The organism is Pantoea sp. sgz302252 (assembly GCF_042610525.1).
Classification (GTDB): Bacteria; Pseudomonadota; Gammaproteobacteria; order Enterobacterales; family Enterobacteriaceae; genus Erwinia.
Genome location: NZ_JBHDVM010000004.1, coordinates 13,104 through 70,774, shown reverse-complemented (window position 1 = coordinate 70,774; position 57,671 = coordinate 13,104). Strand labels below are relative to the sequence as shown.

The window sequence follows — 57,671 nt, the reverse complement described above, 5'->3', positions numbered from 1 at the left end:
CAGCCCGTCGGTCAGCATTTTTCCGGCTTCCTGCAAGGCATCAAGCGGCATTTCAGGCAGACTTTCCAGAATAAACCACATGTGGTTATCTGACGCGCTCAGGCGGGTCCGCACCCCCTGCCGCCAGTTCCAGCGGCGACAGGTGACGCCCGTATCATCGCACCATACCACTTCACCTGCATCAGGATATTCCACGGTGGCCTGACCATCCTTCAGCGTATCAAATGGCTCGTTGCCGCTGGCGACTATAAGACGGGGGCTGCCGCGATAAGCATTCCCGTTTTCACCGCCAACGGGGACGGCGTAGCGCAGGCTTACTGCGTTATACAGGTCAACTACCGGGTCAAGGGCCGCCATAGAGCGGTCTCGCAGCACGCGTTTGCGTAGTGCCTCTGCCGAACAGGGCGTGCGCTTTGGCTTTGCCCCAAAGGCGCGAAAGACCTCTGACCAGGCATTCAGATGGGCTTCCGCCCACTCAGGCTGGCCGGCGAGAACGTCTTCACAGGCCCTGCGTAGCGCAGCTTCGCCTACGCTGGCATTAACTACCGGGGCGGCAGTCACGCTGATGCTCAGCGCACGAAAACCTGGCGCCAGCTTTGTGACATCAGGGCTGATTGACGGACTTACTGCGAACATTAGATAATCCTGTAATGACTATTTTAGTATATTATAATGACCATTTAACAAAAAAGTCAATATAGCGACCGACTCGGGCGCTGATGCATCCGTGGTTAACGACGCCCTGTCGGCTGCCGTCAGGCAGTATCGCAACCATAAAAAAATGTCGCTGGACGAGCTGTTGCGGCAAGTGGGCGTGAGCAAAGGAATGCTTGTCGAAATTGAAGCCTGCAGAGCCAACCCCAGCATTGCACTGCTTTGCAGGCTGGCGTCGGCCATGGGTGTCTCCGTAGCCGACATCGTTAACATGGCAAGCAGGCCTGGCATGCGCATTATCTCTGCGGAAGGCATTCCCTGCCTGTGGCACGGAGAGCACGGAGGCAGCGCGCGCCTGCTCGTCGGCACAAGCGGCCCGGACATGGTTGAGCTCTGGGAATGGAAAATGTACCCCGGCAAGACTTTTGAAACCGCAGGGCACGCTCCGGGCACAAACAAGCTTCTGCACGTTGTACAGGGCTCCCTGCATCTGAGGGTGGGAGAAGAAAGTGTTGTTATTACGGAGGACTGTTCGGCAATTACCCGGACGGACGAGCCGCACAGCTATGCCTGTTCGGGCAGCGGTTCGCTGGTTTTTACCATGACGGTGAGCGAACGGACACGCTGAGAAAGAAACGGCGGCTGCCCGCCACTTCTTTCTGACAGCTTCAGTACGTCAGGACGCGAGTTTCATCATGATGAGGCCCGCCACGATAACTACCGCCGCCAGTATACGCATCGGGGTGGCCGGCTCTCCCAGAAAATACAGTCCCGCGATAAACGAACCAACTGCCCCGATCCCGGTCCAGATGGTATAGGCCGTCCCCAGCGGAAGAGAACGCATCGCGGTCGCCAGCAGGGCAAAGCTGGCGACCATGCCAGCAATCGTCACGGCCACATAAACGGGGCGCGTGAAGCCTTCAGACAGCTTCATTGAATACGCCCATACAACCTCAAGTACACCTGCGGCAACCAGCATTAACCAGGCCATACTCACTTCTCCTTCTTATCGTCGGGTCGTCCCATAAAAGGCCCTGATTGTGCCGGGTCGTCCCGTCACGGCCGGAATTTAGTAGACTGGTTCTTTTAGCTCTGCGCGAGGGCGAGTCGGGCTGCAAAGCCGATGAACAGCAGCCCGGTAAGGGAGTTGGCCAGCCTGACCAGGCGTCTGCGCGTGCCCAGCCAGCGAGCAATAGCCGCACCGGCCAGCAGTAAAAACGTCATCCATGACAGGCTGATTAGCTGTAGCACCGCGCCCAGCAGGCTGAACGCGACCGCGCTGTGTGCCGACGCCGGGTCGATAAACTGAATAAAAAAAGAGACATAGAACAGAATTGACTTGGGATTGGTGATGCTCAGCATGAACGCCTTCAGAAAGTAGTTTTCTTTCCTGATCGTCGGCACGAGCCCGTCCTGCCGTGGCATATGGAGGGCAGACCAGATGATTTTTATGCCAAGCCAGCTCAGGAAGAGTGCACCCAGGTATTTTACGGCGATAAAAATGTGCGGGCTTGCCTGAATCAGCGTGGCTATGCCGGCCCAGGCCAGAAAAATCAGGAACACGTCCCCGAGCACCACGCCGGCAATGCCTCGGTACGCGGCGCGCACCCCCCGGCTTATTCCTGTACGCAGTACATACAGGCTGTTAGGACCCGGTATCATCACGATTACCAACGCGCCGGCGAGAAAGGTCCAGAAATTTACCACGCCATAGTCATGAAACATTAATTACTCCTCTCGCTGCGTCTGTGACGCAGAAAATATGTCCGAACCGGCTACCGGCCCGTCAGGTCCGGCTGACCGCATTGCCTGACTTATGCAGCGCGTCCGCCAGGTCCTGTGCCAATGCCTCTGACTGCTCATCACTGAGTGAGCCAGGCGTCAGGCGAATAGCATACCGCGGTTCCGAAAGATAAAAGCCAGCTCCCGCGCGGACGAGCCAGCCGCGCGCCTCCATCAGGTTGAGGAGGGCGGCTGGTTCGCTGCACAGCGGAAGCCAGACGTTAAGCCCGTCATACTCCCGCGCTGCCTCCACGCCGCGCGCGTGAAGCGCGGCAAGCAGGGCGTTACGCCTGTCCCGGTAGAGGGCTGCCGCCCCGCTGACTTTTCGAGCCACGGCCGCTGATGACAGCGCTTTCTCCGTCATGTCCTGCAGAATATGGCTCACCCAGTGCGTGCCGGGAGCCATTCGCCGGTTCAGCCTTTCCGACGTGCCGGGATTGCTGGCGACCAGCGCCAGCCTCAGGTCGGGGCCATAAAATTTGGACACCGAGCGAACAATGGCCCAGTTTCGCGTTTCGGCTGCAATCACGTTCTGATAATCGTGCCCTGAAAGCAGGGAAAAATGATCGTCAATGATAACCATCACGTGTGGGAAGCTGGCCAGTACGGCCCTGATTTCCGTCGCCCGCTCCGGGGTCAGGCTGCAGCCGGTGGGGTTATGCGCTCGTGGCGTGACGATCACGACCTGCGCCCCTGCTTCCAGAGCCTCCCGTAGCGGGCCGGGAAGCAGGCCGTGCCGGTCAACCGGCACGCCGGCCGGACTGTACCCGAGGCTGCGGATAGCGTTAATGCTGCTCAGAAAACAGGGTTCTTCAACCGCAATTTTCTCACCAGCTGTCAGGTAGCCGGTCACCAGACGCTCTATAGCGTCAATCGCCCCGTGTGTCAGACTGAGGCCAAACGTGCCGGGCACGTCACGGCTGAACCACTCACGGCCCGCCTTCTCAAGACCCGGGTTGATGACACTCCCGCCGTAGCTGCGCGGCGCCAGGCTGACGGCCTGCAGCAGCGGCGCCAGGTCCGGCAGTACGGATGGCTCCGGATTGCCGCCGGACACGTCAGTCAGCGCCGTCTGACTGGCGGGGCCTTCCTGTTCCGTCACGTCGTCAGGCTGCGTGATGGTGGTGCCGTAACGCCCGTTAGTAACCGCAATGCCGGCTGCCGCCAGCTTTTTGTACGCTGAGGCAACAGTGTTGCGGTGCACGCCAAGCCGGATGGCAAGCTCCCTGACGGGCGGCAGCGCGTCACCGGGCCTTAGCCTGCCCGTACGGACTTTCTGCCTGACGGATTCAAAAATCTCAGATGCTGTCATTGTCTCTGCTCCGGCCTCAGCCGGCCTTCGGGGAATGATATTTTCAGGTGGGCAATGTTGGTTGCTGACTGGCAGTGCCCACTGAAAACCCGTGCCGCAAATAAAATAATGCCTGAGGGCATTATACTGATCCCTTTCAACATTGTCATGTGACAATGAAATGCACTGCTGCTATTCTCGCCGGTATCCAACCAAACTGACCCTGCAGGAGCCTTCTATGTTTACTGGTCTGAGCGCCTTTCCGCTGACGCCCGTCACGCCCGCCGGCTTTGACGAGCACGGTTTCATTCGCATTATTGAACGTATTACGTCTGCCTGCGCCGATTCGATCGGCGTTCTTGGCTCTACGGGCAGCTATGCCTATCTGACGCGTCCGCAGCGCAGCCGGATAGCCGGCATCGCAAAATCACACGCAGGAAATATTCCGGTCATGGTCTGTGTCGGCTCGGTCAGCACCGATGAGGTGCTGCGTCTGGCTGATGACGCACAGGCGGCCGGTGCTGATGCGCTGCTGCTGCCGCCGATTTCGTATCAGACGCTCAGGGACGATGAGGTTTTCGGCCTGTTTGAGACGCTGATGCAGCACGTATCGGTGCCGGTGTGCATCTACGACAATCCCGGCACGACGCGCTTTGAATTCTCAGACGAGCTGCACGGCCGCATCGCCCGGCTGCCTGGTATCCGCTCCGTTAAAATTCCGGGCGTTCCGTCTTTGCCGGATGACGCACGGGCGCGCGTGCACAAGCTAAAGGCAACACTGCCTGAAGGGGTGACGGTCGGAATCAGCGGCGATGCCAGCGCCGCAACCGGACTCAACGCCGGCTGCGAGGTATGGTACTCAGTCTGCGGCGGCCTGTTTCCGCACGCGGCAAAAGAAATCACCGACGCGGCGGCCCGGAGAGAACATGAGCGGGTCATACAGCTCAGCGAGCGTCTGCAGCCACTCTGGAGCCTGTTTCGTAAGCACGGCGGCAGCATCCGCGTAATGGCCGCCGCCGCCGGCGCCCTCGGACTGACGGACACAGACTGCCTGCCCCGGCCTCTTCGTCCGCTTTCTGCCGGTGATATTGCCGAGGTCGCTGCCGTTATCCGTAGACTTGCACTGAGGTAAGGAACATGAAGGAGGAAGCACTGTCAGGCTGTGCCCGGCCGGAGGGCATGGACAGAGCCGGTCTTGCCCGCTACGTGCTGGCTGCGACCCTTGCCCGGCTGGCTGACGGGGGAGGCGTCCTGGCAGTGATCCTTCTGTGCGTTGCCGGCAGTGGCTCCGCCGCCTGGGCCGGCACGCTGGCCGCCTGCATTACGCTGCCTCACCTTGCCGGCCCCTTCATTGCCCGTCGTCTGGACACGGCTAATGATGGCCGGCGCGTCATTGCTGCCGCCTGCCTCGTTCATACCGGACTCATCGTGGCAGCGACGCTAACCTTTTCCTCCGTGCCGCTTTTTTTGACGGGTATCCTGCTGGCCGGTGCCGGCCTCTGCGGGCCGCTGCTCACGGGCGGGATCAGCAGCCACCTTCCGGCCATTGCCGGCCGTACCCGGGAAAGTCAGCGCCGGGCACACGGCTGGGACGTGGCAACTTACGGGCTGGGCGGCACGATTGGGCCTTCCCTGGTTGCGGCGCTTGCCGCCTGGTTTTCTCCTCCCGCAGCGCTGTATGCGCTGGCGGCCGCAACGGCGCTGGCCGCTTTTTTTATCATGCGCATTCCGCACACCTCCGGTGCCGCCGCAGGTGAAGACCGGCAGGTGCCGGGGCCGGTTGCAACGATGAGGCTTATCGTCCGGAATGTACGCCTGAGAAGAACGCTGTACCTGACGCTTGCCGTGGCATTCTGCGTGGCGGTGCTCCCGGTCACGGCCGTCAGCCTGGCACCTGCGCTCGGCGTGGCGGCCACCACGGCTGCTTATCTGACCGTTGCTTACGGTAGCGGTAACCTTGCCGGCTCAGCATGCCTGATGATCCGCCCGCTTGGCGGGGAACCTGATACGCTCATGGTCCGCTTTGCCTGCTTCATTGCTGCAGGTGTTTTTCTTATCCTGCTGAACATGCACTTTGCCGTTCTGCTGCTGCTGTTTTTTGTCACCGGCATGCTAAACGCCGGATTCTTTGCCGCTACCCTTGCCGCGCGGAGTGAATACTCGCCGGCTGTCTGCCGGGGACAGGTATTCGTCTGGGTCGGCGCGCTGAAAATTACGGCGGGGTCGCTGGGTACGGCCGTCGCTGGCAGGCTGATGCTGACGGACAGCAGCTGGCCACTGGCGGTCGGTATCACTGTACTGGCTGCTTTTATCAGTATCGCAATAACAGAAAGAACACTGGCATCCCTTTGTCCTCCGGATAATAAAGAGCGGGACAGGTCAGACTAAGCAAAGACAGTTTTTTACTGGAAATATCATAAAAGCATGATGGAAAGGTTTGTTTCTGGTCAGACGCTTAGCTGTGAATGTCAGACTCTGTCTGCTTCTGGCACAAAGCGGGCATTGGCAGGGGGAAAGTACTTTATAAGTGAAAGCGGACATTCCGCAATATCACCCCAGACTGGTTCTGCCGCTGTTGCCATCATCGATCACCTTTCCACGGCGTCATTTCCGGCACTCTTTCGTTGAGAGCCATGGCTTATCCTGCTGCCTGAAGCTATTGATCCACTATACTGGCTGTATCGCTGTAATGCAGAGAGGAGACTGAGCACGGTTAATTGTTTGATATCAATCTTACCTGTGACCCTTGGGAGAACGAGATGCAAAACAAAAAATACCTGAAAGGACTGCTGGCCGTATCGGCAGTAGTCGCTATGTTCAGCACTGTCGGTGTACAAGCTCAGACGCCAACGGTCGCAGCACATAATGGTGCCGCGGGCCAGAGCGCCTCTGGCACCAGGCTTAGTTCCGGCGACGAAAAAGCGTTAAAGGACATGGCGCAGGCCAATATCAATGAAATCGCTGCTGCCAAAATCGCGTTGAATAAAGCTCAAAGCAGTGAAGTCAAAGCATTTGCTCAAAAGATGGTCGACGACCACAGCAGTGCGCTGGCCAAAGTGCAGACGGTCGCCCAGCAAAAGGGTGTGACGCTGCCCGTTGAACCGGACGCTAAACATAAGGCTATGGCTGCCAGCCTGGAAAAGCAGAGCGGTGAGGCATTTGACAAGGCGTATATGGAAAACGCCGGCACCAAAGATCACGAGATGGTGCTGTCAAAGCTTAAGAGCGACGCCAGTAAGATCAAAGATGCAGATGTGAAGGCCCTCGCCGACGCGCATACGCCGGTTGTTGAACAGCACCTCAAGGCTGCCCAGCAGATATCAAAATCATAAGGTAAGTAAACAGGTTGCCCGACGGATTTGTAACCTGAATCAGCTTTTGTACATTAAGTTGTAGAAAATCACGGCGTGAGTGTCAGTATTAATGGATGGAAGAGTAAACATGCAGACTGGTGTTTACTTATCTTCAATCGCAGGCTGACACTCCCTTCACGTGCTAATAGCTAAAACCGGGCCCGAGCTGCGGTTTGGCTGCCTGGTTTTTAACTCCTTATCCAGATATCTGCTCTCTACGGTTGCGATAGTTTTCTGCGTATAGATTTCCCGAGCGAACCATACCAGGCGCACTGAGCGGATAGTGTTTGTTGTAATGCGCGAAAGCCAGTGTCAAATTCACCCTCGTTGTTCGGCCTAAACATCAGTATCTCCTTCGGGGAAGGGCTTCTGGCTTCACAAATAAAATCATTTATCAACCAAAAACCCCAGTCTCATCTCCCCAAACCGCCTCCCGCACCTTCACCGCGCGCGGCAGCAGCCCCAGCGCGTAGAAGCGATCGGCGATAGCCTGCTGCTGACGGATAATCCCTAAATCCATTCTTCGGGTCTGATGGCTGCGCCTTTTCAGAGCAAGCGCCAGCGACAGGGGCGACAGGCCAAGCTCGGCAGCTAATAAGGCCGCCGCTTCTTCGCGATGCGCATCAATATAACGGCCGGTTTGTTCAAGCGAGGCCAGCAAAATCTGTAACAGATCGCCGTTGCGATCGGCAAAATCACGATGGGCCAGGTAGAACTGATGATTGTTGACGCGGCCCGCGCCGTTCGCCAATACGCGCAATCCGTGCTGTTCCGCCTCGCTAAGCAGCGGATCCCACATCATCCAGGCATCTACGGCCTGGCGATCGCTCGGCGTTAAGGGATATTTTGGCGGCGCATAGACGATGCGCACATCGTCCAGCGTTAAATCTGCCTCATCCAGAAGCTGCAACAGCAAGTAATGTACGTTGGAGCCTTTATTTACCGCGATACGCCTGCCGCGCAGATCTGCCAGGCTGTGAATATCGCTCTCCTGCGTTACCACCAGCGCCACGCTTTGCGGCGCGGCAGGCTCAAAAGCGACGTAACGCAGCGGCGAATGGGCCGCCTGGGCGAACAGCGGCGGCACTTCGCCGGTAGTGCCAAAATCAATTTCATGATTATTTAGCGCGTGCAGCAGCTGCGGCCCGGCCGGAAATTCACTCCAGAGCACGCTGACGCCCAGCCGGGCAAACTGCATTTCCAGCGTCTGGCGCGCTTTCAATACGCCCAGATTGCCGAATTTTTGATAACCGATCTTCAGTTCGCGCTCCTTTGCCTGCATCGGGCCTGAAGACAAAGCGCCTGCCAGGCTGCGCCGTGGCTTAATCAGGCCAAGATGGCTAAGGTGCGTGCGCAAAGTATTGCGGCTAACGCCGAGTAACGCCGCTGCCTGCAACTGGTTGTGCTGGCTCAGCTCAAAGGCGTTGCGCACCAGCGATTCCATCACGCGCTGGTAAACCGGGCCATCGGCCTGGGTCAGCTGCTGGCGCAGAAAGCTGTCCAGCGAGCTTTCCTGAGCGGGTTGCGGCGCGACGACTGGATTAATGCGCAACTGCTGCGGTGTAATCAGCGGCTCTTTACAGAGCAGCACGGCGTTATGCAGCGTATTTTCCAGCTCGCGGATATTGCCCGGCCAGCTGTAGTCTACCAATGCGTGCATTGCCTCTTCACTCAGCCGCAGCTGCGGACGACCCAGACGGCGCGCGTAAAGCGTCAGAAAGTGCTCTGCCAGCAGCGGAATATCCTGGCTGCGCTGGCGCAGCGGCGGCAGCGTCACTTCGGCGACGTTCAGGCGGTAATAGAGATCTTCACGGAAACGTTTTTCACGCATCGCGCTGGCAAGGTTAACGTGCGTCGCCGCAATGACTCGCACATTAACGCTGACGGGACGACGGGAACCAACACGGGTAATCTCGCGTTCCTGCAATACCCGCAGGAGCTTGACCTGAAGCGGCAGGCTCAGCTCGCCGATCTCATCCAGCAGCAGCGTGCCGCCCTCGGCGGCCTCAAACCAGCCCTGATGCCGCTCGTTGGCACCGGTAAACGCGCCTTTCTCATGACCAAAAAGTTCCGATTCCGCCAGGCTCTCTGTCAGCGCGCCGCAGTTTACCGCCAGAAAAGGGCCGTCGCGGCGCGGGCTGTGCTGATGCAGATAGCGCGCCACTACTTCTTTGCCGGTGCCGGTTTCGCCGACGATTAGCACCGTGGCATCGCCGGGCGCAAGGCGATCCAGCACGTTTTTAAACGCCACCGAGGCGGGGTCGATCAAATCAGCTACCGGATTAGGCATGGCGAGCTCCTTATTAACGATTAGCCGTCACCATACCTTCAGCCGCGAGAACTGGCGACAGGGCAAAAAGCGCATTTGCTGCAAATGCAGCAACAGGGAAACAAAGGCTGTTGCATTTGCAGCAGAAAAGCCGTCGCGATAAAAAGTTTAATTTATTGAATTTAAAGCAAATAAAAACAAAAGCGCGCTGGCACGCTTCCTGCAATAACAGTTATAACCAAAGAGAATCAATCTATTGTATTAATTCAGATATCGTTATAAGGATAAAAGATAATGAGCGCATCGCAGGATAATCTAAAGCTGTTCTGGTTTTTACCTACCCACGGCGACGGGCGTTATCTGGGCACGGCGGAAGGCGGTCGCGCGGTCGATCTGCCTTATTTACAACAGGTGGCGCTGGCCGCAGATAATCTTGGCTACTACGGCGTGCTGATCCCAACGGGCAAAAGCTGCGAGGATTCCTGGCTGGTGGCTTCGGCGCTGGCACCCATTACCAAAAGGCTGCGCTATCTGGTGGCGGTGCGTCCCGGCTTACAGCCGCCGACGCTGGCCGCGCGTATGGCCGCCACGCTGGACAGACTTTCCGAAGGACGGCTGTTGATCAACGTGGTGACGGGCGGCGATCCGGTAGAGAACAAAGGCGACGGCATTTTTCTTAGCCATGCGGAGCGCTATCAGGTCACGCGCGAATTTTTAGAAGTCTATTCCCGCCTGCTCAAGGGCGAAAAAGTTGATTTTGAAGGCGAGCATATTCACGTCGAAGGTGCAGAAGTGCTGTTTCCGCCGGTACAGGAAAACGGCCCGCCGCTCTATTTTGGCGGTTCTTCGCCAGAAGCCATCGACGTGGCGGCCAGCCAGATCGACAGCTATCTCACCTGGGGCGAACCTGTGGAGCAGGTAGCGGAGAAACTGGCCGTGGTGCGCCAGCGCGCGGAAGAGCAAGGACGCAAGCTGACCTACGGCATTCGTCTGCACGTTATCGTGCGCGAAACGGAAGAGGAAGCCTGGGCGGCAGCCGATCGTCTGATTGCCCATCTGGATGACGAAACCATCGCCAGCGCGCAGAAAATCTTTGCCCGAATGGACTCCGCAGGCCAGGCCCGTATGAGCGCGCTGCACGGCGGTTCTCGCGAAGGGCTGCGGATTGCGCCAAACTTATGGGCAGGCGTTGGATTGGTACGCGGCGGCGCTGGCACGGCGCTGGTAGGCAGTCCGCAGCAGGTTGCAGAGCGTATTCGTGAATACCAGGCGCTGGGCATTGAGAACTTTATCTTCTCTGGCTATCCCCACCTGGAAGAGGCACACCGCTTTGCCGAGCTGGTAATGCCACTGCTGCAAACCGGCGGCAAGCGTCAGCAAACCATTAATACCGGGCCGTTCGGCGAAACCATTGGCGGCGATCGCCGTCCGACAAAACGCGAAAATTAAGGAGCGCAGCATGGCGGATCAAATCAAGTTTGCCTATTGGGTGCCTAACGTGTCAGGTGGTCTGGTGATCAGCCAGATCCCGCAGCGTACCGGCTGGGATTTCGATTACAACCGCAAACTGGCGCAGATAGCTGAACGGGCGGGCTTTGAATATGCGCTGACGCAAATTCGCTTTACCGCAGGCTATGGCGCGGATAATCAACACGAGTCCGTGACCTTTTCCCAGGCATTATTGGGCGCGACAGAAAAGCTTAAGGTGATCGCCGCCATTCTGCCTGGCCCGTGGAATCCGACGCTGGCCGCCAAACAGATCGCCACCGTGAGCCACCTCAGCAACGCGCGTATCGCGGTCAATATCGTCAGCGGCTGGTTTCGCGGCGAGTTTAAGGCGATAGGCGAGCCGTGGCTGGATCACGAAGAGCGCTATCTGCGTTCGGAAGAGTTTATCCGCTGCTTAAAGGGCATCTGGCGCGAAGAGAGCTTTAACTTCTCTGGCGACTTTTATCGCTATCGTGACTACTCGCTGAAGCCGAAGCCGATGGATCCGCAGCCGGAAATCTTTCAGGGCGGCAGCTCTCGCGCCGCAAGGGATATGGCCGCGCGCGTCTCCGACTGGTACTTCACTAACGGCAACAGCGTGGAAGGCGTTCGCCAGCAGGTAGAGGATATTCAGCAAAAGGCGGCGGCCAGCCAGCATCGGGTAAAAATTGGCGTTAATGGCTTTGTGATTGCTCGTGATACGGAAGAGGAAGCGCAGCAGGTACTGCGAGAGATCCTCGACCATGCCAATCCGGAGGCGGTAAAAGGCTTCCAGCATGAGGTAAAAAACGCGGGCAGCGCCTCGCCGGAAGGCGAAGGCAACTGGGCGAAATCAACCCTTGAGGATCTGGTGCAGTACAACGATGGTTTTAAAACCAACCTGATCGGCACGCCGCAGCAGATAGCGGAAAGAATCGTGGCGCTGAAGCGCGCGGGCGTCGATTTGCTGCTGCTGGGCTTTCTGCATTTTCAGGAAGAAGTGGACTATTTTGGCCGCAAAGTGATGCCGCTGGTGCGCGAGCTGGAGCGGCAGAGCGAACCGGAGCTGCATCATGGCTGAACGGCATATCGTGATTGTCGGCGGCGGTTTTACCGGCACGGCGCTGGCGATCCATCTTGCCCGTAAAGGCGAAGCGGGCTTAACGGTCACGGTAATTGAACCGCGCGAACAGCTCGGGCAGGGCGTGGCTTATGGCACCAGCGATCCGGCGCACCGCATCAATGTTCCTGCTTCGCGTATGCAGCTTTCCGCAGCGGAAGAAGGGGAGTTTGAGCACTGGTATCGCCATTCCGCCGCTTATCAGGCGGATCCGGCAAGCCGCTGGCAGGACGGTAAGCTCTACCCTCAGCGCGCGCAGTTTGGCGCTTACGTAGCGGAGCAGTTTTACAAAGCCGCCAGCAGCGGCAGAGTTAAGCTGGTGCACGTGCAGGATCGTGCCGTCGCGTTTTGCGATGGTGATATCATCACCGCCACCGGCAGGCGCTATCGGGCGGACGAGCTGGTGCTGGCGATCAGCCACCCACCGCCCGCGCTGCCGCGCCTGCTGTTGCCGCTGGCCGACACTCCCGCGCTAATCGCCAATCCCTGGCGGCCGCAGGCGCTGGCGTCTATCGCCGCAGAAGAGCGCGTCGCTATTATCGGCTCGGGCCTGACCATGGCAGATGTAGTGGCCTCGCTGGCGCGGCAGGGGCATCGCGGCCCCATCGTGGCTTTCTCACGACGCGGGCAGCTACCGCGTGACAATATCAGCGGCGATTACGAAAGCCGTGAGCTGGACTATCGGCAACCACCGAAAACGCTTCGTGGCTGGCTGCATCGCGTCCGGCAGGAAGTAGCGCAGGCGGCAAGAGAAGGGCAGCCGTGGCAGCTGGTACTGGACGATATCCGCTATAACGCTCAGCAGATCTGGCAGCGGCTACCGCTGAAAGAGCAACAGCGTTTTCTGCGCCATCTGCGGCCGTGGTGGGATGTGCACCGCTACCGCATCGCGCCGCAGGTCAGCCAGGTTTTGCAAACAGGACAAAGCAGCGGCCAGCTACAGGTGCTGGCGGCCAGGCTTGTCGCTGCCGAGAGCAAAGGCGCGGAAATCGCGCTCAGGCTCAAGCCGCGTACGGGCACTGAAATCAGCCTCAGCGTCGACAGGCTGATCGTCACCACTGGCCCGGCGCACGGCTCGTTGGTAACCAGCGACAAGCTGCTAAGCCAGCTGGCCAAAGAAGGACTTATCCAGGCCGATCCGCTGGCGTTAGGCATCCTGGTGAATGCGCAATCGCGTACGATCGACAGCCATGGCGAAGCCAATCCTCATTTGCATGTTGTTGGGCCAGCGGCGCGGGGCCGCTTTGGCGAACTAATGGGCCTGCCGCAGGTTGCGGAACATGCCGAGCAGTTGGCGGAACAACTGCTACTGCCGGAAAAAAACGCCAAACCGGCGCGATGTCCTCTTTCAACTGATTTGTCCTGAATCCCCTTTTTATAAACTTTGCCGATGCGGCAGGCTCCGGCCTGCGCGTATCCATCTGGAGCAAGCTTATGCCATCGCAACGTGAAATTCGTCTTAACGCCTTTGATATGAACTGTGTGGGCCACCAGTCGCCTGGCCTGTGGGCGCATCCGCGTGACCGTTCCTGGCAATACAAAGACCTGGCCTACTGGACGGATCTGGCGCGGCTGCTGGAACGCGGCAAATTCGACGGCCTGTTTATCGCTGACGTGCTGGGCGTGTACGATGTGCTGAACGGCAACAACGAAGCCGCCATCCGCCAGGCTACCCAGGTACCGGTTAACGATCCGCTGGCGCTGATTACGCCGATGGCGCTGGTTACGGAACATCTGGGCTTCGGTCTGACCGCCTCGCTATCCTTTGAACATCCTTATCCTTTCGCCCGGCGGCTCTCAACGCTGGATCACCTGACCAAAGGCCGTATCGGCTGGAATATCGTCACTTCCTATCTGGAGAGCGGCGCGCGCAATATCGGCTATCAGGCGCAAACCGATCACGATGCCCGCTACGATTACGCCGATGAATATTTGCAGGTGGTTTACAAACTGCTGGAAGGAAGCTGGGAAGAGGGTGCAATCCTGCGTGACCGCGAGCGGCGCATTTTCAGCGACCCGCACAAAATTCACCCCATCAATCATCAGGGCACCTTCTTTCAGGTGCCCGGCATTCATCTGTGCGAGCCTTCGCCGCAACGCACGCCGGTGCTTTATCAGGCTGGCGCTTCCAGTCGCGGTAAGCAGTTCGCTGCGGAACATGCGGAATGCGTCTTTGTCGCCTCGCCGTCAAAAGTCTTGCTGAAGAAAACGGTGGCGGATATTCGCCGCCGCGCTGAAGAAGCGGGCCGCGATCCGCGCAGCGTGCTGATTTTCAATCTGCAAACGGTAATTGTTGGCGAAACGGACAAAGCCGCGCAGGAGAAGTGGCGTGACTATAGAAGCTATGTCAGCTATGAGGGCGCGCTGGCGCTGATCTCCGGCTGGACGGGTATCGACTTCGGCCAGTATCAGCCAGATCAGGTGCTGAAGCATCTGCATACCAATGCGATACAGTCGGCGGTGGAAACCTTCTCCACGGCAGATCCCAATAAACAGTGGACGGTGCAGGCGCTGGCGGACTGGGTCGGCATCGGCGGCTTTGGGCCGCTGCTGGTGGGCAGCGCCGAAACGGTGGCGGACGAGCTGCAAAGCTGGGTTGAGGAAACCGATGTTGACGGCTTTAACCTGGCCTATGCGGTGACACACGAGACGTTTACTGATGTAGTGGAACTGTTGATCCCGGAACTGCAAAAGCGTGGCGTCTACAAGCAGGAGTATCAGCCGGGCACGCTGCGCGACAAGCTGTTTGGCCAGGGGCCACGCCTGAGCGAACCGCATCCGGGCGTTGGCTATCGCTGGCAGGAGCAGCCTGTCGAAGCAGAAAAAACTGCATAGCTTTGTGACGTTGTCACGTAAGCTGTAATTTTTCCCCGTGTGGTAAATCACCGGGAAGGTCGTGGCCTTTACGGTGATTTCTGCTGTCAGAAAATTATGTAATCTATTGAATAAAAACGCATTTTACCCTGATATTTTGTTGTTATGCCGCCGCTGTTTTTGCGCTTATAACAGGCGCACCTGCAAAAAATAACGAGGCAACCATGAGCACAATCAACCTGGAAGCGCCTTCGGCACCGATAGGCTCCGCCAGCGACGTGGCGCAGTTGATCAACAGCCAGGGTAATAAAAATAGCTATGCGCGCTGGATAGTCTTTCTGGCGCTGGGCGGCGTTTTTCTGGACGCCTATGACCTGACCACGCTTTCTTACGGCATCGACGACGTGGTGAAAGAGTTCGGCCTGACGCCGACGCTAACCGGGTTAGTGACCTCGTCGATCATGATCGGCACCATAGTGGGCAACCTGCTCGGTGGCTGGCTTACCGATAAATATGGCCGCTACACGGTATTTATGGCCGATATGCTGTTCTTTGTGGTCTCGGCTATCGCGGCGGGTCTGGCACCCAATGTCTGGGTGTTAATCGGCGCGCGCTTCCTGATGGGCATTGGCGTTGGTATCGATCTGCCGGTGGCGATGGCCTATCTGGCGGAGTTCTCAAAATTTAGCGGCAAGGGCAACAAAGCTTCACGGCTCGCTGCCTGGTGTCCGATGTGGTACGCCGCTTCTTCCGCCTGCTTCTTTATTATTTTCGCGCTCTATTTCCTGCTGCCGAAAGAGCACGCCGACTGGCTATGGCGCGCCTCGCTGCTGTTCGGCGCGGTGCCTGCGCTGTTGATCATCGCGGTGCGCAGCCGGTTTATGAACGAATCGCCGCACTGGGCCGCCAATCAGGGCGATCTCAGCGGCGCGGTGAGAATTCTGCGCGACTCTTATGGCATTAATGCTCATGAAGCGCCAGCCGCCGAAAAACCGCCAGCGCCGCCAAAAGTCAGCTTTCGCGTGCTGTTTGAAAAACCTTACCGTGAGCGCACGCTGGTCACGGCGGTAATGAATATCTGTATCTCTTTTGAGTACACCGCCATCGCCTTCTTTCTGCCTTCCATACTGGCACAGTTCCTGGGCGCAGGCGTCTTTGAAACCATCTCCGCCTCGCTGGGGCTGAACGCGCTCTTTGCCTTTACCGGCGGCCTGCTTGGAATGAGGCTGGCGTGGAAATTCCCGTCACGCCACGTGGCAATCGCCGGTTTCGCCTTACAGTTTATCGCGCTGATTTCGCTGGCGCTGATCGGCCATCCGCAGGCGGCTTTGGGCGTATTCTTCGCTGTTTTAATGCTGGGCCTGTGGCTATTTGCCGAAGGCTTCGGACCGGGTGCGCAGATGATGATCTATCCGGCGCTCTCTTATCCCACTCATATTCGCGCCACCGGCGTCGGTTTCGGTCGCTCGTTATCCGGCATTGGCAGCGCGCTGGCGCTATTTATTTTGCCGATTATTCAGGCCGCTTTCGGCACCAATATGTTCTGGATCGTCTCGCTGGCGGCCCTGATCCCCATTTTCTTCCTGCTGGTCGTGAAATTTGAACCGACGCGCCAGGATATCGACGATCTTGCTCAACCCGGAGAATAACATGGCTGATATTACCCATCCCGACTATGACGAACTGGCGGCCCATTTCCGCCCGATTTTCACCCGCATCGCTGAGGGCGCGGTAGAGCGCGAGCAGCATCGGCAGCTGGCCCATGAACCGATTCGCTGGCTGAAAGAGGCCGGATTCGGCACTTTGCGCATCCCGCGTGACGAGGGCGGTCTGGGCGCTTCGTTGCCACAGCTGTTTCAACTGCTGACCGAGCTGGCGGAAGCGGACTCGAATCTGCCGCAGGCGCTGCGCGCGCACTTCGCTTTTGTTGAAGATCAGCTTAATCAGCCGGACAGCGAAATACGCCGTCGCTGGTTTCGTCGCTTTGCGGATGGCGAGCTGGTAGGCAGCGGCTGGAGCGAAATCGGCAACCTGAAGCTGGGCGAGGTGCTGACCAAAGTGACGCCAGAAGGAGAAGGCTGGCGGCTGGAGGGCGAGAAATTTTACAGCACCGGCACGCTCTACGCCGACTGGATCGATGTCTACGCCCAGCGCACCGACAATGGCCGCGATGTGATAGCGCTGGTCAATACTCATCAGCCAGGCGTGGAGCGCGATGATGACTGGGACGGCTTCGGCCAGCAACTGACCGGCAGCGGCACTACGCGGTTCCGACAGGCGGAGGTCGCACAGGATCACGTTTATGACTTTAGCGAGCGCTTCCGCTATCAGACTGCTTTCTATCAGCATGTATTGCTGTCGGTGCTGGCAGGCATTGGCCGTGCGGTAGTGCGGGATGTGGCGCAAGGCGTGGCGCAGCGTAAAAGGATCTACAGCCACGGCAACGCGCCGCTGGTAAAGCAGGATGCGCAAGTATTGCAGGTCGTTGGACAGATCGCCAGCTGGGTTTGGGCCGTCGAAGCCACCACACAGCGAGCCAGCGAATCGATGCAGCTGGCGTATGAAGCGCAGCAGCGCGGCGACAGCGAAGCGAACATTCAGGCGGCCAATGTGTTGGCGGAGCTGGAATCGGGCAAAGCGCAGGTTATCGCCAGCGAGCTGATCCCGCGCGCTGCCACCGAGCTGTTTAACGCGCTGGGCGCTTCGGATACCCGCGTCAGCAAAACCCTGGATCGCCACTGGCGCAACGCTCGCACCGTTGCTTCACACAATCCCGTTATCTACAAAACCCGCGACGTAGGCGACTGGGAAGTTAACCGTAACGAGCCAACCTTTATCTGGCAGATCGGTAACGGCGGCTGAACAAGGAGCGATATATGAACTGTCCGGACAATGCCCGCGGAAAAGAGATCTTGCTGAACGCTTTTAATATGAATTGCGTCGGCCATATTCACCACGGTATGTGGACGCATCCCGACGATCGTTCAGTGGAGTTCAATAGTCTGAACTACTGGCTTGAGCTGGCGAAAACGCTGGAAAAAGGCCTGTTCGATGGACTGTTTATCGCCGACATTATCGGCGTTTATGACGTCTACCAGCAGGGCATAGCGCTGACCGCCAGCGAGGCCATCCAGCTGCCGGTCAACGATCCGCTAATGCTGGTCTCGGGGATGGCTGCGGTCACGGAACATCTCGGCTTCGGCGTTACCGCTAACCTGAGTTACGAAACGCCCTATGCTTTTGCTCGCCGCTTCTCCACCCTGGATCATCTCACTCAGGGACGCATCGGCTGGAATATCGTTACCGGCTATCTGGACAGCGCGGCCAGAGCGATGGGGCAACGCGAGCTGACCGGACACGATCGCCGCTACGACCAGGCGGATGAGTTCCTCGACGTCTGTTATCAGCTGTGGGAGGGCAGTTGGGAAGAGCAGGCCGTGTTAGCCGACCGTGAACAGCGTGTTTATGCCGATGCCGCCAGAATTCATCCGGTGCGCCATCACGGCGAATTTTATCAGCTGGACGGCTACCACCTGTCGCAGCCTTCACCGCAGCGCACGCCGCTACTTTTCCAGGCGGGCAGCTCCGCTCGCGGGCTGCGTTTTGCCGCCCGTCATGCGGAGTGCACCTTTGTTAGCGGCAGCACGCCGCAGGCGATGCGGGCACAGTCGGATCGGCTGCGGCTGGCGGCTATAGAAGCGGGCCGTGAAGCGGATGATGTGAAAATTTTTATGGGGATCTCGGTGATCGTTGCGCCTACGGAAAAAGAGGCGCAGGAGAAATACCGCGAATATCTGCGCTACGCCAGCCCCGAAGCGGGCATCGCACACTTCTCCAGTTCGATCGGCGTTGACCTGGCGTCATTTGATTTGGATGAACCCATCGGCGGCGGCCCGACTCGCGCGATTGAATCCGTCAGCAAAACCTATGCGGGCTGGACGCGCCGTCGGCTGCTGGAACAGCACGCGCTGGGTGGACGCTATACGGTGATTGTCGGCAACCCTTCTCAGGTGGCAAACGAACTGATCCGCTGGGTGGACGAGGCGGGCATTGACGGTTTTAACCTGACCCGCATTCTCAATCCGCAAAGCTATCTGGATTTTATCGAACTGGTGGTGCCGGAGTTGCAGCAGCGCGGCCGCTATAAAACCGCTTACCGGCCCGGCCCGCTGCGGCAAAAACTTTTCGGCCATGCCCGGCTGCCGCAGCGTCATCCTGCGGCAGATCGGCGTTTTTCTTCATTACAAGGATAACCTATGAAAACAGTGATTCTGGCCGGTCTGCTGGGCCTGGCGGCCTTTGCCGCAACGGCGGCCGACTACAGCGGCCCGCTAAAAGTGGGCACCACTTCCGCCTTTGCGCCGCCGCTGGAAACGGCGGTAGCGGAAGCTAAAAAACAGGGACTGGCGGTAGAGCTGGTGGAGTTCAGCGACTGGACGGCACCCAACGTCAGCCTGGAAAACGGCGATATCGATGTCAATCTGTTTCAGCATCAGCCCTTTCTGGAGAACGCCAATGAACAGGGCGGCTTTCACCTGGTAAAATACGCGCCGGCCATTATCAATAACGTCGGGCTCTACTCATTGAAACATACCAGCCTGGCGCAGATCCCGGACGGCGGTACGGTCGCCATTGCCAACGATCCTATTAACGGCGGACGTGGCCTGCTGCTGTTGCAAAAGGCGAAGCTGATTACGCTAAAACCCGGCGCGGGCCTGAGGTCGACGGTGGATGATATCACCGACAATCCCAAACACCTGAAAATTATTGAGGTGGAAGCCGTACAGTTGGCGCGCTCGCTGGAAGAAGTCGATCTCGCGCAGGGCTATCCGCACTATCTGCGCGCGTCCGGGGTTATCGATCCCAATAACGCGCTGCTGTTCGATGGCCTTGAGCATCCTGAATACGTTATTCAGTTTGTGATCCGCGACGGCCATCAGGACGATCCGCGCCTTAAGAAGTTTGTGGCTATCTATCAGCATTCGCCGGTAGTGCGCGCCAGCCTGGATAAGTTTTACGGCAAGCTTTATCAGCCGGGCTGGAGCCAGTAATGGCGATGCTTAACTGGCCGATGCCGCCAGAACCCCAGGCCGCTGCTGCTATGCATATTCAGGTGAGCGGCCTGAGCAAACGCTATCCAGGCCAGCAAAACGACGCGCTGCGCGAGGTCACGCTGGAGGTCGAACAGGGCACGATATTCGGTGTCATCGGGCGTAGCGGCGCGGGGAAATCATCGCTGATCCGCTGCCTTAACCGACTGGAAGAGCCGAGCGCGGGGCGCGTGGTCATTGACGGCGTGGCTATCAGCGAGCTGACGGCGAGCGAGCTGGTGCAGTGGCGGCGCGGCACCGGAATGATCTTTCAGCATTTCAACCTGATGTCGGCGAAAACAGTGCGCGAGAACGTAGAGCTGCCGATGCGCGTGGCGGGCGTGCCAAAAGCGCAGCGGCGCCAGAAAGCAGAGGAGCTGCTGGCGCTGGTGGGGCTGAGCGAAAAAGCAGAGGTTTATCCGGCGCAGCTTTCCGGCGGTCAGAAGCAGCGTGTCGGCATTGCCCGCGCGCTGGTGCACGATCCTAAGCTGTTGTTGTGCGACGAGGCGACCTCGGCGCTCGACCCCGAAACTACCCGCTCGGTGCTGGCACTGCTGCGCGATATCAACCAGCGCAAGGGAATCACCATCGTGCTGATAACGCATGAAATGGAGGTTATTCACGATCTTTGCCACCAGGTCGCAGTATTGGATCAGGGCAAAATAGTGGAGCAAGGGCCGGTCTGGCAGGTCTACGGCGATCCGCGCCACGAAACCACACGCCAGCTGCTGGCGCCTGCCAGAGGGACAACCATGCTGCCTGGAAAGCTCAGTGCTAAACCGTATGGCGACTCTTGTCGGGCTTTAATCTGTTTGCGCTATAGCGGGCAGGGCGCGACGCCGCAGTTGGCGAAACTGAGCGCGCTGCTGGGCGAAGAGTTGCTGCTGCTGGAAAGCGCGCTGGAGTGGATTCAGGAACGGCAGACCGGCCATTTGCTGCTGCTGACCGCAGCCGGACGCGGCGGGTTTAACCCGGCTATTATTCCGGCAAAACTGGCCGATCGCGTGGAGGTACTGGGCTATGTCGCTGCAAATTGAACGCCTGTGGCAAGGCGTGCAGGAAACATTGCTGATGGTCGGCGTCTCTTCGTTAGCGGCACTGCTGCTTGGCCTGCCGCTGGCAATAGTGCTGGTGATCACGGATCGCCAAAACCTGTTCGCCAGTCCGCTGTTGAACCGTCTGCTGGGCTGGCTGGTGAATCTGTTCCGCTCGGTGCCTTTTTTGATCCTGATGGTGGCGCTAATCCCTTTTACCCGCCTGGTGGTCGGCACCAGCTACGGCGTCTGGGCCGCCGTGGTACCGCTGACGCTGGCGGCCACGCCGTTCTTTGCCCGTATCGCAGAGGTCAGCCTGCGCGAGGTGGATAAAGGCCTGATAGAAGCGGCGCAGGCGATGGGTTTTCACCGCTGGCATATCGTCTGGCACGTGCTGCTGCCGGAGGCAAGGCCGGGTATTGTCAGCGGCTTTACCATTACGCTGGTAACGATGATCAATGCCTCCGCAATGGCGGGCGCTATTGGTGCGGGCGGTCTTGGCGATCTGGCTTATCGCTACGGCTATCAGCGTTTTGATACGCAGGTCATGATCACGGTGATAGCGGTGCTGGTGGCATTAGTCACGCTGCTGCAATTTTTCGGCGACCGCCTCGCCAGGAGGCTGAATCGCCGTTAAAAATTACATGCGTACGCGGCGGAAAAGCGCCGCTACTGCCAGCAACAGCACGGTGACCATAATAAATGCCAGCGGCAGCAGGGTGCTTTCGTGCAAAGCACTGAAAATCTATCTCTTGGTATGCGGACGCTGCGCAAGAGTTTGTTTATTCAAACCTGCGTGAATTAACCGTCTACCATATCGATCACGACTTTTCCAAATATACGTAAGCCGACCAGTAGTACGGCACCAACATTATGGCAGGCGAGGATGCGCAATGCATATTAAGCGATCTAGCATTGGGTGCTGGCTCTTCAGGCTGTATTAACTCAGACCTGATGTGACAGTTACCGGTTATTTATCCAGGTATTTATCAGATTACATCTGGTTTAATTTTTTCAGCCCAGACGGGTTTACTCACTATGTAATGTCACAGTAAATCAATAACAGACAGGTGTTATACGGCAACACTGATATGTTCTCTGCCGCAAGGTATGTCTGCAAAAGTTATTACTCATCTTCAAAGTCACGTCACCCTGAAACCTGTCAGCCCCCCTTAAGGCGCCATTGCGGCATAAGAGAGCGTTTCTTTATAGCCATACGTGTATAAATAATAAATTATTACTCTTTTAATTAACTTAAAGACAAATTATGCCACAGTCAATAACACAGTACCGCAGAGCGACAGGAAATCACGTAAATTGGTTGGATAAAAACCAGGAAAGACAGGATGAACTCATTCAGCAGTTGGCCGCCCGGCCCGGGAACCATACAGGAAACAGAGACAGACAACAGGTTGCAAGTGCAGCGGTACAGTTACTTTCAATTCTCAGTTCAGTGCGGAACACACATACCGGCCCAGCCCTGACCGCCAAAAGAGCAGATCGGCTTGCTATTGAAAACAAACTTGCTCACGTCGATAATCTACTTTCCAATCAGAGAGTTGAGCGGGCATTTAATCGGGAGCTCAGCAGAAACACAAGACAAAAATCGCCGGCAGAAGGCGCCCCGGCGAAACGGGATGGCTCCTTTGCACCATGCGCGGCCACTTCCTCAGGGGCTGGCTCCTTTAATGAACCGGTTTGGCCAGAAAAGGGGCCGTCGTTGCTAACTTCGGGGGCCGGAAATTCAGTTAAGCCAGTCAGCGGCGGTAACATCCTCAGTACCATGCTGAGTCCCGTTGTCGATGCGCTGCATGAAACAGATCGGCTTATCTCCCAGTATGACCCGCTGAGATTTCCCGGTGCGGAGGCATCTGTCCAGCGTGCTGCTCCGAAATCCAGAACGCCACAGACAAACAGAGCCCTTAACAAATTCCTCATCAAAAGAGGGCTACTTCGTGTCAAAAAAACAAATCATATTCCACTGATAAAAACGTTGAACGGTGTGTCCCAATACCTTGCGGTCAGTCCGGACGGCCTGACTCATCTGGCTGCCAGACTGCCGGGTGGGCAGCTCAAAACCGACACGGGCGAAACAGTGCCATTACCTAAAGAATACGCCCCGATTGTATTTTATCGCTGGCTGTCAAATCAGGTGCTGGGTATGGATCCGGAACAATGGCTGGCAAAGAAAATGGCCACTCATGCTCTGAACGAAGAGTCTACTGTGGGGGAGCTGGAGCAACTTCTCGCGGCGGATGCTGTATTGCCGCACAACGGGCGGCATTCGGCGGAAGCGGAGCTAAAAAAACTGTGGAATGTATTTGTCCGGGATACTTTTCCAATATTTGCCATTGATAGTGCGCGCAGCCTGTTACTGCACGACATGGAATGGGGAATGGTTCATGCTGGTAGCCTCGTGCTAAAGGAGATGGGTGTTCCCATCGCAGACATTGACATGGAATCGGCAAGGTATATGGGCAACTTGTTTCTGACGCTTATCCAGGAAGATAGTTTACCTAAAGACTTTGACGCAATCCGGCTGTTTCGCCTTCAGGCATTACTTGAATATGTCCGGCGACATTCGCAAGAAATAGACCCGAACCGGACAGAGGATTGGGAACATATAATTGAACGCGTCGACGGGGAATTACTGAAATCCTACAAGCATTATCAGGAAAATAATGTTGTGGGACGGTTTAATAAGGCTCTTTCGCACTGGAAAACTCGCCGGCAGGTTATTGAATCATGGATAAAATCTTATACGATAGCCAACCCGGGAAAGAAACAATATACCGTTGACGAGTATATGGATCAGAACTTTATGGGAAGCTCAAATGTCAGGTATAACAACCCTCCGCCCATTCTTCCTGTGGAAAAAAGTTATGCCAGCTTAACCTCTCATGTGGCCGACAGCTTTGCTGAACTGGACAAACCGCTGGTGACTGCCGCGCTTTCCAGTCTCGATGATAATGAAACTCTGTTTATTCAGGGGGCGGAAATTAAGCTGGCATCAGCCAGGTTGTCAATGCCCCATCCTCCCGTCAATGCTCATGACAGGGGATGGGGGCAATGGACGCATGCCAGAGCGGACTCTGAGCTTTTGTCAAATGTAGATCTCTTTACTGCCAGTAAGAACAATGAAGAGCGGATTTATGCGCTAAAAGGGGAAGAGGGTGGTTATACCCTGTATCGGGTGGATCGCAACAAAGAGAAATATTGTCTAAACAAATTGATGAATAACTGCCAAAATAATAAATATCCGGAGAGTAAGCTGAGTATCTCTACCCGAGACAGGATTAAATCGCCATCTGATGATCTTACCGCCTTTATTGATAATTTGGTGCAGGCGCACCGGGAAGTGTTTTATACGAATCTTTACGAGAAGGGCTACGAAAAAACCACTACTCAGAAAATACGGGACTTCTTGCCTTCGCTAATTCCGTTCTACGATTGTACGAAAAGCATTAATTCCGGCGACACGGCAGGCGCCTCTATAAGCTGTACATTGGATGTGATCGCATTTATTCCGGTGTTGGGCGAGATGGCGAGTCTGGCGGGCCGTTTTGCCAGTAGTGCAGCGGAAGCAGCACTACGGGCCGCCGGGCGCACTGCGCTCAACGCGGCTACGCGCGATGCTATACAGAACGGTATATTCAAGCAGACGATCAAGAGTATTGGCCGTGAAGTCCTGCGCGATATAGCCGTCCCGACAACATCAGAACTGTTTTCCGTAGGGAAACACCTGCTTCAGAGCATCGATCCCGGCTTTATGCTAATCAATGATGTAGGAAAACTGGGTAAAATATTACTGAAACGGATGGCAAAGAAAATCAATCATATGCCCGTGCCGCTAAAAGAGCTGGTCGATAAGCTGGAGAGAAACATTGACGAAATAGCTGGTGTGGTGGAAAAAAAGACCTTTAATCCCGGAGAGATTAGCGTACCGGAAATGCCTGGAGGGGTTAAGCCCTCCCTATTCGATTTACCAGCGAATAAAGGCGAGTTGTCTCCAGTAAATTCGCTTGATGATTTGTTTAATAGTAATCCTTGTACGGGAACAAGGTTCAGACGAGGTCTGGATGACTTATGTGCACCGCCTGGAAATAGATTTTCAAACATGCCGGATGATAACAGAATTTTCCCATTAGGGGTTAACCAGCTTACTAATAATCAAGTAATTAATATCGAACTGGTAAGGCTCTCAGCTCTGGAACGTTTGCATCCCGTACGCCATGAAATCCTGGAAAGGCTTCTGGCGAACCAAATCAAGATAAGCGATACAGCTGTACTGGCATTAAGTAGCATGTCAGATGCCGATCTGGTTAAATTTATCCAAAAAAGTTATCGGCTTCCCATTACAGAAGAGAATGCGAAAGTATTAAGAAATTATATTAAGGAACTAAACACCGCTACGCGAGTTATTAATAATGAAAGAGATACAAGAGTAATGGTTGCACTGGATAATACGTTATCAAATGCACAAGCTTCTTATATATATGGTCAAGGCGTTATGTTTGTAAATGAGAGGTTTTTCAGGTCCAGTCCAATGGAAATGCTTAGCACGATATTGCATGAAAGCTCGCATGCTACCGGGACGCAAGATTATTTGTATCACATAGACCCTTTTAGCGGTAAGGAGTATGAAGGGTTACAAAAATATACTGATATCAATACACTCTTTGGAGAATATCGGAGGATTCGCGAAAGCGATATAAGCAAAAGAGGGGTTCAATTAATAACCCAACCTCAGATCAAAACTATAATTAATGGGGAGGAGGAAGTCGCTCTGGCAAATAAAATAATTGGAGCGGGTGTACTTTTCAGAGATTCTCAACTTCCTCCAGGTTTTGAAAAGGGTTTCGTCAACTCAGCCGATACCATATCCGACCTCACTATAAGGCTGTACGAAGCGTCAAAAAAAGCAGGGAAACCTAAAATGGATGACTTCGTTGGACTTGTTAATAAGGCTGAAAACAAGCTAGACCTTAAAACAGACAGTGCACATACGAAAGTAACAGGCCTGAAAAGCCTATAATTTAAATTGTGTAAATTCTGCCACCTTAAATACGGTGGCAGTTAAATAAAACTCTGTACGGGCTTAGTGTCAAAATATTATCTGAACGACCAAATCAGTAAGCGCTTTATGGGGATAATAATGCTGTTGGGGGCTGTAGAAGCGCCTGAAAAAGCTCAGGCTTGCGCTCAACCACATCCGCCAATTTAAAGTTGCTCTGCTAACACAGATAACAGAAACATAATCATCCTGTTCCATGTGCATTCCTGTATAGAGGTAATTGTAATTTTTTCGCTTGCCGCTATGGCTACCAGCGTTTTGATACGCAGGTCATGATCACGGTGATAGCGGTGCTGGTGGCATTAGTCACGCTGCTGCAATTTTTCGGCGACCGCCTCGCCAGGAGGCGGGATCGCCGTTAAGGATTACATGCGTACGCGGCGAGAAAGCGCCACTACCGCCAGCAGCAATACGGTAACCATAATAAATGCCAGCGGCAGCGAGCTGAGATGAGCGATAAAGCCGATGGTGGCGGGGCCAGCCAGCACGCTTGCGCCTCACTCATGATCGAGTGGTTATTATTTATTCAAAAGGATAGGTTTTTGTGGGAGGATTAGATTGCTTACATCATAAGTAAAACTGAAAGGATTCAGACATGCGCAGCTACAGTGAGATCGCAAAACGTATAGCAAAAATCATTTTATCTCCCGAATCGGCAATAGGATTCGTTCACGGTGTTCTTTCCGTACCTACGGACATAGGTTACTTAGCTTATGGCTTCATTGATACAGATAGCCGTTATCAGCGCGAGACTGAACGCATCAGAATGATGACGGCCATCCGGCACGGAATTCTGGAAAACCATAACTTTGTTAAAACCGTTGAGATTGTGCTAAGTCGTTTCAATGAGGCTGTTCCGGAACATAAGCAAAATGCTATTTATGGTAAGGTAATAGCCTCACTTGCCGGACGCACAATCACCAATTCACTCCTGGCAGGTAAGCTCGCTTCTGTAATCGCAGGCAGAAGTTCGTTTCTGATAACTTTACGCGGCGGTTTGATTGGAAATACTTTATTAATTGGCGGGATGGTTGAACGCTGTATCTACACCTCAGAGCGGCTTCAGCAGCATAGTCCAGACCTTTATTTTTCTCTGCGGAGTAAAGATTTGGATTTACTTTATTTTCTCGTAGAGCCTGCTCTGAATCCTTTTGTAGAGGCGTTGAAGGTAAAAAGGATCCAGGGCCAACCAGCCTTTGAAAAGATACTTGATATGGTAGAAAGAGAACTTAATGAGAGATAACAGGCAATCAAAGTTAAGTACAGGTAAACGAATAATGTTTAGTCTGATTGAAGCATCAGGCGCGATCGCAGGCGGCTTATTAGTGCTGCTATGCTGCTACTGGTTCTTTCATTATGAAACATGGCATGAAAGGATTATAGCCATTGTCCTGTCAGTACTGGTTGTCTGTCTTATTGGCAAACTCCTACCCGAAAGACCGAATCAGTAAGCCCCTTGCGGGGCTTGATAATGCCGGGCAGGTTTATAAAGGCTGGGATTGCGCTCGAGCGTCGGTAGCAATTCAAGCGCTGGCTGGCGTTGTCTGTACGAGTACCCTGTCTCATATATGCTCTTGCAGGGCTGTACCCAATGGCCCGTGCCACAGCGGTAGACGCTGCTGCAATTTTCGGCGACCGCCTCGCGAGGAGGCGGGATCGCCGTTAAGGATTACATGCGTACGCGGCGAGAAAGCGCCACTACCGCCAGCAGCAATACGGTGACCATAATAAATGCCAGCGGCAGCGAGCTGAGATGAGCGATAAAGCCGATGGTGGCGGGGCCAGCCAGCACGCCAATATAGCCCAGCGTGGTTACGGCAGGCACTGCCGCGGCCTGCGGCATACTGGTCTGTCTGCCGATGGCGGTAAACATCACCGGCACGATATTGGCGCAGCCGATACCAATCAGCAGATAGCCCACCAGCGCGATATGCCAGGAAGGGAGCACAACCGGTAACGCCAATCCTGCGGCGGCAGTCAACGCGCCCAGAATCACGACTTTCTCGCGGCCAAAGCGCGCCACAATGCGGTCGCCGGTCAGCCTGCCGATGGTCATCGCGGTAGCGAAGCAGGCGAAACCCAAACCGCCCAGCGTTTCCGGCATGGCGCGATGCTCCACCAAAAACACTGCGCTCCAGTCGAGCACCGTGCCTTCCGCCAAAAATACCGCAAAGCAAATGGCGCCTATGGTCAGTACCGCGCCGTGCGGGAGGGCGAAGGCCGGGCCTTCCGGCGGGTTGGCGTAGGTCAGCAGGCCGCTGAAGCTATAGGCCAGCAGCAGCAATGAAAAAATCGCCGCGGCCAGGCTGGCGGCAAAAGGCGACAGGCCGCTTGCCATCAGGCCGCTAACCGCGCCCGCGCCCGCAATGCCGCCCAGGCTGTAAAAGCCATGAAAGCCGGACATCATCGGCTCAGGCGCGGCTTTTTCTACCAGGATGGCCTGCACGTTCATGGCGCAGTCGGTAGTGCCGACGCCCATGCCAAAGATAAGCAGCGCCAGCCCGAGCAGAAGCGGGCTGGAAATAATTGAGAGCAGCGGCAGCATCAGGCAAAAGGCGAGCGTGGCAATGGTCATCACCGCCCGACAGCCGAAGCGCGTGGTAAGATGGCCGGTCAGCGGCATCGCCACCAGCGCGCCGACGCCCAGGCAGAGCAGCAGCATGCCCAGCGTGCCGTCATTGACGCCGGTATTCATTTTGGCGAAGGGCACCAGCGCTGACCAGCCAGCGGTGGCAAAGCCCGCCACAAAAAACATTGCTCGCGTGGCGTGCTGTTCGCGTTTGGCTGGCGTTTCGGGGGTCGTTTGTTGCAGCGTTTCGGCGCGATCGGGCATGGGCAGATAGACTCCGGTAGCGATTAGTTATGAGTTTAAGATAGACAAAATTTGCTGGTGCAGACGAGGGCAACCGCTGGCGATGACCGCGCCGCCCGCTTCCGCGCGACCACCATCCGGCGTAGTCACGACGCCGCCAGCTTGCTCGATCAGCGGAATTAGCGCCACGATATCGTAAGGTTGCAGAGCGAACTCCACGCAGATATCGATTTTACCCGCCGCCAGCATCGCCATCGCATAGCATTCGCCGCCGTAGCGGGTCATCAGCGTGGCTTTATCCAGCGCGGAAAAATTAAGCGAGCTTTGCTTTACGGATTCCGGTGAGGTGGTGTGCAAAATGGCCTGATCCAGGGAGATTGCCCGGCGGGTTTGCAGAGGAACGGTGCCGTAAAGCCCTTTCGCCCAGCTCTGAGCGCTATCGGTATAAAAGCGTTCGCCGGTAAAGGGCTGGCTCATCATGCCCATTACCGCGCGTTCATGCTGTAGCAGGCCGATCAGCGTTCCCCAAACCGGCAGGCCGCAGAGAAAAGGGCGCGTGCCGTCAACCGGATCCAGCACCCAGCGAAAAGCATTCTCGTCTGCGCCAGGCTTAGTGTCATACTCCTCACCCATTATTGCGTGGTTGGGATAGCGTTGCTCGATCAGCGCCCGCATCGCTTTTTCCGCCTCGCGGTCGGCCAGGGTAACCGGATCGAAGCGAAAACCTTCTTTCGGCTTGCTGTTGACCTGCAAATCCTCAGCGCCACGAAATCTGTCCAGGGTTTCTTTGTCGGCCGCATCGGCCAGCTTATGCAGAAAGGTAACATCAGGTAAGCCCATGCTCTTCACTCCTGAGAGGATAAACCACAGATTGACAGTTTAGGCTGGCATGATAATTTATGCTCTGTTATGCATTATTGAACGGTAAAAAAGGCAATTCATGCTCGATTATGCAGCTTTTCCCCAGCAACGGCAATTGCTGATCCGCGACAGGCTGAAAGAAAAAGGCCGGGTAGTCTGCGCTATGCTGGCCGTGGAGCTGGGCGTTTCCGAACATACCGTGCGGCGGGATCTGCAGGAGCTGGCGCGTGAAGGCATCTGTAAAAAAGTATATGGCGGGGCAGTTAGCGTTCTGGTGTCGCAGGGCGATCTGCTGGCCCGGACGGGAAAAAACGGCGCAGAGAAAGCAAGGCTGGGTCTGGCCTGTAGTCGCCTTGTCAAAGCGGACAGCATGATTTTTATCGATGCGGGTTCCACCAATCTGGCTTTTGCCAGCGCGCTGCCGCCTGAAACGGCGCTGACGGTGGCGACCCATTCGCCCGTTATCGCAGCCGAACTAATGAGGCTGCCGCGCTGCGAGGTAATTATGATTGGTGGCCGCCTGCAGAGATCCATCGGCGGCAGCCTGGGCATTACCGCCTTTTCGCAAATCCGCGATATCCGCTTCGATCAGCTATTTCTTGGCGGCTGCGCGCTGGACAGCGAAGAGGGCTTAACCGGCTTTAATTACGAGGACGTTGAATTTAAGAAAGCCTTAATAAGCCGTAGCGAAGAGATTATCGTAGCGATGACGAAGGAAAAAATCCCGGGCGTGGCGCGTTATACCGTGGCAGCCTGCGAGGAGCTTACGCAGCTTGTAGTAGAGGAAACATTGTCGGCGGAGCTGCTGGCGGCCTTTCGGGAAAAAAACATCCGGCTGACGCATCCCGAGTCCGCCTGACGGCCTATCTGGCTCTTCTTTTTACCAGCGCGGGCAGGTAAATTTGCGGCACTTCCGTGACTTTGCCTTCGATCAGGCCGGTCAGCGTTTCGAAACAGCGCCAGGCCAGCTGGCGATTGTCCTGCATCACGGTATCGATTTTTACCGAAAGCGCGTCGTAAAGATAATGATCGTCAAAGCTGCACAGCCGGATCGGCTCCGCCAGCAGGTTATGCTGGCTGAGATAGCGCAGCACGCCTTCCTGCAATCCGCAGGCGGCACAGTAGAGCGCCTGCGGTACGCGGCCCAGCCGCATAATCAGCTCAGCGAACATCTCGTAGCCGGAGCTGGCGTTATAGTGGCCGTGGACGATCCATTCAGGTTTTACAGTCAGGCCCGCCAGCGCCAGACCCTGATGAAAGCCAGCCAGGCGATCGCGCGTTGGCGAAATACGCGGCTGGCCGCCGAAAAAGTAAAATTCTTCCACTTCTCTGGCTATCGGCTCTACCAGTTCAGCCGTGGAATTAATTGATTCTGAAATCACCAGCGGCAGCGTCGATTCGCCCAGATGGCGATCGAACAGCAGCACCGGCAGCTGGCGGCTAAGCTGCTGATACTCACTATCGTTAAGCTGGCTGGAGGCGACGATCAGCCCGTCGACCTGGCGCTGGATCAGGTTATTGACCGCCAGCGTCTCCTGGCTGCTGTTTTCGTCAGTGCAGGCGATCAGTAGCTGAAGCCCGGCATCGCGGCACAGCGTCTCCAGCGCGTTGGCAAAAGTAGCAAAGCCGTGGTTGGTCATTTCCGGCACCACCAGCCCAATAGTATGGCTGCGCGAGTTGTTCAGCGCTCGCGCATGTATGCTGGGCTGATAGTTTGCCATCCGCGCTATCTCCATCACCCGCTGACGGGTCGCTTCCGCCACGCGCAGCTCTTTGCCGCGCCCGTTCAACACCAGGCTGGCAGTGGATTTAGAGACGCCAGCCATGCTGGCGATATCGTTGATGGTGATGCGTTTCGGCTTATTCACGGGCTTTCAGGGTAGTGGGCTAAGCGCATCATACTACCATGCACAACCGGAGTTGCCAGTAGTCGAGGCTCAGGCTGGCCTCGCCCTGCCAGACCGCAACCGGTTTTGCCTGAGGAAAATAGCGTGCGGACATCACGCCTTCGCCGTCATTGATAAAAATCTCAATGCTGGAACGATCGCAGAGAATTTGCAGCTGTGAAACCTTACCCAGCCAGTAACGCTGTTCCGGCTCGCCGCTGCGCAGGTTGCGGCGCGTCAGCCTGATGCCTTGCTCATCGCAAGCCAGCGTCAGCGTTTCGCCGAAGCAAACTTCCCAGTTCCCCAATGAGCGGATATTCAGTTCGGCGCTTTCTACACACAATGTCGGCAGAGCGTCTGCCCGGTTTTGATAATGCTTATGCTGTTCCCGCAGCTGCTGTAGCTCGCGGGCAGGGCGCTGCATTACTTTTCCTTGTTCCAGCGTCAGCTCACGCGGACAGGTCATCGTATGGATCCAGCCCTGAGCAATAGTCGGCTGGAAAAATTCATTTGCATCCGGCAAGCCCATCCAGCCGAACATAATCCTGCGTCCGTCGTCGGCAAGCGTGGTCTGCGGCGCATAAAACTCGAAGCCGTGATCTAACTCCTGAAACTCGCCGTGCGGAAAAGTAGCCGACTCATAGTCCAGCTTGCCGATAAAATAGCCGCTCTGATAGGTATTCAGCCATTTTCGCTCCTGCGCCGCCAGGCCTTGCGGGCAGACTATCAGCACCTCGCGGTCGCCCAGCGCAAAAAGATCCGGGCATTCCCACATATAGCCAAAATCGTCCAGGCCATTAAGGTGCGCGCCTGCGATTTCGCCGAGCAGCGTCCACTCCTGCAATGAATTGCCGCGATAAAGCAGCACTTTTCCCTGTTCTGCGAGATTTTGCGCGCCCAGCACCAGATACCAGTGATCCTTATGCCGCCAGATCTTTGGATCGCGCACGTGGCCAGTGTAGCCCGGAGGCAGGCTGATAACCGGGCCTTGTTTGGTCACTTCGCCATTCTTGTCGACCGTTGCCAGACATTGCCAGGCGGTACGGCCATGTTCAAATTTCACATTGCCGGTATAGAGCAGCGTTAACCTGCCGTCGTGGTCGATAGCCGAGCCGGAATAGCAGCCGTGGCTTTCATACTCTTCAGACGGTACCAGCGCCAGCGGCTCATGCCGCCAGTCAAGCAGGTTGGTTGAACGCCAGTGTCCCCAATATTTTGCGCCATGCGCGCAGGCGACAGGATTCCACTGGTAGAAGAGGTGCCATTCGCCCTGAAACTGGATAAAACCGTTGGGATCGTTCATTAATCCGGTTTGCGGCGAAAGATGCCAGGCCGGCCGGTGTGGATCCTCGCCGGTATATTTGTTCAAAACCGCTTTCAGCGCGCGATTAATCAGCCGGGCTTCGCTCATAGTTTTTCCTCAACCTTATATTTCAGCAGCAGCGAAAGGGTAAAAGCCGTGCCGAAAGCCAGCGCCATGCCAATGATATAAGGCAGCAGCGAGCTGGCCTGCACAATCGCCAGGCCCGGCAGCGCGGTCAGGCCAACGGCAGTCATCCCAACATGCATCAGCACCACGAAAGCGCCGCCCACTGCGCCGCCGATAATTCCGGCGATAAAGGGCTTCATAAAGCGCAGGTTTACGCCAAAGATAGCTGCTTCCGTAATGCCCAGCATGCCGGAGAGCGCGGAAGGCAGCACGATACTGCGGATCTTCACGTCACGCGTTTTAAACCAGACCGCCAGGCAAGCGCCCGCCTGGGCGATATTGGCCATCGACCAGATCGGCAGCAGGAAATTAACGCCAATATTGGGATTGCCAAGCAAACCCGCTTCGATAGCATGAAAGCTGTGATGCACGCCGGAAATCACAATCACCGAGTAAAGACCGCCAAACAGCAGCCCCGCCAGCCAGCCTGCATGGGCAATCAGCGTGCTTAACACCAGCGAGATGCCGTCACCCAGCGCGCGGCCCGCCGGGCCGATAATCAGCATCGCCACAAAGCCAGAGATAATCACCGTTAAAAAAGGCGTCAGGATAATATCCAGCGCGTTGGGAATGATTTTACGCAGCCGCTTTTCCAGCAGGCTCATAAACCAGACCGCCAGCAGCACCGGAAACACCGTGCCCTGATAGCCGACCATGGCGATATCCAGACCGAACAAATCCATGGTTTTCACGCCGCCTGCCACGCCCCAGGCATTGGTCAGCGCCGGATGCGTCAGAATGCCGCCCAGCGTTGCGCCCAAATACGGATTGCCGCCGAACTCGCGCGCGGCGGTAAACCCGATCAGGATTGGCAGAATAATAAAGGCCGCCGAGCTGAACATATCCAGCATCACAAACAGCGCGCTGCCTGAATCGACCCAGCCGTAGGTTTTCATCATGCCGAGCAGGCCCATCAGCACGCCGGAAGCGACGATAGCAGGAATGATCGGCACAAAGATATTAGAGAGCAGCCTGGCGATACGCTGGGCCGGATTGAGCTTACGGGCCGCTACTGCGGCGGCCTCGCTTTTGCTGGATTCACCGATTCCGGCCGCCTGGATAAAAGCGGCATGCACCTTATTAACGATGCCGCTACCGAAAATGACCTGCATCTGACCGGCGTTCTGGAAGCAGCCCTTAACGCCTTCCAGTTCGCCGATCGCTTTTTTATCCGCCTTGCTGTCATCCACCAATACCAGCCTCAAGCGGGTGGCGCAGTGGGCAGCGGAGGCAATATTTTCCCGGCCGCCGAGCAGCGGCAGCAGCTGGCGGGCTACACGTTCAAAATCCATAGCATTTGTCCATTAGTTAACGATTCAGGTCAGAACCAGGTTTCCATCTGCACGCCAAAGTTCCATTCGCCGCCAGCGGTAAAGCCGCTGGTGCCGAAAGCGTCGTCGCTGGCGTAACGATCCAGTGATTTATCCCAGTCCATCCAGCTGGCAAAGAAGCGAATTTCCGGGCGGCTGAGGAAGTTGCCGATATCGCCTGGCTTAAAGGTTGGTGCGAAGGTCAGCTTGTAGAAACCGCCGCTGACGCTCTGGCGATCTTTAAAGCCTCGCGGGTCGAGATCCATGTACTGATAGCTGCCTTCATAGGCCAGCATAAAGTTTTCGTTGATCTCCTGAAGCAGGCGGGCGTTGGCGGTGACCCAGCGATAGCTGTCGCCCTGGATATAGCGATCTTTGCTTTGCTGCGCCAGCAGGGCTGGTGCCAGGCTCCAGGTTTTGTTTAGCGGGGTCATGCCGTAGGAGGCCAGCCGCCAGGTATTGGCGCTGTCGGTCAAATTGCCATCCGATCCGACGCCTTTAACTTCTGCGCCCAGACCGTGACCGTAAAGCAGTGCCGTTTTTGACTGGCCGTCACGCAGGCCGTAAAAGCTCTCGCCATGCCAGGCAAGCATTGCGTGTACACCGCTGTCGCCTGCGTTATCGCTGCGCACGGAACTATTAACTCGTTCATCGTTATCTTTGGCACGCAGGCCGCTAAGCATAAATTGCAGCGGGCCGCTAAAGGTATTAGCGGTGACGATGTAGTTCTGGATGGTGTTATCGATGGTTTCGATATCGCCAAAGTTACGGCCATAAATAGAGAAACTGCTTTTTACATTATCGGCCCAGCGCACGTCATAGATGCCGCCGCCCGTACCGGCCAGGAACACCACATCTGAATCGAGCCAGTGAATATCGAAGTTATCGCGGTCAAAACGTTTACCCGCCCACAGCGTGCTGTTGTCAAAAATACCGGTAAAGGTCGGCAAACTGCCCAGCTCGACGAAAGCCTGACGGATATTGAGATCGCTGCTGTCCGCCGTCCAGTCGTTGTAGTCGCTTTGCCCGTCCGCCAGCATCACCTTGAAGCGGGTAGTTGCGCCATTGGCCAGCTGCGTCTTGTGCTCCATATTCACTTCGACATAGGTATTATTTTCATTGCCGAGACGGCCAACCGCGCCGCCGGTTTCGCCAGCAGGCGTAAGATAAGGGCCGCTTTGGGTGGAAGAGGCCGAATCGTTCATGATCAGGCCGGAACGCGCATAGGCATGGAACTCAAAGCCATCCGCCAGCGTTTTTTCTGCGGGTTTTGCGGCGTTATTTTGCTGCTGCTGAGCGTCCGATGGCGCTACTGGCGGCTGAGGCCCGGCAACCACGGCTGGTGCCTGCGCAGAAGGGCGGCTGGCCACAGGCTGGGCAGAAGAGGCACCCTGTGTGCTTACCCTGGCGCTGACCGGTGCTGTATGCTCGCTGACGGTTTGATTTTGCGCCAGGCGCTGCTCGGCCAGACGGGCGCGGCGTTCAGCTTCATCGGCGCGGCGCTCTGCTTTTTGCAGCCGTGCTTCAAGCTGGTTAAGGCGCTTTTCCACGGCGCTGAGATCGGTGTCGGCAAGGCCTGCCTGAGGAAGAAACAACGCTGCCGTTACCGCCAGCGCAACAGGGTTTATTTTTATCATCCGCCATTCTCCAGAGGGTTTTACCGTTTAGCTAAACCGGTTCGATCAGCATCCTGGCGAAGTCTGGCGAATGTTACAAAGGATTTCGGTGTTAAGGTTGCGATATTGTGAAGCGCTTAGCAATTTTGCGCTGGCTTAGGGCGCTGTAACGCCGCCTGAAAGGCGGCGCGTGGTCAGAGCTGGTCTGCGTAAGGCAGCGCCGTCATCGCGCCTTTGGCGGTGATTGCCAGCGCGCCGCAGCGCTGCGCCAGTTCGATAGCGCCCGCCAGATCGCGAGGTTGCAGCGGATCGGCCTCCCGCATCAGTCCGGTTAGCAAACCGGCAACAAAAGCGTCGCCTGCGCCGGTAGTATCCACAACCTGCACCTTCGAGGCGGAAAAACGAGTCTGTTCGCCCTGATGCCAGACGATAACGCCTTCTTCGCCCAGCGTGACCAGCAGCAAAGCGGGGCTGAAACGGTTGGTGAACGCCGTCAGCGCGGCATCGGTTTGCTGTCCACCAGTCAGCAGCTGCAGTTCATCCAGCGAGAGCTTGATCACGTCCGCCGCAGCAAAGGCTTTACCTACCACATCACACATCTCTTCGTGGTCGTGCCAAAAATCCTCACGCAGATTCGGATCGAAACTGACCCAGCCGCCTGCGGCATGAATGCGCTCAACGGCGGCAAAAGTCGCGCTGCGGCAAGGCTCGGCGCTCAGGGCAATAGAGCAGAAGTGCAGGGCTTCGTCAGCGGCGAAAACGGGCAGGTCATCCGACGTCAGAAAGAGATCGGCAGATGGCCGCACCATAAAGGTAAAAGTGCGTTCACCCTGGTTATCCAGGCCAACCACCACAGTGGAAGTTCGCTGCGCCGATAGCTGACGCATGTAATCGGTATTGACCCCTTCCTGATGCAAAGTGTGCTGTAAAAATGCGCCAAAGGGATCGCCGCCAACGTGGCCAATAAAACCACTATTGCCGCCGAGACGTGCCACGCCAACCGCTACGTTAGCAGGCGCGCCGCCAGGGCACTGCTGCAAATGGTTGTTCTCTTCCGGCAGCAGATCCACTACCGCGTCGCCCAAAACCCAGACTCTGTTCATCATGCCTCCTGTTTAAGTAGCTATTAAGCTAAACCGCTTTAGCTATAATGGCAACCGGATGCGCGACACGCAGGGCAGAAAGGAGAAAGCAAAAGAGGTGAGAAGCGGCATCGGGCAGTTATCAGTAAAGCGACGGGCCGCTGTGAATAAAGTCGTCTTCCCTGACGACGTGCAGTGCTAGCTGTCGTCTTCGCGGATAGAGGAAGGGTGACGGCAGAGCGCCTGAATGGACATAGTCATATAAGGGTAGAGCGGCAGGCCGGTTAGCAGCTCATGCAGCTCTTCGTTACTTTCCACGTCGAAGATACTGACGTTTTTGAATTCGCCCGCTACGCGCCAGACGTGCCGCCATTTGCCCGACTGCTGTAGCTGCTGCGCATAGGCTTTCTCCTGCGCTTTGATTTCGCTGACGCGCTCTGCGGAGAGCGAATCAGGGATCGCGATGGTCATTTCTACTTTAAACAGCATGGCTCTCTCCGGTAATGGCGCTTTACCTTAGTGCAACAGTAAAGCGCAGGATTAAATTTCGGTTTTCTCGCCGTATTCGCAGAGATCTTCAATCAGGCAGGAGCCGCAGCGCGGCTTACGGGCGACGCAGGTGTAGCGGCCGTGCAGAATAAACCAGTGATGGCAGTCGACCTTGAACTCTTTAGGTACGACTTTCAGCAGCTTTTCTTCCACCTGCTCAACGTTTTTGCCGGGAGCGAATTTGGTGCGGTTACAGACGCGGAAAATATGCGTATCTACGGCAATAGTCGGCCAGCCGAAAGCGGTGTTAAGTACCACGTTAGCTGTTTTGCGACCCACGCCCGGCAGCGCTTCCAGCGCCTCGCGGTTTTCCGGCACTTCGCCACCGTGCTGCTCCAGCAGGATGCGGCAGGTCTTGATCACGTTCTCCGCCTTGCTGTTAAACAGGCCGATGGTCTTGATGTACTCTTTGACGCCGTCCACGCCCAGCTCCAGTATCGCGGCTGGCGTGTTGGCTACCGGATAAAGCTTTGCTGTCGCCTTGTTGACGCTGACATCCGTAGCCTGCGCGGAAAGCAGCACGGCAATCAGCAATTCAAAAGGCGTAGTAAACACCAGTTCCGTGGTGGGGTGCGGATTATTATCGCGCAGCCGCACTAAAATTTCGTGACGTTTTTCCTTGTTCACAGCGCGCTCGGCTCTCCTTTCGGCAGGCTGGCTACCGCTGCTTTGCGGGCCGCGCGCGCCTTCATTTTATTATCAATCACATACTTCGCTGCCAGCAGCATGCCGAGGCCAATAAACGCGCCTGGCGGCAGCATCGCCAGCAGCATCGGCGAGTCGAAATGCACCACCTGAATGCGCAGCACTTTTGCCCAAGGGCCAAGCAGCTGATCGGCGCCGTTGAAAATGGTGCCGTTGCCGATGATTTCACGCAGCGATCCCAGCACCACCATAACGCTGGTGGCGCCAAGGCCAATCGCCATACCGTCCAGCGCCGCCAGCGGCACGCTGCTGCGGGAAGCCACCGCCTCGGCGCGGCCCACTACGATGCAGTTAGTGACGATCAGCGGAATAAAGATCCCCAGCGACTGATAGAGACCGTAAGCATAGGCATTAATCAGCATCTGCACGCAGCTCACCACCGAGGCGATAATCATCACGTAAATAGGAATACGGATATCGGACGGCACCCAGCGGCGCGAGGCGGAAATAGCGCTGTTGGTACAGGTCAACACCAGCGTGGTCGCCAGGCCAAGGCCCAGTGCGTTAGTGGCGGTAGAGGTCACCGCCAGTAGCGGACAAAGCCCCAGCAGCTGTACCAGCGCCGAGTTGTTCTTCCACAGTCCGCCGATCAGCAGGCTTTTTGCTTCACTCATTGGAATCTCCACAGGTTGGCAGCGAGGCGAGCTGCTGCGGCAGGGTTTCAACATACAGCGTGGCGCGTTTGGCGGCGTTTACCACCGCGCGCGGCGTAATGGTCGCACCGGTAAATTGGTCGAAGTCGCCGCCGTCTTTTTTCACCGCAAAACGTTTGTCGTCTTTGCCGCTTAGCTTCACGCCGCTGAAGCTCTCGATCCAGTTGGAAATGCGCAGCTCAATTTTATCGCCAAGCCCCGGCGTTTCGTGATGTTCGACCACGCGCACGCCCAGTACTTTGCCGCTGAAATCCGCGCCAACAATCATCTGGATCGCTCCAGAGTAGCCGTCTGGCGCGGTAGTCTCAACCGCTGCGGCTACCGGCTGGTCATCTTTACGTGCAAGATAAAGATGATGCACGCCGTTGCCCAACGCCGGGTTAGTAATCAAATAGCATTCCTGCTGCATAGCATTATTATAGAGCTCGGGCGGTACCACCTGATCCAGCAGTAATTTTTGCTGCAAAACAGTTTGATGATCGATAGTGGGCTTGGTCACGCTATTGATTACCGCCGTCAGGCCAGTAGTGACGGCAGCGAACAGCGCCAGCGTCACGCCATTTTTACGAATCGCATCCAGCATTACTTCTCCTTACGGTGGCCGTAAACGCGCGGCTGCGTGTAGTAATCGATCAGCGGCACGGTAATGTTTGCCAGCAGAACGGCAAAGGCCACGCCATCAGGGTAGCCGCCAAAGCTGCGGATTAGCCAGACCAGCAGGCCGATCAGCACGCCATAAAGCAGACGGCCTTTGTTAGTAGTGGAGGCCGTGACCGGATCGGTGGCGATAAAGAAAGCGCCCAGCATGGTCGCGCCCGAGAAGAGATGCACCACAGGCGAGACCAGAGTATCTGGCGAAAATAACCAGCCGATCGTGGAAAAGAACGCCAACGACAGCAGCATGCTGGCCGGAATATGCCAGCGAATGCTGTTGGTCAACAGCAGAAACAGACCACCGACCAGATAGCCAATGTTGACCCACTGCCAGCCCAGTCCGGCGATTACGCCGCTGTAAATAGGCTGTGCCCGCAGCTGTTCCGCGCTATGTCCCGCGCGCAGCCCGGTTTTAAATGTATCCAGTGGTGTCGCCTGGCTGATGCCATCCACGCCGAGCTGTAGCTGCTGCATGCTGTGACCGTCCAGCGTCTGGCCGTGGAAAATCATATTCAGCGCGTCAAAAAAGTTGGGCGTGACGCTTTGCAGTGAATCGGGCGGCAGCCAGCTGGTCATCTGCACCGGAAAGGAGATTAGCAGCACCACGTAACCGACCATCGCCGGATTGAAGGGATTCTGCCCAAGACCGCCATAAAGCTGTTTAGAGATCACCACGGCAAACAGGGTGCCGATAACTATGAGCCACCAGGGGGCCAGCGGCGGAATACTGATGGCCAGCAGCAGGGCGGTCAGCAAAGCGGAGTTATCGCCCAGCGTCTTGCCCAGCGGCAGCCTGCGCAGCTTCAAAATAGCGGCTTCGGCACCTATGCCCGCCGCAGCGGCGATAGCAATCTGAATCAGGGTGCCCCAGCCGAAGAACCAGCATTGCGCTGCGATGCCGGGCAGGGTTGCTGCCAGCACCAGCAGCATAATGGTGCTGGTGCTGCGTCGGTTGTGGGTGTAAGGCGAACTTGCAATGCGAAAAGCCATTTAATCCTCTTGCGTACTATGCTGCGCCTTACGCGCTTTCACACGAGCGATGGCCGCCGCCACTGCCGCTTTACGGGGATCGTCCTGTTCCGACGAAGGTTGATTTGTTGCCTGGGGCTCCGCTTCTTTCGCAGCCGCCGCAGCTTTCTTCGCTTTAGCGCGCGCGATAGCCGCTTCCACAGCTGCTTTACGCGGATCGACTGGCGCTGCGTCAGCCTGTTCGGCTTCAGCTTGCACAGTTTCTTCCTCAGCAGGCTCCGCTTTCGCCACAGCCGCCGCTTTCTTCGCTTTAGCACGCGCGATAGCCGCTTCCACAGCCGCCTTGCGTGGATCGACCGGCACAGTTTCAGCCTGTTCGGCTTCCGCTTTCACTGTCTCATCTTCCGCAGGCTCCGCTTTCGCCACAGCCGCCGCTTTCTTCGCTTTAGCACGCGCGATAGCCGCTTCCACAGCCGCCTTGCGTGGATCGACCGGCACAGTTTCAGCCTGTTCGGCTTCCGCTTTCACTGTCTCATCTTCCGCAGGCTCCGCTTTCGCCGCAGCCGCAGCTTTCTTCGCTTTGGCACGTGCGATAGCCGCTTCCACAGCCGCCTTGCGTGGATCGACCGGCGCGGCTTCAGCCTGCGCTGTTTCAACTGCCGGTTCAGCCGCCGCTTTCTTCGCTTTGGCACGTGCGATAGCGGCTTCCACAGCCGCCTTGCGTGGATCGACCGGCGCGGCTTCAGCCTGCGCTGTTTCAACTGCCGGTTCAGCCGCTGCTTTCTTCGCTTTAGCGCGCGCGATAGCCGCTTCCACAGCCGCCTTGCGCGGATCGACTGGCGCTGCATCCGCCTGCGCAGCTTCAACGGCTGGTTCACCAGCCGTTGCTTTCTTCGCTTTGGCACGCGCGATAGCTGCTTCCACGGCTGCTTTACGCGGATCGCCAGCCTGGCGCGTAGCCGGTTCCGTTTCGGATTGTTTTTCTGCCTGATACGCGCGCGCCTGCGCTTTCCGCGCTTCGCGCTGCGCTACAACCGCTTCGTTTTCCGCGGCCTGCTCTTCGCTGGTCTCTGCCTGCTTCGCTTTGACCCGCGCCAGCGCTGCTTCGACTTCTTCGCTGTTGCGCTCGCTGACGGTACGCTTCGCCTGCAGGTGACGGTTTTCCCGCGCCAGCTTCTCTCGCTCCAGACGAGCCTGACGTGCCTCAAAGCGCGCTTTCGCCTGCGCCGTGCGCTCCGCCTCTAAATCAATTGCGCGGATTTCCGCCTTTTCCTGGCGGTAATACTGCACCAGCGGAATATTGCTCGGGCAGACATAGGCGCAGGCACCGCACTCAATACAATCGTCGATATTATGCGCGCGCGCTTTATCATGATCGCCGCCGCGACTGTACCAGTAGAGCTGCTGCGGCAGTAGCGCCGCCGGGCAGGCGTCCGCGCAGGCGCTACAGCGAATACAGGATTTCTCTTCTTCGTTGTCGCCCATCTCGCTGGCGGAAGGGGCGAGAATGCAGTTGGTAATTTTTACTACCGGCACATCCAGCGTAGGCAGGGTAAAGCCCATCAGCGGGCCGCCCATCACCACCATTTGACCTTTGGCAGGCGTAAAATCTGCCTGCTGTAACAAATGGCTGATTGGCGTGCCGATCCTGCCCCAGACATTGCCGGGACGCTTTACCGATTCGCCGGTAAGCGTAACCACGCGTTCGGTCAGCGGCTCGCCGTCCATCACAGCCCGTTTTACCGCCCAGGCGGTGCCAACGTTTTGCATCAGCACGCCGATATCGGTAGAGCGGCCGCCGTGCGGCACTTCCAGACCGGTTAAAATTTTAGTGAGCTGCTTTGCGCCGCCGGAAGGATATTTGGTAGGGATAACCCTGACTTGCAGATCCATTGCGCCGCCCAGCGCTTTTTTCAGGGCGGCTATCGCTTCCGGTTTGTTATCTTCAATGCCGATCAGCACGCGCTCTGCCTGTAATACCCAGGCCAGAATCCGGCTGCCTTCGATGACTTCCTCCGCACAGTCCTGCATCAGGCGATCGTCTGCGGTGATATAAGGCTCGCACTCGGCTGCGTTGATAATCAGCGTCTTAACGCCGCGCAGGCCGCCTCTTAGCTTAGTCGCCGTAGGGAAACCCGCGCCGCCCAGACCGGCCACGCCAGCCTGATGGATAAGTTCAACGATTTCCGCGCGCTCGCGCTGACGATAGTCGGGCAGCGGGTTTTTCTCAATCCAGCGGTCTTCGCCGTCCGGCGTGATAAAAATGCACATCTCCGCCAGCGCGGAAGGGTGTGCCGTGATATGAGGCGCGATATCTTCAACGGTGCCGGAAGTCGGCGCGTGCACCGGCAGCATGCGGCCACGGCCAAAGGTCAGCGGCTGGCCGCGCAGCACCTTATCGCCAGGCTTAACCAGCATCTCGCCCTCATGACCGATATGCTGCTTAAGGGGAATAATAAAGCGTGCGGGCAGCGGCAGCTGGCGCAGCGGCGTGCCGTTAGACTGGGTTTTCATCTCAGGCGGATGAATACCGCCCTGAAAATCCCACAGCTTCTCTTTTTTAAACAGCTTGAACAGATTACGCATGGCTTTCCACAGAAATGACTTTGACCGGGATAGTTTGCAGATCCCACTTCCAGTTCGCCGTAGTGGTGGCGACCGGACGCATCTCGATGCAGTCAGTCGGGCAGGGCGCGACGCAGAGATCGCAGCCGGTACAGACATCGCTCAGCACGGTATGCATGGCGCGCGTGGCGCCGACAATGGCGTCTACCGGACAGGCCTGTATACATTTGGTGCAGCCGATACAGTTCGCTTCGTCGATCCAGGCGACTTTGCGCTCGGGCTCGCGCGCCGCCTCATCGCCCAGCGGCTGCGGTTCGACGTTCAGCAGCGCGGCCAGCTTAAGCATGGTCTGTTCGCCGCCGGGCGCGCACTTGTTAATCTGCTCGCCGTTGTTGCCGACCGCATCCGCATAGGGACGGCAGCCGGGGTAGCCGCACTGGCCGCACTGGCTCTGTGGCAGAATGGCGTCGATCTGCTCGACGATAGGATCTTCTTCAACTTTAAACCGGCGCGAGGCGTAGCCCAGCAGGCCGCCAAACACCAGCCCTAATACGCTTAATACCGCAACAGCAATCCACACCGCACTCATCAGAATTTCACCAACCCGCTAAAGCCCATAAACGCCAGCGCCATCAGGCCAGCCGTCACCAGCGCGATAGAAGAGCCCTTGAAAGGCGCAGGCACGTCGGCCAGTACCAGCCTTTCGCGGATGCCGGCGAACAGCACCATTACCAGCGAAAAGCCAATCGAGGCGCTAAAGCCGTACAGCGCAGCCTGCAAAAAGGTATGGTTCAGATTGACGCTCAGCAGCGGCACGCCGAGCACCGCACAGTTGGTAGTAATCAGCGGCAGAAAGATGCCCAGCAGCCGGTACAGATCGGGGCTGGTTTTACGCACTACCATTTCGGTGAATTGCACCACCACCGCTATCACCAGGATATAGGCCATGGTGCGCAGATAAACTAAATCCAGCGGCAGCAGGATCAGATGGTTCACCAGCCAGGCGCAGATCGAGGCCAGGGTGATGACGAAAGTCGTGGCGAGTCCCATGCCAATCGCCGTTTCCAGTTTTTTGGAAACGCCCATAAAGGGACAGAGGCCGAGAAACTTCACCAGAACGAAGTTATTCACCAGCACTGTGCCGATAAAAAGAAGCAGGTAGTCGGTCATTTTTACGCCTGAGAAAAATAAAAGCGGCTTATTATCGGTCATTCGCGCCCGGACAACAACATCAGCCGGTCAGAGAACGAAAAGCACCGCACGGAGGATTAAATTTTTGCGTACTTTTTCGACACCGGAAGCGCTTAAAAGCCAGGGCGCGGAAAATTTTCATAAGGCAGGCATTATAACGTACTGGCAGCTTTATGCGCGCCTGGCAATAAAGAGAGCGCGTAGCTCAGGGGAAACCGCAGGCGAGCAGCAGCGAAAGGCAGCCCGCCTTAATACCGGTTCTGGTTACTGAAATATTTGCGAGTCAGGTCTTGCACATCACCGGCCTGCGCTACAGGCGAAAAATGGGACAGAACTCAGACTACATAATGCCAGACAGACTTTGGCACGCAGCCCAGGTCGAACAGGCGCCCGCCCGATGCCAGCTCGGCTCGCCGATGATCGGCAGCGCGATACATATCCATAATCTCTTTATTATCGGTCAGAGAATAATTGAGGTGATCGAACAGCTTCTCAAGGGTGTCAGGAGAACTTACCTTGCGAAATTTCAACAGATAATCTTGTACTGTCATGGTTGCCATTATGATAAGAATTAAGAGGTTTCAAGTATATGACCAGCCGGGACGCTGTCTATAGCAGAAAATGCAAAATCGCAGTAAATTCAGAATAAAGAGTAAGTCATTTCCCCATTTTGCCCCCTGGGATTGTCGACTTTAATTCGCATTTAGCGGCTGAATGTTAACGAATAGTAATCAGATTATCGCTGGCAGCGCCAAATGTGTTCCCGCTCACAAATTCTTCTTTTGCCACGGCACGCGTCGCGCTCAGGTAAATGGCAGATTAAAACAGGTTTTTGTAATCGCTTTCATTTGGCTGCGGGGTAAATAACTATCTTTATTACACTTATTTAACAAGCCGTCCGCGTCCAACCTGCATATTTAATCCATATCCACTTTTACGCCGTTTAACACTCGTTTTACGGTGTCGCCTTAATTATTGAATTTTGTGAGCATTGTCGAAAATGTTTTTCGCTGGCTGGGCCACGCTTAGGCGGCAAACCACTCCGGATTATTACTCCCGTCAGAGGAACAGATTTTATGTGGAAACGTTTACTTTTAACCACGCTGGTTGGCGCGGCGTTAAGCGGCAATGCGCTGGCAGAAAACCTCACGGTCGGCTTCTCTCAGGTCGGTTCCGAATCGGGCTGGCGCGCGGCGGAAACCAGCATGGCGAAAAGCGAGGCGAAGAAGCGCGGCATCACGCTGAAAATCGCCGATGGCCAGCAAAAACAGGAGAACCAGATCAAGGCGGTGCGCTCCTTTATCGCCCAGGGCGTGGATGCCATCTTTATCGCGCCCGTAGTGCAGACCGGCTGGGAACCGGTGCTGGAAGAGGCGAAAGACGCCAAAATTCCGGTGTTCCTGCTGGATCGGGCCATCGTGGTGAAAGATAAATCGCTCTATATGGCCGTGGTGACGGCAGATAACGTGCTGGAAGGCAAGCTGATCGGCGACTGGCTGGTAAAAGAACAGGCTGGTAAACCCTGTAACGTAGTAGAACTACAGGGTACGGTTGGCGCCAGCGTGGCAATCGATCGTAAAAAAGGCTTTGCCGAGGCGATAGCTAACGCGCCAGGCATCAAAATCGTGCGCTCGCAGTCGGGAGACTTTACCCGCAGCAAGGGCAAAGAGGTAATGGAAAGCTTTATCAAAGCGGAAAACAACGGCAAAAATATCTGCATGGTTTACGCCCACAACGACGATATGGCGATTGGCGCTATTCAGGCAATTAAAGAAGCGGGGCTTAAGCCGGGAAAAGATATTTTGACAGGATCGATCGACGGCGTGCCGGATATCTATAAAGCGATGCTGGCTGGTGAAGCAAATGCCAACGTCGAGCTGACGCCCGATATGGCCGGCCCGGCTTTCGACGCGCTGGAGAAATTCCGTAAAGACGGCACGCAGCCGCCGAAAATCATTAAAACGGAATCAAGGCTGTTTCTGACGGCTGATGCTCAGGCACAGCTGGAGAAGAAAAAAGATATGGGTTACTGATCCCGCCGCCGCCTGCAACTCGGGCGGCCTTTTCCCGAGGCCTGCTATGACCAGCTCTTTGCACTCGCCGCCGCTGCTCGCCATCAGCGGGCTGAGCAAAAGTTTTCCCGGCGTTAAAGCGCTGGATAATGTTTCTTTCAGCATTCAGCCTGGCGAAATTATGGCGCTGCTGGGGGAAAACGGCGCCGGAAAATCGACGCTAATAAAAGTACTGACCGGCGTTTATCGCCGCGATGCGGGCGCTGTGGCGCTGGCTGGAAAAAATATCGAGCCTCGCAGCACGGCGGAAGCGCAGCTCAGCGGCATCGGCACCGTCTACCAGGAGGTCAACTTGCTGCCCAATATGTCGGTAGCGGATAACCTTTTTATCGGCCGGGAACCGCGCCGGTTTGGCATGATCGATCGCCGCCGGATGAACAAAGAAGCTGAAAAGCTGCTGCGCAACTACGGTTTCGATCTGGATGTGACGCGTCCGCTTGGCCACTATTCGGTGGCGATGCAGCAAATTATCGCTATTTGCCGCGCAGTGGATCTCTCTGCGCAGGTACTGATTCTGGATGAGCCAACGGCCAGTCTGGATGCCAGCGAAGTCGACATGCTGTTTACGCTGATGCGGCAGCTACGCGCACGCGGTATGGGGTTAATATTCGTTACCCATTTTCTCGATCAGGTTTATAAGGTTTGCGATCGCATCACCGTGCTGCGCAACGGTCAGTTTGTCGCCACGCGTGAAACTGCGGCCCTGCCGCAAATCGAATTGATTAAGCTGATGCTGGGGCGCGAACTGCTGGAAACCGCGCTACAGCGCGCGGGCAGCACCCTGAAAAGCAATCAGCCGGTAGTGGAGTTTAAAGAATACGGCAGGAAAGGGACGATAGAGCCCTTCAGCCTTAGCGTTCGTCCCGGTGAAGCCGTTGGCCTCGCCGGTCTGCTGGGTTCCGGACGCACGGAAACCGCAGAGCTGCTGTTCGGCATTAAAAGCGCCGACAGCGGTAGCGCCTTCATCAGGGGAAAACCACATGCCATCCGCACGCCAGCCCAGGCTTCGCGCGCCGGAATAGGCTTCTGTCCTGAAGATCGCAAAACCGACGGTATTATCGGCGCGGCTTCGGTGCGGGAGAATATTATTCTGGCGTTACAGGCCCAGCGCGGCTGGCTACGGCCAATAAAAAAACGCGAACAGCAGCAGATTGCCGAGCGCTATATCAAAAGTCTGGGGATCCGCACGCCGCACGCCGATCGGCCGGTAGAGCTGCTCTCCGGCGGCAATCAGCAAAAGGTGCTGCTTTCCCGCTGGCTGGTGACGAAGCCGCAGTTTCTGATCCTGGATGAGCCGACGCGCGGCATTGATGTCGGTGCGCATGCGGAAATCATCCGGCTAATAGAAACGCTCTGCGCGGACGGTCTGGCGCTGCTGGTCATCTCTTCGGAACTGGAGGAGCTGGTCGGCTATGCGGACAGGGTGATTATTTTACGGGATCGCCGCCAGGTCGCGGAGATCCCGCTGGAGGCGCTTTCCGTAGCCTCCGTGGTCAACGCGATTGCCGCAGGAGGCAAACATGCCTGAAACACAGCTGATGAAAAAAAACGCCTCCGGACGCAAACTCAGGCTGCCGCCAGGCATGCCGCAGCTTGCCGCGCTGATGCTGGTACTGCTGGCAGATAGCCTGGTCGCGCACAATTTCTTTGCTATCCACCTGCAGGACGGACGACTGTTCGGCAGCCCGATAGATATTCTTAACCGCGCCGCGCCGGTTGCGCTACTCGCTGTTGGTATGACGCTGGTGATCGCCACTGGCGGTATTGATCTGTCGGTGGGCGCAGTGATGGCGATAGCAGGCGCTACGGCGGCCACACTTACTGTTTCCGGTCATAGTTTACCGATTGTGATCCTTGCCGCGCTGGGCAGCGGCGTGCTGTGCGGCTTGTGGAATGGTGTGCTGGTGGCGCTGCTGAAAATCCAGCCTTTTGTGGCAACGCTGATCCTGATGGTCGCCGGACGAGGCGTGGCGCAACTGATTACCGAGGGCCAGATCGTTACCTTCAATAACGATTCGCTGGCCTGGCTGGGCAGCGGCACGCTGTGGCTTTTGCCTGTACCTGTATGGATCACAGTTGTGGTGGCGGTGCTGGTCTGGCTGCTGGCGAGAAAGACCGCGTTGGGCATGTTTATCGAAGCGGTGGGGATCAATCTGCGCGCCGCGCGCAATGCCGGAGTGAACGGTTGGGCAGTGGTTATGACCACTTATATCCTTAGCGGCCTGTGCGCTGCGACAGCGGGACTAATCGTGGCGGCGGATATACGCGGCGCTGACGCCAACAATGCCGGGCTATGGCTGGAGCTGGACGCTATTCTCGCTGTAGTGATTGGGGGCGCTTCGCTGCTGGGCGGTCGCTTTAATCTGCTGCTGTCGCTGCTGGGCGCGCTGATTATTCAGGCAATGAATACCGGCATTCTGCTCTCCGGCTTTCCGCCAGAGCTGAACCAGGTGGTGAAAGCCGTGGTGGTAATGGCGGTGCTGCTGCTGCAGTCGCCTGCTTTTCTGCAACTCTTTAAGCGAGGTCGCCGTGATTAAACGTCACTTGCCGTTAATGATTACGCTGCTGGTTTTTGTGGCGGGCTACCTGTTTTGCCTGACGCAGTTTCCCGGCTTCGCCTCTACACGCGTAATCGCCAATATCCTGACCGATAACGCTTTTCTGGGCATTATCGCCGTGGGCATGACCTTTGTGATCCTTTCTGGCGGCATCGATCTGTCGCCAGGCGCGGTGATCGCTTTTACCGGTGTTTTTCTGGCGCGGGCGATTGGCGATTTTCATCTCGACCCCTGGCTGGCTTTCGCGCTGGTAATGGCGATGGGAGCGGCATTCGGCGCGCTGATGGGCTGGCTGATCGATGCGCTAAAAATTCCCGCTTTTATTATTACGCTGGCGGGCATGTTTTTTCTGCGCGGCAGCAGCTATCTGCTAGCGGAAAGCTCAATCCCTATCGATCATCCTCTTTACGGCACGCTCTCGTCGCTGGCGTGGAAAGTTCCCGGCGGCGGCAGGCTGAGCCTGCTGGCGCTGATTATGCTGGCTGTAGTGGCTTTCGGGATAGTGCTGGCGCATCGCACTCGCTTCGGCAACGAAGTTTACGCGCTCGGCGGCAATATTACTTCGGCGCGCCTGATGGGGATCAGTACGCGCAGCGCTACCGTACGCATCTATATGCTTTCCTCTGCGCTGGCGACGCTGGCGGGCATTGTTTTCTCTATCTATACCTCGGCTGGTTACGCGCTGGCAGGTATGGGCGTGGAGCTGGATGCCATTGCTTCCGTGGTGATTGGCGGCACCTTGCTTTCTGGCGGTGTTGGCACCGTGCTCGGCACATTGTTTGGCGTGCTGATTCAAGGGCTGATTCAAACCTGGATCAATTTTGACGGCACGCTAAGTTCCTGGTGGACGAAAATCGCCATCGGTATCCTGCTGTTCGCTTTTATCGCGCTGCAAAGGGGCCTGACCCTGGTCTGGGATCGCCAGCAGAATGCGCCAGTAAAAAGATTGAGCTGAGGACGGCCAGGAGCGCCCGGGTTCTCCTGTTTTATGCTGAACTACAGACGTAAAAAAGCCCGATTGGTTGTCGGGCTTTTTTACGTTCTGAGCGGCGAAGGCCGCTCAAATTAGTGCTGCTTACATCTACTCACGTAAGCCATATTACCATTTTTACTGCCCGCGTCAACGGGCCATCATTTAGACAATTCTGATTGGATTAGCTACAAACTACTGGTATTATATACAGGTGTTGTGAGTGGGGCAGCCGGGTGGAAAACGCCAGATTTCATCCGTCGGATAACAGGTGGTGCTGATCCGATTGCCTTAGCCCTGAGTGCTGCTTACATCTACTCACACCCGATGTAGCCGGTTAAGGGTGAAGGTAAAGGCATTAACCGGCTGCGGCGCTCGCCTGTAAAGGGGAACGTCACAGTGATAACTCTTGCCTGCATCTTTCTGGTGCTTAGGATCTTGCTGCTGGTCTTACAGATCGCCGCACAGGTCACAGAGTTAATCCTTGCGAAACGCAAGTGAGTGAAAGCGCTTAGCCGCTAACACAACTGGACTAAAGGCCGGGAAAATACCACCCGGCCTTTTTTCATCTCATTATGATTGCGTATCTGCTGGCAAAATAAAAACGCCGCAGCGATAAGCTGCGGCGTTATAAATGCAGGCTAAGGATCAGCGCTGATTCAGTCGATAATAAGCTTCGTTCCAGCGTAGCGCGTCCTTAAAGCCGTGCAGCGTGGTCTCTTCGTCAATTACCAGCACCTCGATGCCATGCATCTCGCCATACTGGCGCATATCCTCTATCGTCAGCGCCTGGCTGAATACCGTATGGTGTGCGCCACCGCCGAGGATCCAGGCTTCAGACGCCGTAGCCAGCGAAGGCTGCGCACGCCACAGCGCGCGGGCCACCGGCAGTTTCGGCAGCGGCTTCGGCTGCTCAACGGCATCCACTACGTTGACCAGCAGGCGGAAACGATCGCCCATATCAATCACGCTGGCATTCACCGCACGTCCGGCAGGCGTGGAAAAAATCATGCGTGCCGGATCGGCCTTGCCGCCAATGCCCAGATACTGTACGTCAATCAGCGGGCGTGATTCTTTGGCGATGGAAGGGCAGACCTCCAGCATATGCGAACCCAGCACCAGTTCATTACCCGGGGAGAAGTGATAGGTGTAATCCTCCATAAAAGAGGTGCCGCCAGGCAGGCCGGTCGCCATCACTTTAAAAATGTGCAGCAGCGCGGCGGTTTTCCAGTCGCCTTCGCCTGCGAAACCATAGCCCTGGCCCATCAGCCGCTGTACCGCCAGCCCAGGCAGCTGGGTCATGCCGTGCAGCGTCTGGAAGTTGGTGGTAAAAGCCATACAGCCTTCGGCCTGCAAAAAGCTTTTGATGCCCAGCTCAATGCGGGCTGCGTCCAGCACGTTCTGCCGCTTATCGCCGTTGACCGCAGCCGCAGCCGTAAAGTCATACAGGCTTTCGTATTCATCAATCAGCGCGTTAACGTCGCCATCGCTGATGCCGTTGATCACCTCGACCAGATCGCCCACGCCCCAGCCGTTAACCGCATAGCCAAACTGGATTTGCGCCGCAACCTTATCGCCTTCCGTTACCGCTACTTCGCGCATATTGTCGCCGAAGCGGGCAACCTTGAGCTGCGCGCTGGCCTGTTTAGCCGCAGCGGCGCGCATCCATTTGCCGATGCGCTCCTGCGCGGTTTTGTCCTGCCAGTGGCCGGTGATCACGCTGTGCGGCAGACGCATACGCGCGCCGATAAAACCGAACTCGCGGCCGCCATGCGCGGTCTGGTTCAGGTTCATAAAATCCATATCCATACTGTCCCACGGGATCTCCGCATTGAACTGGGTATGGAATTGCAGCAGCGGTTTATTCAGCACCGACAGGCCGCCAATCCACATTTTGGCGGGTGAGAAGGTGTGTAGCCAGGTAATGATGCCTAAGCACTCTTCGGCATAGTTTGCCTCACGGCAGAGGGCCAGCGCCTCGTCCGGGCTTTTCACCAGCGGCTTTAGCTGAAGCCTGAACGGCAAATTGCCTTCGCGGTTAAGCCCGTCCACTACCTGCTGAGCATGTTGCTCCACCTGGCGAAGCGTCTCGGCGCCGTAGAGATGTTGAGTACCAATCACAAACCAGACGCTGAGCGCATTGAGCTGAGCCATACTTTCTCCTTAACTGTTTAGCTGGCGCGGGGCGAACTGCGGTTCGGCCACTTCGCACCATTGAAGGTAACGCTGATAGAGCTGCTGATAGCGCCCGACGCGGCTGGCGTCAGGCTGCAGGGTAACGGCGATCGGGCTGGCCATTTTTTGCTGGGCGGCAGGCACATCGGCATAGACGCCAGCGGCCACGGCGGCAAAGATCGCCGCGCCAAGCGCGCAGCATTCATCGGAGCTGACGATATCCAGTGGACGATTCATCACGTCGCAGCAGACTTGCATAATGGCCGGGGATTTACGGGCGATGCCGCCGAGGGTCAGAATGTTCTCTACCGGAATTTGCTGGCGTTCGAAGCACTCCATAATGGCGCGCGCGCCAAAGGCCGTGGCGGCGATAAAGCCGCCAAACAGCGCAGGCGCATCGGTGCCGAGATTGAGATCGGTAATCACGCCTTTCAGACGCTGGTTGGCAAAAGGCGTGCGGCGGCCATTAAACCAGTCCAGCACCACCGGCAAATGCTCCAGCTGAGGATCTGCCGCCCAGGCTTTGGTCAGGTCGTTCAGCAGATTTTTTTGCGCCAGCGCTAATTCTGCCTGGAGCTGAGGATTTTTTTCGGCGGCCAGCGCCAGCGGCCAGCTAAGCAGGCGGCTAAACCAGGCATACATATCGCCAAAGGCCGACTGGCCCGCTTCCAGACCGATCATATCTGGCACCACGCTGCCGTTGACCTGGCCGCAGATCCCTTCGATGGCGCGGTCGCCGACCCGATCGACATCGGCAATCAGGATGTCGCAGGTTGAAGTACCGATCACTTTCACCAGCGTATAAGGCGTGGCGCCCGCTCCGACCGCGCCCATATGGCAGTCGAACTCGCCGCCGGAAATCATTACGCTTTCCGGCAAGCCCAGACGCGCCGCCCATTCTTTAGTGATTTGACCAACGGGCTGTTCCGCCGTCCAGGTTTCGCGAAACATTGGCGTATTCAGATGTTCCGTCAGCAGCGGATCCAGCGCATTGAAAAAATCTGCGCCGGGCAGGCCGCCCCAGGCCGGATGCCACAACGATTTGTGACCGGCGGCGCAGCGGCCACGGCGGATTGCTTCCGGCGCGGTAGTACCGCTGAGCAGGGCAGGTACCCAGTCGCAAAGCTCGACCCAGGCGACCGCTGCTTCCCGTACCGCCTTATCCTCACGGCTGACGTGCAAAATCTTTGCCCAGAACCACTCCGAAGAGTAGGTGCCGCCAATAAAGCGCGCGTAGTCTTCAAAGCGTCCGCTATGGCAAAGCGCAGTAATTTCTTCCGCCTCTTTGATGGCCGTATGATCCTTCCACAGCACAAACATGGCGTTAGGGTTTTCAGCAAACTCCGGGCGCAGCGCCAGCACATTGCCTTCCCGATCTATGGGCGCCGGCGTAGAACCGGTGGAATCCACGCCGATGCCAACGATATTTTGCCGCTGCGCAGGCGTTAGCTTAGTGACAACGTCACGTATTGCCTGTTCGAAAGCGTCGATATAGTCCTGCGGGTGATGACGGAACTGATTAAGGCGGCTCTGGCTATAAAGGCCAGCCTGCCAGCGCGGATAGGCGACGACGCCAGTTTGCAGCTCTTTGCCGCTGGCGCATTCCACTGCCAGCGCGCGTACGGAATCACTGCCAAAGTCCAGACCGATAGTAATGGCGTCCAGGTGCATTTTTTTCTCCGGGCGGTCAATGAAAAAAGTTAGCTCTACCCTAAGAAATCGCGCGGCTGGCGGTTAGGCTTTCGGCCGCTGCAAATATGCACTTTTCTGCCGTTGCGCAGCGTTTTGTGACCGGCTTCAAATGTTTGATTTGTGTTAATTTTGCTGAATATATGGATCAAATAGCTAAAAGTTCAGGGTGTGATAGCGCTCTCCCTTTCGCCGCATCTTTACCATTACAACTAGCGCTTATCGGCGTCTGTAGTCTGCGTGAATGCCGAATACGCTGGCGTTGCAGCGAGCCAGGAGCAAATTGATACCGTTTACATTAAACCGCCAAAAGCGGGCACTGAGCCGGAGAGCCTCATGCATAAATTCACTAAGGCGTTAGCCATCGCTGGCCTCGCCGCCGTTATGTCACATTCGGCTATCGCCGAGACCATGAAACTCGGTTTTCTGGTGAAACAGCCGGAAGAACCCTGGTTCCAGACCGAATGGAAATTCGCCGATAAGGCCGGCAAGGAGCTGGGTTTTGAGGTGATCAAAATTGCCGTGCCCGACGGCGAAAAAACCCTTAATGCTATCGATAGCCTGGCCGCCAGCGGCGCAAAAGGTTTTGTTATCTGCACGCCGGATCCCAAGCTGGGTTCGGCCATAGTGGCGAAAGCCCGCAGCTACGATCTGAAAGTGATTGCCGTGGACGATCAGTTTGTGACGGCCAAAGGCAAGCCGATGGAAACGGTGCCGCTGGTAATGATGGCGGCGACCAAAATCGGCGAGCGTCAGGGACAGGAACTCTATAAGGAGATGAAAAAGCGCGGCTGGAACGAGAAAGAAACCGGCGTGATGGCCATTACCGCAGACGAGCTTGATACGGCGCGCCGCCGCACCAGTGGTTCCGTTGATGCGTTAAAGGCGGCTGGCTTCCCGGAAGCGCAAATTTATAAAGTGCCAACCAAATCCAACGATATCCCTGGTGCGTTCGACGCAGGCAACTCGCTGCTGGTTCAGCATCCGGAAGTCAAACACTGGCTGATCGTCGGGATGAATGACAATACCGTGCTCGGCGGCGTGCGCGCTACTGAAGGCCAGGGATTCAAAGCGCCGGACGTAATCGGCATCGGCATTAACGGCGTGGACGCGGTTAGCGAATTGTCGAAAGGCCAGGCCACCGGCTTTTACGGCTCGCTGCTGCCAAGCCCGGACGTGCACGGCTATAAAAGCATCCAGATGCTGCATGACTGGGTAACTAAAGATGCAGAGCCGCCGAAGTTTACCGAAGTCACCGACGTGGTGCTGATCACCCGTGAAAATTTTAAAACCGAACTGGCGAAAAAAGGCCTGATGTAGTCGGAGCGGGGCCGTTGTCCGGCCCCATTTTCTATAGCGAGGAATGACCATGGCATCCCCGTATCTGAGCTTTCACAATATCGCGAAAACCTTTCCCGGCGTTAAGGCGCTGACGGATATCAGCTTCGACTGCGCCGCAGGCCAGGTACATGCGCTGATGGGCGAAAACGGCGCGGGCAAATCGACGCTGCTGAAGATCCTGAGCGGCAGCTATCAGCCCACCAGCGGCGAAATCCGGCTAAAAGGCCAGCCGGTTAATTTTACCAATACGCTTGATGCACTGAACGCGGGCGTCGCCATTATTTATCAGGAGCTGCACCTGGTGCCGGAAATGTCGGTGGCGGAAAACATCTATCTGGGCCAGCTTCCACAGCGCGCAGGCTTTGTTAATCGTTCGCTACTGCGCTATGAGGCGGGATTACAGCTGAAAAATTTAGGCATGGATATCGATCCGGATACGCCGCTGAAATCTCTGTCGCTGGGACAGTGGCAGATGGTGGAGATTGCAAAGGCGCTGGCGCGCAACGCTAAAGTTATCGCTTTCGACGAGCCAACCAGTTCGCTTTCCGCCCGTGAAATCGAGCATCTGTTCCGCGTTATCCGCCAGCTACGCGACGAGGGCAGAGTAGTGCTCTATGTGTCGCACCGCATGGAAGAAATCTTCGCGCTCAGCGATGCCATTACAGTGTTTAAAGATGGGCGCTACGTGCGTACTTTTTCGGATGTAGCCGCCACCAGCCATGACGAACTGGTGCAGGCGATGGTTGGCCGCGAAATCGGCGATATCTATGGCTATGCGCCGCGTAAAACCGGCGAAGTCCGCCTGAAACTGGATAACGTGCAGGCTAAAGGCGTCCGTACGCCGATTTCTCTGGAAGTTCGCGCGGGCGAAATCGTTGGGCTGTTTGGCCTGGTCGGCGCAGGACGCAGCGAACTGCTAAAAGGGCTGTTCGGCGGCACGCGTATCAGCAGCGGCGAAGTGCTGCTCGACGGCAAAAAGCTGAGTATTCGCGAACCTTCAGATGCAATTCGTGCCGGAATTTTGCTCTGCCCGGAGGATCGTAAGGCGGATGGCATCATTGCAGTACACTCCGTACGCGACAATATCAATATCAGCGCGCGGCGCAATAACCTGACAGCAGGTTGTCTGATCGACAATCAGTGGGAAAGTAAAAACGCTGCCAGCCATATCCGCTCGCTAAACATCAAGACGCCCGGCGCCGACCAGCTGATTATGAACCTTTCCGGCGGCAACCAGCAGAAGGCAATTCTGGGCCGCTGGCTGTCGGAAGAGATGAAAGTGATCCTGCTGGACGAACCGACGCGCGGCATCGATGTGGGCGCGAAAAACGAAATTTATCGTCTGATCTATGCGCTGGCGGAAGAGGGCATTGCGGTGCTGTTCGCCTCCAGCGATTTACCGGAAGTCATGGGGCTGGCCGATCGCATTCTTGTGATGCGCGAAGGCGCTATCGCGGGCGAGCTGAGCCATCAGGAAGCCACCGAAGCCCTGACGCTGGCGCTTGCCATGCCGAAAACCACCCAACACGTAGCCTGACCTGAGGAACCAATCATGTCTTTAACAACTTCTTCCGCCACGCCGCCGAGGCAGCGCGTTAACCTGAGCCGTATCTGGGACAATTTCGGCATGCTGGTGGTCTTTGCGGTGCTTTTTATCGGCTGCACGATCTTCGTGCCGAACTTCGGCACGCTGATCAATATGAAAGGGCTGGGCCTGGCGATGTCGATGTCCGGCATGGTCGCCTGCGGCATGCTGTTCTGCCTGGCTTCCGGCGACTTCGATCTCTCTGTAGCCTCGGTTATCGCCTGTGCGGGCGTTACCACGGCCGTGGTGATCAATATGACCGAAAGCCTGTGGATCGGCATTGCCGCCGGTTTGTTGCTGGGCGTTGTCTGCGGCTTCGTGAACGGCTTTGTGATTGCGAAACTCAAAATCAACGCGCTGATTACTACGCTGGCGACCATGCAAATTGTACGCGGACTGGCCTATATTTTCTCTGACGGCAAAGCGGTGGGCATTGAAGACGAACGTTTCTTCGCGCTGGGCTATGCAAGCTGGCTGGGCGTACCTGCGCCGGTGTGGTTGACCATAGGCACGCTGCTGATCTTTGGCTTTTTGCTGAATAAAACTACCTTTGGCCGCAATACGTTGGCTATCGGCGGCAACGAAGAGGCGGCTCGTCTGGCTGGCGTACCTGTGGTACGTACGCGCATTATTATCTTTATCCTTTCCGGGCTGGTTTCCGCCGCGGCGGGCATTATCCTGGCTTCACGCATGACCAGCGGCCAGCCGATGACTTCGCTGGGCTACGAGCTGATTGTGATCTCCGCCTGCGTGCTGGGCGGCGTCTCGCTGAAGGGCGGCATCGGCAAAATCTCTTACGTGGTCGCGGGCGTGCTGATTTTGGGCACGGTAGAAAACGCGATGAATTTACTGAACATCTCGCCGTTCTCACAGTATGTGGTTCGCGGTCTGATATTGTTGGCAGCGGTGATTTTCGACCGTTATAAACAGAAAGCCAAAACGGCCTGAGGAGGCGTTATGTATCATCGTCTGGCACCGGTAGCGCAATCCA

The 57,671-nt window shown here is 56.5% G+C and carries 48 protein-coding genes and 2 pseudogenes (1 of these 50 only partly in view); 26 read left to right on the top strand and 24 right to left on the bottom strand.

Translation table 11 applies throughout. The annotated features are described in order from the left end of the window. On the bottom strand, positions 1 to 636 hold the 5' portion of the coding sequence (locus ACETPC_RS08690; RefSeq protein ID WP_380180488.1) for a B3/4 domain-containing protein. Its footprint begins 54 nt before the window's first position; only the first 636 of its 690 coding nucleotides appear in the window; it begins with the start codon at positions 634 to 636; the stop codon falls past the left edge of the window. Between the two features lie 91 nt (positions 637 to 727). Between ACETPC_RS08690 and ACETPC_RS08685 the strand changes: the two genes are divergently transcribed. Further along, positions 728 to 1,282, top strand: a complete 555-nt coding sequence (locus ACETPC_RS08685) for a helix-turn-helix domain-containing protein (RefSeq protein ID WP_380180487.1) — start codon at positions 728 to 730, stop codon at positions 1,280 to 1,282. Between the two features lie 48 nt (positions 1,283 to 1,330). On the opposite strand, the gene ACETPC_RS08680 is transcribed toward ACETPC_RS08685, so the two are convergent. From ACETPC_RS08680 to ACETPC_RS08670, 3 genes are all read right to left on the bottom strand, one after another. Continuing rightward, positions 1,331 to 1,645, bottom strand: a complete 315-nt coding sequence (locus ACETPC_RS08680) for a DMT family transporter (RefSeq protein WP_380180486.1) — start codon at positions 1,643 to 1,645, stop codon at positions 1,331 to 1,333. 95 nt (positions 1,646 to 1,740) lie between these two features. Then, positions 1,741 to 2,379 carry a leucine efflux protein LeuE gene (leuE, locus tag ACETPC_RS08675; RefSeq protein WP_380180485.1) on the bottom strand — a complete coding sequence of 213 codons (639 nt, stop codon included), beginning with the start codon at positions 2,377 to 2,379 and terminating at the stop codon, positions 1,741 to 1,743. A 61-nt stretch (positions 2,380 to 2,440) separates the two neighbouring features. Further along, on the bottom strand, positions 2,441 to 3,748 hold the full coding sequence (locus tag ACETPC_RS08670; protein WP_380180484.1) for an aminotransferase class I/II-fold pyridoxal phosphate-dependent enzyme: 1,308 nt from the start codon (positions 3,746 to 3,748) through the stop codon (positions 2,441 to 2,443). A gap of 217 nt (positions 3,749 to 3,965) precedes the next feature. Between ACETPC_RS08670 and ACETPC_RS08665 the strand changes: the two genes are divergently transcribed. The 3 genes from ACETPC_RS08665 to ACETPC_RS08655 all read left to right on the top strand — a co-directional run bounded on the left by ACETPC_RS08665 (position 3,966) and on the right by ACETPC_RS08655 (position 7,059). Then, positions 3,966 to 4,859: a dihydrodipicolinate synthase family protein gene (locus ACETPC_RS08665; RefSeq protein ID WP_380180483.1), complete on the top strand. Its 894-nt coding sequence runs from the start codon at positions 3,966 to 3,968 to the stop codon at positions 4,857 to 4,859. 5 nt (positions 4,860 to 4,864) lie between these two features. Further along, entirely contained in the window at positions 4,865 to 6,115 is a 1,251-nt protein-coding gene (locus ACETPC_RS08660; protein WP_380180482.1) for an MFS transporter, read from the top strand. Between the two features lie 371 nt (positions 6,116 to 6,486). Continuing rightward, positions 6,487 to 7,059 (top strand): DUF4142 domain-containing protein, encoded by a 573-nt coding sequence (locus tag ACETPC_RS08655; RefSeq protein ID WP_380180480.1) that lies wholly within the window; start codon positions 6,487 to 6,489, stop codon positions 7,057 to 7,059. Positions 7,060 to 7,474: 415 nt separating this feature from the next. On the opposite strand, the gene ACETPC_RS08650 is transcribed toward ACETPC_RS08655, so the two are convergent. Beyond that, a complete protein-coding gene (locus ACETPC_RS08650) occupies positions 7,475 to 9,370 on the bottom strand; it encodes an aliphatic sulfonate ABC transporter substrate-binding protein (RefSeq protein ID WP_380180478.1) in 1,896 nt (631 codons plus the stop codon). A 273-nt stretch (positions 9,371 to 9,643) separates the two neighbouring features. On the opposite strand from ACETPC_RS08650, the gene ssuD reads away from it, so the two are divergent. The 13 genes and pseudogenes from ssuD to ACETPC_RS08585 all read left to right on the top strand — a co-directional run. After that, complete coding sequence (ssuD, locus tag ACETPC_RS08645) at positions 9,644 to 10,798, top strand: FMNH2-dependent alkanesulfonate monooxygenase (protein WP_380180477.1); 1,155 nt, start codon at positions 9,644 to 9,646, stop codon at positions 10,796 to 10,798. A gap of 10 nt (positions 10,799 to 10,808) precedes the next feature. Then, positions 10,809 to 11,897 carry a dimethylsulfone monooxygenase SfnG gene (sfnG, locus tag ACETPC_RS08640; protein ID WP_380180476.1) on the top strand — a complete coding sequence of 363 codons (1,089 nt, stop codon included), beginning with the start codon at positions 10,809 to 10,811 and terminating at the stop codon, positions 11,895 to 11,897. Then, entirely contained in the window at positions 11,890 to 13,302 is a 1,413-nt protein-coding gene (locus ACETPC_RS08635) for an FAD/NAD(P)-binding protein (RefSeq protein WP_380180475.1), read from the top strand. Before sfnG ends, ACETPC_RS08635 begins: the two co-directional genes overlap by 8 nt. Before the next feature lie 68 nt (positions 13,303 to 13,370). Beyond that, complete coding sequence (locus ACETPC_RS08630) at positions 13,371 to 14,771, top strand: LLM class flavin-dependent oxidoreductase (protein ID WP_380180474.1); 1,401 nt, start codon at positions 13,371 to 13,373, stop codon at positions 14,769 to 14,771. Positions 14,772 to 14,974: 203 nt separating this feature from the next. Further along, the gene (locus ACETPC_RS08625) at positions 14,975 to 16,399 is read left to right on the top strand and encodes an MFS transporter (protein ID WP_380180473.1); all 1,425 of its coding nucleotides are present in this window, start codon (positions 14,975 to 14,977) and stop codon (positions 16,397 to 16,399) included. Between the two features lies 1 nt (position 16,400). Further along, positions 16,401 to 17,612, top strand: a complete 1,212-nt coding sequence (locus tag ACETPC_RS08620; RefSeq protein WP_380180472.1) for an acyl-CoA dehydrogenase family protein — start codon at positions 16,401 to 16,403, stop codon at positions 17,610 to 17,612. 14 nt (positions 17,613 to 17,626) lie between these two features. After that, positions 17,627 to 19,003, top strand: coding sequence for an LLM class flavin-dependent oxidoreductase (locus ACETPC_RS08615; RefSeq protein ID WP_380180471.1), 1,377 nt, complete (start codon positions 17,627 to 17,629; stop codon positions 19,001 to 19,003). Between the two features lie 3 nt (positions 19,004 to 19,006). Then, the gene (locus ACETPC_RS08610) at positions 19,007 to 19,801 is read left to right on the top strand and encodes a MetQ/NlpA family ABC transporter substrate-binding protein (RefSeq protein WP_380180470.1); all 795 of its coding nucleotides are present in this window, start codon (positions 19,007 to 19,009) and stop codon (positions 19,799 to 19,801) included. Further along, complete coding sequence (locus tag ACETPC_RS08605; RefSeq protein ID WP_380180469.1) at positions 19,801 to 20,877, top strand: methionine ABC transporter ATP-binding protein; 1,077 nt, start codon at positions 19,801 to 19,803, stop codon at positions 20,875 to 20,877. The genes ACETPC_RS08610 and ACETPC_RS08605 overlap by 1 nt, the downstream gene beginning before the upstream one ends. After that, positions 20,861 to 21,511, top strand: a complete 651-nt coding sequence (locus ACETPC_RS08600; protein ID WP_380180467.1) for a methionine ABC transporter permease — start codon at positions 20,861 to 20,863, stop codon at positions 21,509 to 21,511. Before ACETPC_RS08605 ends, ACETPC_RS08600 begins: the two co-directional genes overlap by 17 nt. 52 nt (positions 21,512 to 21,563) lie before the next feature. Next, a pseudogene (locus ACETPC_RS08595) lies at positions 21,564 to 21,702 on the top strand (hypothetical protein); the annotation flags it as partial. Positions 21,703 to 22,195: 493 nt separating this feature from the next. Next, positions 22,196 to 25,909, top strand: a complete 3,714-nt coding sequence (locus ACETPC_RS08590; protein WP_380180465.1) for a hypothetical protein — start codon at positions 22,196 to 22,198, stop codon at positions 25,907 to 25,909. A gap of 272 nt (positions 25,910 to 26,181) precedes the next feature. Continuing rightward, a pseudogene (locus ACETPC_RS08585) lies at positions 26,182 to 26,310 on the top strand (ABC transporter permease); the annotation flags it as partial. A 3-nt stretch (positions 26,311 to 26,313) separates the two neighbouring features. Here ACETPC_RS08585 and ACETPC_RS08580 read toward each other — a convergent pair. Then, on the bottom strand, positions 26,314 to 26,436 hold the full coding sequence (locus ACETPC_RS08580; RefSeq protein WP_380180464.1) for a hypothetical protein: 123 nt from the start codon (positions 26,434 to 26,436) through the stop codon (positions 26,314 to 26,316). 107 nt (positions 26,437 to 26,543) lie between these two features. On the opposite strand from ACETPC_RS08580, the gene ACETPC_RS08575 reads away from it, so the two are divergent. After that, positions 26,544 to 27,191, top strand: coding sequence for a hypothetical protein (locus tag ACETPC_RS08575; RefSeq protein WP_380180463.1), 648 nt, complete (start codon positions 26,544 to 26,546; stop codon positions 27,189 to 27,191). A 426-nt stretch (positions 27,192 to 27,617) separates the two neighbouring features. Here ACETPC_RS08575 and ACETPC_RS08570 read toward each other — a convergent pair whose 3' ends face one another. Together ACETPC_RS08570 and hisN are read right to left on the bottom strand one after the other, a co-directional pair. After that, a complete protein-coding gene (locus tag ACETPC_RS08570) occupies positions 27,618 to 28,781 on the bottom strand; it encodes an MFS transporter (protein ID WP_380180462.1) in 1,164 nt (387 codons plus the stop codon). Positions 28,782 to 28,808: 27 nt separating this feature from the next. Continuing rightward, on the bottom strand, positions 28,809 to 29,600 hold the full coding sequence (hisN, locus tag ACETPC_RS08565; RefSeq protein ID WP_380180461.1) for a histidinol-phosphatase: 792 nt from the start codon (positions 29,598 to 29,600) through the stop codon (positions 28,809 to 28,811). A gap of 100 nt (positions 29,601 to 29,700) precedes the next feature. On the opposite strand from hisN, the gene ACETPC_RS08560 reads away from it, so the two are divergent. Beyond that, the gene (locus ACETPC_RS08560) at positions 29,701 to 30,480 is read left to right on the top strand and encodes a DeoR/GlpR family DNA-binding transcription regulator (protein ID WP_380180460.1); all 780 of its coding nucleotides are present in this window, start codon (positions 29,701 to 29,703) and stop codon (positions 30,478 to 30,480) included. 4 nt (positions 30,481 to 30,484) lie between these two features. Here ACETPC_RS08560 and ACETPC_RS08555 read toward each other — a convergent pair whose 3' ends face one another. From ACETPC_RS08555 to ydgT, 14 genes are all read right to left on the bottom strand, one after another. After that, a complete protein-coding gene (locus ACETPC_RS08555; protein WP_380180459.1) occupies positions 30,485 to 31,489 on the bottom strand; it encodes a LacI family DNA-binding transcriptional regulator in 1,005 nt (334 codons plus the stop codon). A 28-nt stretch (positions 31,490 to 31,517) separates the two neighbouring features. Next, positions 31,518 to 32,918: a sucrose-6-phosphate hydrolase gene (locus ACETPC_RS08550; protein ID WP_380180458.1), complete on the bottom strand. Its 1,401-nt coding sequence runs from the start codon at positions 32,916 to 32,918 to the stop codon at positions 31,518 to 31,520. Then, on the bottom strand, positions 32,915 to 34,288 hold the full coding sequence (locus ACETPC_RS08545; RefSeq protein ID WP_380180457.1) for a sucrose-specific PTS transporter subunit IIBC: 1,374 nt from the start codon (positions 34,286 to 34,288) through the stop codon (positions 32,915 to 32,917). Before ACETPC_RS08545 ends, ACETPC_RS08550 begins: the two co-directional genes overlap by 4 nt. Positions 34,289 to 34,317: 29 nt before the next feature. Next, a complete protein-coding gene (locus ACETPC_RS08540; RefSeq protein ID WP_380180456.1) occupies positions 34,318 to 35,943 on the bottom strand; it encodes a carbohydrate porin in 1,626 nt (541 codons plus the stop codon). Between the two features lie 173 nt (positions 35,944 to 36,116). Next, the gene (locus ACETPC_RS08535; RefSeq protein ID WP_380180455.1) at positions 36,117 to 37,028 is read right to left on the bottom strand and encodes an aminoimidazole riboside kinase; all 912 of its coding nucleotides are present in this window, start codon (positions 37,026 to 37,028) and stop codon (positions 36,117 to 36,119) included. Between the two features lie 174 nt (positions 37,029 to 37,202). Further along, entirely contained in the window at positions 37,203 to 37,493 is a 291-nt protein-coding gene (gene catC / locus ACETPC_RS08530; protein ID WP_380180454.1) for a muconolactone Delta-isomerase, read from the bottom strand. Positions 37,494 to 37,544: 51 nt separating this feature from the next. After that, on the bottom strand, positions 37,545 to 38,180 hold the full coding sequence (gene nth / locus ACETPC_RS08525) for an endonuclease III (RefSeq protein ID WP_380180453.1): 636 nt from the start codon (positions 38,178 to 38,180) through the stop codon (positions 37,545 to 37,547). Continuing rightward, positions 38,177 to 38,872, bottom strand: a complete 696-nt coding sequence (locus ACETPC_RS08520; protein WP_380180452.1) for an electron transport complex subunit E — start codon at positions 38,870 to 38,872, stop codon at positions 38,177 to 38,179. Before ACETPC_RS08520 ends, nth begins: the two co-directional genes overlap by 4 nt. After that, complete coding sequence (gene rsxG / locus ACETPC_RS08515; RefSeq protein WP_380180451.1) at positions 38,865 to 39,494, bottom strand: electron transport complex subunit RsxG; 630 nt, start codon at positions 39,492 to 39,494, stop codon at positions 38,865 to 38,867. The genes ACETPC_RS08520 and rsxG overlap by 8 nt, the downstream gene beginning before the upstream one ends. Next, positions 39,494 to 40,555, bottom strand: coding sequence for an electron transport complex subunit RsxD (rsxD, locus tag ACETPC_RS08510; RefSeq protein ID WP_380180450.1), 1,062 nt, complete (start codon positions 40,553 to 40,555; stop codon positions 39,494 to 39,496). Before rsxD ends, rsxG begins: the two co-directional genes overlap by 1 nt. Further along, a complete protein-coding gene (rsxC, locus tag ACETPC_RS08505; RefSeq protein ID WP_380180449.1) occupies positions 40,556 to 43,120 on the bottom strand; it encodes an electron transport complex subunit RsxC in 2,565 nt (854 codons plus the stop codon). Beyond that, positions 43,113 to 43,688, bottom strand: coding sequence for an electron transport complex subunit RsxB (gene rsxB, locus ACETPC_RS08500; RefSeq protein WP_380180448.1), 576 nt, complete (start codon positions 43,686 to 43,688; stop codon positions 43,113 to 43,115). Before rsxB ends, rsxC begins: the two co-directional genes overlap by 8 nt. Further along, the gene (rsxA, locus tag ACETPC_RS08495; protein ID WP_034914646.1) at positions 43,688 to 44,269 is read right to left on the bottom strand and encodes an electron transport complex subunit RsxA; all 582 of its coding nucleotides are present in this window, start codon (positions 44,267 to 44,269) and stop codon (positions 43,688 to 43,690) included. The genes rsxB and rsxA overlap by 1 nt, the downstream gene beginning before the upstream one ends. Before the next feature lie 356 nt (positions 44,270 to 44,625). Beyond that, positions 44,626 to 44,841: a transcription modulator YdgT gene (gene ydgT / locus ACETPC_RS08490; protein ID WP_125290112.1), complete on the bottom strand. Its 216-nt coding sequence runs from the start codon at positions 44,839 to 44,841 to the stop codon at positions 44,626 to 44,628. 525 nt (positions 44,842 to 45,366) lie between these two features. Here ydgT and ytfQ point away from each other — a divergent pair. From ytfQ to yjfF, 4 genes are read left to right on the top strand one after another with little or no spacing between them, the layout of a single operon-like run. Then, positions 45,367 to 46,323 (top strand): galactofuranose ABC transporter, galactofuranose-binding protein YtfQ, encoded by a 957-nt coding sequence (gene ytfQ / locus ACETPC_RS08485; protein WP_380180447.1) that lies wholly within the window; start codon positions 45,367 to 45,369, stop codon positions 46,321 to 46,323. A 46-nt stretch (positions 46,324 to 46,369) separates the two neighbouring features. Continuing rightward, positions 46,370 to 47,890 carry a galactofuranose ABC transporter, ATP-binding protein YtfR gene (ytfR, locus tag ACETPC_RS08480; RefSeq protein ID WP_380180446.1) on the top strand — a complete coding sequence of 507 codons (1,521 nt, stop codon included), beginning with the start codon at positions 46,370 to 46,372 and terminating at the stop codon, positions 47,888 to 47,890. After that, entirely contained in the window at positions 47,883 to 48,899 is a 1,017-nt protein-coding gene (gene ytfT, locus ACETPC_RS08475; protein WP_380180444.1) for a galactofuranose ABC transporter, ATP-binding protein YtfT, read from the top strand. Before ytfR ends, ytfT begins: the two co-directional genes overlap by 8 nt. Then, positions 48,892 to 49,875 (top strand): galactofuranose ABC transporter, permease protein YjfF, encoded by a 984-nt coding sequence (yjfF, locus tag ACETPC_RS08470; protein ID WP_380180442.1) that lies wholly within the window; start codon positions 48,892 to 48,894, stop codon positions 49,873 to 49,875. Before ytfT ends, yjfF begins: the two co-directional genes overlap by 8 nt. A 663-nt stretch (positions 49,876 to 50,538) precedes the next feature. Here the strand turns inward: yjfF and araA are convergent. Together araA and ACETPC_RS08460 are read right to left on the bottom strand one after the other, a co-directional pair. Beyond that, entirely contained in the window at positions 50,539 to 52,044 is a 1,506-nt protein-coding gene (gene araA, locus ACETPC_RS08465) for an L-arabinose isomerase (protein ID WP_380180440.1), read from the bottom strand. A 9-nt stretch (positions 52,045 to 52,053) separates the two neighbouring features. Further along, on the bottom strand, positions 52,054 to 53,736 hold the full coding sequence (locus tag ACETPC_RS08460) for a ribulokinase (RefSeq protein ID WP_380180438.1): 1,683 nt from the start codon (positions 53,734 to 53,736) through the stop codon (positions 52,054 to 52,056). 354 nt (positions 53,737 to 54,090) lie between these two features. Between ACETPC_RS08460 and ACETPC_RS08455 the strand changes: the two genes are divergently transcribed. From ACETPC_RS08455 to araH, 3 genes are read left to right on the top strand one after another with little or no spacing between them, the layout of a single operon-like run. After that, positions 54,091 to 55,074 (top strand): arabinose ABC transporter substrate-binding protein, encoded by a 984-nt coding sequence (locus ACETPC_RS08455; protein ID WP_380180436.1) that lies wholly within the window; start codon positions 54,091 to 54,093, stop codon positions 55,072 to 55,074. Positions 55,075 to 55,117: 43 nt separating this feature from the next. Continuing rightward, positions 55,118 to 56,632, top strand: coding sequence for an L-arabinose ABC transporter ATP-binding protein AraG (araG, locus tag ACETPC_RS08450; protein ID WP_380180434.1), 1,515 nt, complete (start codon positions 55,118 to 55,120; stop codon positions 56,630 to 56,632). 15 nt (positions 56,633 to 56,647) lie between these two features. Next, positions 56,648 to 57,628 (top strand): L-arabinose ABC transporter permease AraH, encoded by a 981-nt coding sequence (gene araH, locus ACETPC_RS08445; RefSeq protein WP_380180432.1) that lies wholly within the window; start codon positions 56,648 to 56,650, stop codon positions 57,626 to 57,628. Positions 57,629 to 57,671: the final 43 nt, after the last annotated feature.

Excerpts from the sequence above, each read along its gene's own strand:
- ACETPC_RS08655 (WP_380180480.1), top strand. The coding sequence starts at position 6,487 with ATGCAAAACAAAAAATACCTGAAAGGACTGCTGGCCGTATCGGCAGTA.
- ACETPC_RS08600 (WP_380180467.1), top strand. The coding sequence starts at position 20,861 with ATGTCGCTGCAAATTGAACGCCTGTGGCAAGGCGTGCAGGAAACATTG.
- ACETPC_RS08575 (WP_380180463.1), top strand. The coding sequence starts at position 26,544 with ATGCGCAGCTACAGTGAGATCGCAAAACGTATAGCAAAAATCATTTTA.
- ACETPC_RS08570 (WP_380180462.1), bottom strand. The coding sequence starts at position 28,781 with ATGCCCGATCGCGCCGAAACGCTGCAACAAACGACCCCCGAAACGCCA.
- rsxG (WP_380180451.1), bottom strand. The coding sequence starts at position 39,494 with ATGCTGGATGCGATTCGTAAAAATGGCGTGACGCTGGCGCTGTTCGCT.
- ACETPC_RS08615 (WP_380180471.1), top strand. The coding sequence starts at position 17,627 with ATGAACTGTCCGGACAATGCCCGCGGAAAAGAGATCTTGCTGAACGCT.
- araA (WP_380180440.1), bottom strand. The coding sequence starts at position 52,044 with ATGGCTCAGCTCAATGCGCTCAGCGTCTGGTTTGTGATTGGTACTCAA.
- ACETPC_RS08660 (WP_380180482.1), top strand. The coding sequence starts at position 4,865 with ATGAAGGAGGAAGCACTGTCAGGCTGTGCCCGGCCGGAGGGCATGGAC.
- ACETPC_RS08665 (WP_380180483.1), top strand. The coding sequence starts at position 3,966 with ATGTTTACTGGTCTGAGCGCCTTTCCGCTGACGCCCGTCACGCCCGCC.
- ACETPC_RS08680 (WP_380180486.1), bottom strand. The coding sequence starts at position 1,645 with ATGGCCTGGTTAATGCTGGTTGCCGCAGGTGTACTTGAGGTTGTATGG.
- ytfQ (WP_380180447.1), top strand. The coding sequence starts at position 45,367 with ATGTGGAAACGTTTACTTTTAACCACGCTGGTTGGCGCGGCGTTAAGC.
- ACETPC_RS08625 (WP_380180473.1), top strand. The coding sequence starts at position 14,975 with ATGAGCACAATCAACCTGGAAGCGCCTTCGGCACCGATAGGCTCCGCC.
- ytfR (WP_380180446.1), top strand. The coding sequence starts at position 46,370 with ATGACCAGCTCTTTGCACTCGCCGCCGCTGCTCGCCATCAGCGGGCTG.
- rsxD (WP_380180450.1), bottom strand. The coding sequence starts at position 40,555 with ATGGCTTTTCGCATTGCAAGTTCGCCTTACACCCACAACCGACGCAGC.
- ACETPC_RS08630 (WP_380180474.1), top strand. The coding sequence starts at position 13,371 with ATGCCATCGCAACGTGAAATTCGTCTTAACGCCTTTGATATGAACTGT.
- rsxA (WP_034914646.1), bottom strand. The coding sequence starts at position 44,269 with ATGACCGACTACCTGCTTCTTTTTATCGGCACAGTGCTGGTGAATAAC.
- ssuD (WP_380180477.1), top strand. The coding sequence starts at position 9,644 with ATGAGCGCATCGCAGGATAATCTAAAGCTGTTCTGGTTTTTACCTACC.
- ACETPC_RS08455 (WP_380180436.1), top strand. The coding sequence starts at position 54,091 with ATGCATAAATTCACTAAGGCGTTAGCCATCGCTGGCCTCGCCGCCGTT.
- ytfT (WP_380180444.1), top strand. The coding sequence starts at position 47,883 with ATGCCTGAAACACAGCTGATGAAAAAAAACGCCTCCGGACGCAAACTC.
- ACETPC_RS08520 (WP_380180452.1), bottom strand. The coding sequence starts at position 38,872 with ATGAGTGAAGCAAAAAGCCTGCTGATCGGCGGACTGTGGAAGAACAAC.
- ACETPC_RS08535 (WP_380180455.1), bottom strand. The coding sequence starts at position 37,028 with ATGATGAACAGAGTCTGGGTTTTGGGCGACGCGGTAGTGGATCTGCTG.
- ACETPC_RS08460 (WP_380180438.1), bottom strand. The coding sequence starts at position 53,736 with ATGCACCTGGACGCCATTACTATCGGTCTGGACTTTGGCAGTGATTCC.
- ACETPC_RS08605 (WP_380180469.1), top strand. The coding sequence starts at position 19,801 with ATGGCGATGCTTAACTGGCCGATGCCGCCAGAACCCCAGGCCGCTGCT.
- rsxB (WP_380180448.1), bottom strand. The coding sequence starts at position 43,688 with ATGAGTGCGGTGTGGATTGCTGTTGCGGTATTAAGCGTATTAGGGCTG.
- ACETPC_RS08560 (WP_380180460.1), top strand. The coding sequence starts at position 29,701 with ATGCTCGATTATGCAGCTTTTCCCCAGCAACGGCAATTGCTGATCCGC.
- hisN (WP_380180461.1), bottom strand. The coding sequence starts at position 29,600 with ATGGGCTTACCTGATGTTACCTTTCTGCATAAGCTGGCCGATGCGGCC.
- ACETPC_RS08635 (WP_380180475.1), top strand. The coding sequence starts at position 11,890 with ATGGCTGAACGGCATATCGTGATTGTCGGCGGCGGTTTTACCGGCACG.
- catC (WP_380180454.1), bottom strand. The coding sequence starts at position 37,493 with ATGCTGTTTAAAGTAGAAATGACCATCGCGATCCCTGATTCGCTCTCC.
- ACETPC_RS08610 (WP_380180470.1), top strand. The coding sequence starts at position 19,007 with ATGAAAACAGTGATTCTGGCCGGTCTGCTGGGCCTGGCGGCCTTTGCC.
- ACETPC_RS08545 (WP_380180457.1), bottom strand. The coding sequence starts at position 34,288 with ATGGATTTTGAACGTGTAGCCCGCCAGCTGCTGCCGCTGCTCGGCGGC.
- araH (WP_380180432.1), top strand. The coding sequence starts at position 56,648 with ATGTCTTTAACAACTTCTTCCGCCACGCCGCCGAGGCAGCGCGTTAAC.
- ydgT (WP_125290112.1), bottom strand. The coding sequence starts at position 44,841 with ATGACAGTACAAGATTATCTGTTGAAATTTCGCAAGGTAAGTTCTCCT.
- ACETPC_RS08620 (WP_380180472.1), top strand. The coding sequence starts at position 16,401 with ATGGCTGATATTACCCATCCCGACTATGACGAACTGGCGGCCCATTTC.
- ACETPC_RS08650 (WP_380180478.1), bottom strand. The coding sequence starts at position 9,370 with ATGCCTAATCCGGTAGCTGATTTGATCGACCCCGCCTCGGTGGCGTTT.
- ACETPC_RS08540 (WP_380180456.1), bottom strand. The coding sequence starts at position 35,943 with ATGATAAAAATAAACCCTGTTGCGCTGGCGGTAACGGCAGCGTTGTTT.
- ACETPC_RS08670 (WP_380180484.1), bottom strand. The coding sequence starts at position 3,748 with ATGACAGCATCTGAGATTTTTGAATCCGTCAGGCAGAAAGTCCGTACG.
- rsxC (WP_380180449.1), bottom strand. The coding sequence starts at position 43,120 with ATGCGTAATCTGTTCAAGCTGTTTAAAAAAGAGAAGCTGTGGGATTTT.
- leuE (WP_380180485.1), bottom strand. The coding sequence starts at position 2,379 with ATGTTTCATGACTATGGCGTGGTAAATTTCTGGACCTTTCTCGCCGGC.
- sfnG (WP_380180476.1), top strand. The coding sequence starts at position 10,809 with ATGGCGGATCAAATCAAGTTTGCCTATTGGGTGCCTAACGTGTCAGGT.
- ACETPC_RS08550 (WP_380180458.1), bottom strand. The coding sequence starts at position 32,918 with ATGAGCGAAGCCCGGCTGATTAATCGCGCGCTGAAAGCGGTTTTGAAC.
- araG (WP_380180434.1), top strand. The coding sequence starts at position 55,118 with ATGACCATGGCATCCCCGTATCTGAGCTTTCACAATATCGCGAAAACC.